Below are 57,671 nucleotides of genomic sequence, written 5' to 3' on the forward strand. Positions count from 1 at the left end.
AAGTGAAAACTAATTTTTTTGTATTATTGTAACATCTTTCAAAGTGGCATGTTTTGACCGATAATACTGGCATGGTCACTCCGAAATAGCCACATACAACAAAACTCTTGTACTTTTATAAATTACGTATGAGATAGCAATAGAATTGCGCACTATGGGGGAGGTGTAATAGATGTGCAAATTGATAAAAATATTCTTAAATCTATCATGCAACTAAGCATGTAAGTTCTCCAATGAATATAAAAGCCAGATATTTGCTGTACTTGATGCATTTGTGGCCAAAAAAAAATCAAAATATTTTATAAACAATCAGGTTGCAAACTCTTATACATAAAACAAAAGCCGAACTCTAAAATGCGGCTTTGTTGTTTTATATACAGGCCAGAGGCCTTATGTGCTGCGACGTAGCCAGAGGCATACGCCGAACAATTTACATTACTTACTCGCTACGCTCAGCAAGGATAAATAAACCGTTATTAAGTATATTAATACTATGCTTATAAAAGCTACATTCAAAGACTTCTTTAATAAAAATATCGCTGCACTATAACCGGATTACAAATCCTAGCATTGTACAAAAAGAGTCACAACTTTTTAAATTGTGACTCTTGTATATGATTTACAGCTTGCTTATTGCACGGAAAACATTTCCGCGCTAACAGCCGTCGTGGTATTACATATCCGCGCGTACGGGGATAAACAAATCGTTATTAAGTATATTATTACTATGCTTATAAAAGCTACATTCAAAGAATTCTTCAATAAAAATATCGCTGCAAAATAACAGGATTACAAATCCTAGCATTATACAAAAAGGCCACAACTTTTTAAATTGTGACTCTTTTATATGTTTTACAGCTCGCTTATTTCACGGAAAAAATTTCCGCGCTAACAGCTGAGATGGTTAATTTATATATCCGCGCCTATGGGAATTTCATACGCTTGTAAATTTAATCCTTACAAGCTTAACTTGGTGTCTTGGTAAATATAGCAGTTCCAAAATGATATTTACCTTTTTAGATGCTTTTATTACAAAAACTAAATTGCAAGCTTTATTATAAAACAGCCGGGTTACAAACCCTCACAATATAAAGCAAACGCCACACTTTTTACAATGTGGCGCTTGTTATTCTTATGCTCTTGCTGCTTATTGCACGGTTTGCAAAACCGCGCTAACAGCCGTATTTAGTGATTTACATATCCGGGCGTACTGGATTCCAAACCAACTATCACATCGAACGAAGTTACAAACTTCGCTCAGCTTCTTTCGTCATTATGTGACTACGGCAAGCTGGGTAAGGATTATATTATTTTCTATAGCCATTAAAAATTGTAACTTTTTTATTCTCAGAATTACGATAGACAAAATAAAGCAAAAGTGGCATTGATAGTGCAACAGGAATAAGATAAACTAAATACAATGTACTTCTAGAATAACTAGAGATTAATAAATAACCACCAAGAACTTCAATTACTATGAGTAAAATGATAAATATCAAGTCAAATAATTTATTCGTATCTGCCCATACATCATTTACATTATATTTATTAGTTGCACCACAACTTTTACATACTAAAGAAAAGTCTTCTCCTTTTTCAATAGCCAATTCAACTCTGTCAGATGCCCAACTATGAACTCTAATGTTTTTCTGACATTTCTTACATGAAACCTCTCTTACCATCTGGATTATTTTGTGTTTCTATAATCTTTTAATGCTTTACTTAACCACTGATCTCCTTTATACCTACCCTTATTAATTTGTAAGAAACGAATCCATGGATTTTTTGATAAAGATAAAGACTGCGGCGTGGTAGAAGATGATGAAGGAGTTATAGGTATCTTCTTAAAAAAACTACTCCCCATAGTTCCAAAATTCTTTGTAAAAGCAGGAGATTGTAAAACATCTAATGCACTAGCTAAGACATCACCAGTTGGTAAAGGCATCATACCATATTCATGTGCCATAACAAAACTTGCATCTGTACCATATTTTCCAACAATATACTTGTAATTATCAGATGAATTCCAAATCATTTCTCTCCTATCCATCCCTAAAGCTTCTTGAGCCCTAATTGAATTAATCTGTGACTGATCTTGTTTGTTAGAATATACATAACGTAGTTTTAAATCCCAAGCCATATAATGGCCTTGATATTCATTTGGTATATCAGACCATAAATCTTTATTTGAAACACCATAAGTAAAACTACCATTATAATCTGTTGCCATTGGCCCTGAATAAATATCACTTCCTTCAAAAGATGTCGTACTATGTAAGACCTGTGAACCATCTTCATTAGTAGAAACAAAATTCACATATTGAGTTTCGTCACCACCCATATCACTTTGCCAAGTTAATTTTCCCGTCTCGACATCTAAATTCCATTCATCATAATTCATCCCATTACTATCAACAAACTTAATAGGATTGTTTCCAGAAAAGTGATATGGACTATCATTGTAATATGATTCAGATAACGGGTCAACAGCAGACCATCTAGCTAACGAAGGGTCATAAAACCTAGCTCCGTAATCATACCAATCCAAAATATTACCCCCTATAGCATCCTCTTGTAGCTCTTTTCCGTTATAAAGGTATTTATTATCGTTACCTCCTTTTTGATAAGCCATTCCAAATGGATAGTAAGATGATTGCTGCAACACTGTACCTGATGAATTAACTACCATACGTACATTACCTAAATGATCCTTAATATCAAATTGATACTGTCCGCTTCCGCTACTTAAATCATACTTTCCTTCACTATTCAATATATACTGTATGTTGGCTTCCTCATAGATGATATTACCTGCATAATAAGTGGTTTTACTATCTGCCGTTTTAGCCAGCTTTTGCCCATTAGCATTGTAAATATACGAAATTGTTTTGTTATCTTTTCCGGTAAGTTTACTTGGTAAGTTTAAATAGTTATAATCAACATTGGTTAACCCCTTATTATCATCCCTGATCATATTACCATTTAAATCACATTGGTATTCTACCGATGACGACGCTCCATCTTTAAAACCATAATCTTTGGCTAATTTACCATTCTTATCTTTGTTACTTGTACTGGCCGCATCACTTACTGATAGTAATTGATTACCGATATATTTATAGGTCAAATTATCAATTTCAAAGGCTTCAAAATTATTCGTGGTAACTTCAATACCTTTTTTTCTTGATAATCCTAAAATATTTCCATTCAAATCATATCCTGAAATATTTACAGAATAGTTGTTTAATGATGAATTTCGGTACATTTTCCCTAACATTGCAAACATTCCATATTTAGCATTTGTTAACCTATTTAATGCATCGTAATCAAAGCCATATCCTTGTTTTGCAGATGGGATATTACTCGATGAATTCTCTTGTGTTAACCATTCTATTGCTGCAATATTTCCATTATATTGCCCATCATCTTCCAAAACAGTATGTAGTCCGTAAGGAATATCAAGATAGCTCAAACGCATGGCAAATTTTTGCTTATCGCTAATGCCGGTATCAATATTATTAATATCTGTTAACCACCCCCTGATATTGTAACTATAATCTATTACCTGGGCACAACCGGCCTCTGTGGTTCCTCCTACATATTTTCTAATTAGTTCTCCCAATTCATTATACTCATTTTTTGCAAGTGTTACATCTGGGGCACCATCAATACTCTGATAAATTGCCAACAGTCTGCCTGCGTGGTCATAATCAAAATGTTCTTCTATGATTTTTGTGTTTCCCTCAAAAGACTGAACCTGTTTTGTTCTTATTACCTTATCTACAAAATCATAGTTAGTACTTAATATTTCCTCATTTGCAATATTTTTAGGATACAAATCGGTTAAGCATTGAATTGTTCTACCTTTATCATCGTAATAAATTGTTGAAACCAACCACTGGGCCTGTGTAGATGAAAACTCACTTCCATCCAGTACCTTGGTGCAGGTTCCTGTAATCATCCCCGATACCTGACTATTATAATTAGTTGCATTACTAATATTATGAGCTACAGAAAATGCTTTACTATCTTTATATCCATACGTATCATAATAGGCAATACTTAACCATCTGTCTATTCCTACCTCTGGAAAACTATTGCTTGTTGTATAACAGTACGTTCCGCTTAAGCTATTATCTCTTGTTTCATAATACTTGTTTGAATTATCTGCATAATAATCATCAATTACTGCCTGCATGGCATACTGAGTTTTGAGATTATTGCTTAACACTCCTGTTATTATCGGTCGATTTAATACATCATATTTAGTAAACACCCACGCTCCTTTTTCACGCATTTCTCCATCCTGTGTCGCCACTAACCGATCTCTATTGTCATAAACCATATATACTGGTGCTGCACCCGGTATTTTCTTTTCTATCATTCGCTTTCTACAATCATACTTATAGGCGTAAATTAAATCGCCATTACCAGCTCCAGCTGATATAGTCAGGCTTGAGCCGGATGACGCAGCAAATGAAAAATTAGATAGGGTTATACTGGATCCTTTTGTTATTAGATAAGTACTTGATTGCGAAGTTCCTGTTAAGGTTTGATCCTGATCTACAAGCTCAACTTCATTGTTAAATGCTACATTTGTATACAGGTTTTTCACCGCTTGCGGAGGAATTACATAGCGCAGTAATCCAAAATCATCATATACATAATAGGTTTCAACTGGGGTAATAATTCCATTATCAATTACATAGCTACGTTTTAAAACTACCTGACCTTGCTTGTTTTTATACTCTTCTGTGGTATGTAAATTTCCAGAAACCCAGTTTTCATCTTTTGATACTGTTTTATATAATTCGTAAGCTCCATAATAACCTAACTTTACTAATTGATTATTTGAAACTTCAAAAAGAAATACATCATTGCCATTATTTGTTTCATACTCCATTTTAACAGTATGCCCACTCTTAGGAATTGATGCATTGAAAGGTTGCCAGACTTCACCTGGAGCTCCTTGTTCTAACACCCTGTTTAATGGCGAATTATCAAATACTGTTTGCATATACGGCGCACTAGTTAATGCATGATCTGCATTTCCTTGTCCTGGTAAATAATAAGCCTTTTGTTCCTGTAATATTCCCTTAATATATGCCCCTTTTGCTGACGAGCGAGCATATGGTAAATATTTAATCTCTTCTCTTCCTAATTTATCATATACTATAGCTGTTACTATATCTTTTACAACTGAGTTTATATTTGCACCTCCTTTATATTGAATCTGCTGTTCAGGACGCCCCATAGCATCATAATAAGATATAACGGTTGATTTACTAGTGTAATCTAATGCATCAATACCATTCTCTGTATATACACCTTCTTTACAAACCGTTTCTACTTTTAAATAATTTACCCCAGAGCTACCTGTTTGTGATTTTAGAAGATTGGTTAACAATAACAAAAATAAAATTAACCATATATTATTATATTTTTTCATATTTAAATATTCTGATATTTGTATTTATTAATAACTATGATTACCGTTTAATTTTCGTATGTAACAGTGTATTCATTTATATTAGTATCACTCATATTATATATTGTAGATGGTAATCCCGAGGTTTCTTTAACCTTACTATCTCCAACAAACAATTTAACAATATAGTTATTTGCTTTTCCTATATTAAGTTGTATTTGTCTGCCAGATGCTACAAATAGATCATTGAATTCTTCATGATATATTTCAACACTATTTGCATCTTGACCAATAACCTCTATCCTGTATACTATAGGTATTAAATTTAATGCATCTATACTAGTATTATCAAAGTATGAAATATTTTTTATATTCAAAATGATTGGCCTTGATGATGGCACTTGTGGTATCTCGTTAAGATCTGGTTGCTTTGCATATTTAATTGTATATCTGCTCAATACATTGTCCAATCCATCTTTAATAAGACTTACTGAGCCAATTTCATCATAATAATACTGCTTTAAATTACAATTAGAATCAAATACCAACCAAGGTTTATTATTAGGCAAATAACTTGTTGCATTAAATGCAGTTCCTTCTGGAATAGCTATAAGCATTGCAGTATTTTCATCATATAACTGATTAAAATTAAGGTATTCTATACTATTAAAATCTACCAAACCTCTAAGATTTAACACCCCTTTGAAGATATGCTTATTAATATAAGATAGCGATAGACTTCCTGGAACTTTACTCCCATCCTTTTTAATTATAGAATAGTTGATAATTTTATTAGGATTTAAATTTTTATCCATAGAAGAAATGGTGCTCCAATAAACGCTTAAATTACATTTATTTTGAATTAAATTATTAACTCTTACAAAGGTATCCTTTTTATAATGCTCCTTTAAAACCTTTAAATTATAATATTTATCAAAACAATCTCTTGATGGAATCTGCATTGCACTTATATAAGCTTTTAGTTCAAAAATATTTACATTATGCGACTGAAGAAAAGTGAATACACTGTATTCATTTTCTGATTTAATTTGCATAAAAGACGGATCGAAATCTAAATTATTTGACCTCATTAACTTATTATACTCCCAAATACATCTATTTAATTCCTGTTGATTACTATCTCCTGCTATTATTTTAAAAAAATTAAATAAAATACTGAATAGAGAATAATTTGTATTATTCATCATTTGATTAAAACCAACTATATCAGTTGTTTTTATTAGATTAAATAATGATAGTATTTCATTGGCATATCTCCTATGATCAAAATATGGTAGTAAATCAGGGTATATTTTATTAGTGCTCCATGGGTATAAAGTATATGGAATAAATATACTTGATTGACCTTCAAAAACATCATCCTGCGGCTTTGTAAAAATACCATATTTACTATAAAATGGATGCGATTGTTCAGGAGAATAATCTTGTGCAACAATATTATCAGGAAATACATTATTTGCTTTAAGCAATACATTTCCATTTTTCAAATCCAATTTTAAAGCATTTAATGGTTCTCCATTTCTACCGATTTTACCTGAATTATAGATAAAACCAATCCCCTCCTCTACTAAATTAGTATATATTGGACTTTTATACAAACTATTATTATCCCAAAAAACTTTGGTATACGGATAGCTCGGAAGTTCATGGTCTAAATTTGTTGTTAAGGGATTTTGTAATTCTAATTGATATTTTTGCTCTAGATAATAATTATATTTTCCTTTTACTAAAGTTTTTCCATACTTATTTATAAATCCCGACAACAAGCTGTAACTTGTACCTTTATTTTTCGAACTCCATATTTGCTCCTCAACAAGATAATTATTACAATTCAGGCTTTGTAATTTAGAAATTACATCACTATCCTGTAAATTATAATCTACAACATATTTCTTTTTACAAACTGTAATATCCCCTTTACTATCTTCTTTCACAATTCTGGTTGGAAATAAATGTGCCTTATTATCATAAAACATAGCTTCTGTTTGTTCAAGTCCATTACCATTACTATCGTAAGTTGTAATAGTTGTTTTTGCAGGTAATATCAACACGTTTGTTTGTAATGTATAATTTATAGGTGGATATTTTGGTATCAACTTATGCGAGTAATTTGGTATATATAAATCTTTATATGTATTCATAAAATGATAAATCTTACCACTTCCATCATAACGCGATTCGATAAAAGCTAACTGATTTTCATCTTTATACATATTTTTCAAAGCTCTTTCATTCATTGAAACAGGACCTTTTTTAATTTGATCAACTAAAACAATATCCGAATAATCCGAATCCAAAAATTCTACATTAGCAATTTCCTTATATGGAGTTCTATTTCCAAAATCCTTAATATTAGTATAATAACTATAATTCTCCTTACTAACAATTTTACCTTCTGCATCAACATAACACTTTTCCAATAATAAATTATCCAAATAAGGATAATAGCCGATAAATCGTTGAGGGTCTAATGGGTTACTGTAGATTTCTGGTAAATACGGCTCAGGTGTAATACCTAAATATATATATTGAGTATATGATCTGTCATCTCTAATTTCTTTCACCGCATCATACAATACACCATTATTGGTTTTATCAAAAGGAGCAATCGATAAATCTATAAAATTTGAATATAAATACATATCAACTCCTTGATCTGTAATATAGGGATATTTAAAACATTTAGTATAGGGTTCTGCTATTCTTCCAGATGGCATTCCATCTTCATCTTCATATAAATAAGAAACAGTGTTTTTTGATTTGCCATCAGAAACAGAATAACTTTTAATGCGTAATCCTCCTGTTTTAAATGCCTTTAATCCAATCACGTGACTAAAAACTTGATTACTTTCATATTCAAAAGATATTTTACCTCCTTTTAAATTTTCTATTGACTGCAAAGATCTTACTTTACATGAATCTTCATTTATAACCCGATCACCATACTCATTTCCATCTGGATTTACATTTCCTCCTGGCAACAAATTATTAGCTGTCTCAAATATAAATGGATGTATACCTTGATAAGCGTTATTTTCACTGTTTATATGTATATTTAATTCCCTGGGAAGTGCGGATTGGAATATTTGTGAACCATTATAATATCCCCAGTAATCATAACCTATACTGCTACCACCTCCTCTATAATAATTAAAAGATAGCTGATCCTGCACTTTATTTCCATCACCCAAGATATCTAACCGCTTTAATAATGTTTTATTATCATTATAAGCAAAATGGATTTTTTTATTTACAATACCAATATCATTAATACAAGAAATATTTTTTAGTACATATCTATACTTTTTTTCTAGCAATTTATTGACCTCTAACACTAACTCTGTATAATCAAACTCTATTACTTGGTTACGAGTAATTATTTTTTTTAATTTTCTATGTGGAACGTACGACATTTGACCTGAATAAAACATTTCTTTATCTACACTTTTTGAAGTTGCATATAACTGTTTTACATATTCATTAATTCTACTATCTAATGCTGCCATTTCCCAATATGTAACATCTTCGTTTGCCCCTATTGCTAACTGCGCTGAATAGATTTCTTGCTTATAAAGTTCCTTTAAATGATTATATTCTTTTTTAAAAGAAGATGTATCACTGGGATCACATCCTATTGTCATAAATTTATAATTCCATTGTAATTGTTGATCCCACAATTTAGTTGATTGTTCAAAGCTTTCTTCCAGATCCTTTTGTCCTGCCTGTAGTTTCTCTATTTGAGATCTTATTTCATAATTATCCAAATTATATTTTGTATTTGGGGTGCTGTAATTAACTTGTGTCTCAATTGAAGGCCCATTAACTTTTTCATCATAACTATTTCCCCATTCAAAATTTATGTCTTCTCCATTTGGAATTGAAACTCTTTCAAGATACCATGAAAGTGGTGCTCTGTAATACTTACTATTAGCTGCCCCTCCTTTTAATATTAACAATTTTGAAGATTCTTGAGTACTAAAGTAATATACTATGCCTGATACATCAATAACTGTAAATTGTAAAGTACTTCTATCAAACTGGATATCAATATCTGATGCTTCAATCGTAGCAACTTCACCTTGATTAATAATAAAATGTACTTGTTGACCATTTATATTCAGTGTGAATATATCATTTTCTGAATCTCTATCTCCCTGTACTATACTTTTTTGGACTTGACTAATAGTACTTCCCCATTGAAGTGGCATTTTCTCAATAGGTAAACGCCAAATTCCTTTTGTATCTTCATCTGCATATCCTCCTCTAATAGTTCTTGTTATTACACCAGGCGTTTGAGACAAATACCAACCTAAACCTGCATTACCAGGATTTTGAGAAACTTTTATACCTGTAGTACTGTAACTTAATGATATTGGAAAACTATATCCATCTTGAGATATATTAATTAATGGAATCGAATAATTTAATATACCAGTACTTGGATTAACGGATGTATTTCCAATATTATTTTGTGCCATACTGTTCATTGTTCCAATATCTACATTCTGACTATATCCATAATTATAAACACAAAACAATAATATAAAAACTATAACCATTTTTTGAATAGCCAATTTATCAGAAAAGAAATTATTTTTTAATATCAACATAAAATTATTATTTATATAATTTATTATTAAACTTACTAAACTACAATATCTATATATACAAGCCATAATGTCATTTATTGCTCTATTCATCTTAAAATATGAATAGACAGCATAGAATAACACATCAATGACTTTATATCGGAATATATTGCAGATTAGATTGATTATTTTGTCATTTCTCCATTTATTATCAATTCCAATTTTGACAATCGATTTTCCAAAATCTTCCTCTCCAACTTTTCTTTTTGTAGTTCATCCTTTTGTTCAATGGTATAAAGCATCAACTCCTCTACCTTTTGCAACATCAACTTATTCATCTCGGCCAAATTTACTCCTGAAGCTTCCATTTCTTCAGCACTTGGTATATCTGGTAAATGCTTGTGAGTTTTAATGAAGTTTTCTACTTCGGTAAGGTCTTTTAAATTGTAGGTTTCGGAGAAAACGAAGTCTGCAGTATTGCCGTTGGCTTTTACTGTTATCTGGTTAGCGGAGATATTGCCATCTAATTGTAGATTGGCAGCAGCAATATCTTGAACTTTAATTTCGTCAGCCAAGATATCACCAACAACTTCTAACTTTGCTGATGGAGTAGTTGTTCCAATTCCTAATTTTCCTTCGCCTGTTAATCTCATATTTTCAGATGAAGAAGAAAAAAAACTTAAACCAGTAAGGTTACTATGTAGATTCTCTGTTGTAGCTGCAATACCTGCAAATTTTCCATATTCTCCCATATAACCGGTTTGTATTTTTATTCCTATAAAATCATCCTTTTTATATGCGGATCCTTTTATCGTTTGCAACCAACCATTTACTGGATTCTCAATATGAAAAAGAGATCCTTCATAAAAATTTCCGTTTCCAATTCCAACCTTTCCATCAAATGTTACATTCAATCTTTCATTATTATTATCTCCTGTCCCTACAAAATGTAAATATGCTCCCCTCCAATCGTAGGCCTTAATATAATAATGCCCTACAGATGGTGTTCCTGATGTATTATTATTTAACCAAATGGTACATGTTGGGTTATTAGTATAATTGAGGAAAAACTCATTTGAATCTGTATAAATTGAATTTCCACTAGATGACCATTGTCCAAATGAATAATTACCTATTGCAAAAAATAAAAACAATAGGATTACTTTACTTCTTTTCATTATAATCAATTGATTTTAAGATTAGTTCTTTAAATACTATAAATTCTGTTTTTATATTTTGTAATTCCAGTTCTAATTTTTGTCTATTTTGTTGATCTTTTACAATTTTCTCTTTTAAGCTATTAACTTGCTTATCCTTTTCTATTTGATACAGCGTCAACTCCTCCACCTTTTGCAGCAATAACTTATTCATCTCTGCAAGGTTTACTCCTGAATCTTCCATTTCTTTGGCACTTGGTATATCTGGTAAATGTTTGTGAGTTTTAATGTAGTTTTCTACTTCAGTAAGATCTTTTAAATTGTAAGAGTCGGAAAAGACGAAGTCAGCAGTGTTGCCATTGGTTTTAACTGTGATTTGATTGGCAGCTAGGGTGCCATTAAGACTTACATTGGCAGCTGCGATTTCCTTAACCTGAATTTCTTCAGAATTGATAATTCCATCAACGGTCATATTTCCACTCATGGTCCAATTACCATGATTATCTATCCAACTTTTATATGTTTCAACTCCTTGAGGTCGGAATTCTAACCTATTACCATTCCCAGTATTAGTTCCTATATCAAAAATGTTTGAGCCGGATTGAAATCTGGAATATGCCCATCGGTTAATATCTGATTGTACAAAAAATCTTGTATTACCGTCATGCCTGTAAATTCTAGTTTGGTAACCACCTACATTAACATCTCCAGCTACGTCTAGTTTGGCTTTAGGATTTGACATTCCAATGCCGACATTGCCACCTCCTGTTGATAGATATGTGTTTGAATTAATATAATGACTAATATATACTGCATCTCCACTTTCTGCTGGATCAATAACGATATGCCCATAAGTACCAGTATTAACACCTTTAATTGTGGCTTTCCCTCCATTTCTTCCAAGTTTTAGAGTAGGTTCATTTGAACTGGGATTAACCTCTAATGTCTGTCCCCAAACACTTGCACCTGCCAATATAAATCCAGCAATAACTAATCCTTTCATTATTTTTTTATGGTCTAAATAATTATTATATGTCATTTTAATTTGTTTTATTCTTTCCTTATCTTGTCTCTAACTCCCTATGAAAAACAACCTTCGCTCTATCTCCCCTCACCAAGATGCATGTCAAAGCCCCTTTAGGGGTTTAGAGTAATTTGTAACAAAGCCTCAATATTTGCGAGCTTGTCTTTCAAAATTTCTACTTCTTTTAACTTCGCATTCTGATCTTCTAGCCTTTCTTCCATAGCCTTACTTTCTTTCTTTTGCGATATAGCATAAAGCATTAACTCCTCAATCTTTTCCAATAGCAACTTATTCATCTCAGCCAAATTTACTCCAGAAGCTTCCATTTCTTCAGCACTTGGTATATCTGGTAAATGTTTGTGAGTTTTAATGTAGCTTTCTACTTCAGTAAGATCTTTTAAATTGTATGTATCAGAGAAAACATAGTCGGCAGTGTTGCCGTTGGCTTTTACAGTAATTTGATTGGCAGCAATACTACCTTCTAAATTAAGGTTAGTTGCTGCTATGTCTTCAACACGAATTTCGTCTGCAAGGATGTCTCCTGCTACCTGAAGTTTTGCAGATGGTGATGAACTACCAATACCAATACCTACATTACCAGTTATTTTATTAATTACAATTCTTTTATTATCATTCTCTCCAATATGAAAATAATTACCTGAGTTATCACCAATTCCAATAAACCAAGTAGTTGGTCCTTCTGCTCCCAATTGCAGTATTTTAGTATAATCTCTGGTATTATTAATAACAAGTTTAGCATTCCAACTTCCAGAATTAGTTGTCCCTATTCCAATTCTACCATCAGATTTAATAGTCAATTTTGTTGTAGGTTTGGTTTTGTTCGGGTTTAGAGAGGAAGGAGATTGAGTTTGAAAGATTAGATTTTCACCCCCATCTCCACAGTTATTCATTTGAGATATTATCTTAGAAGTAGGCACCCCTTTATATATTCCATTCCAAAATTCAATTGCTGTTTGCTGGTTGCATTTCCATGTTTCATTTCCCAACTTTAAAATACTCAAATATTCTCCTGAACCTAATAAATCAAGCTTAGCTTCTGGTGCGGTCGTTCCAATACCAACATTACCATTAGATTTCAATACTAAATTATTTCTCCAATCCCAGGTTTTATTATTTAAATATCTTGTTTGTAAAAACATTTGACCACTGGCATTCATATTGGCGGTGTTATCAGGTGTTACTATAATACGACCTTGCTGCCAAGGATTTGTTCCGTTAGTATTTGCTGGAATAACAAAACCTAAGGATGCACCTTCACTTATTTCTCTTGTCGTCCCATTTGCTTCTATTACAAGATTTGCATCTATTCTATCATTAGAATTTTCACTTGTTATGTTTGATTTTATATGTAAAGTAGCTTCGGGTGTAGTCGTTCCAATCCCAACATTACCTGTAGTTTCTATTTTATTAGTCTGTCCCCATACATTAACAAATCCAATAAAAAAAAAGCCTATTAGTCCAATTTTTTTCATCATTTATTTAGATCTAATTAATTATTTTTAATATTTCTATTTAGTATTTTCATGTGGCTTGCTAAAGGATAACCTCCATCGCTCGTTTTCGCCTCTCCAAGCTATAAGTCAAAGCCCATTGGAGTGATTAGGATAGTCTTATTTCAACAATAAAACCTTAATCTGTGCCATTTCTGCTTCCAATGCATCAAGTTTTTCAGTTAACTCATTCCTTTCAGCCTGTTCCTTATTGCTTTCGATTTCGATTTTAGCTAGCTTCTCTTCTTGTTTAATCGTATAAAGCGTCAACTCTTCCACCTTTTGCAGCAATAACTTATTCATCTCTGCCAAATTTACACCTGAAGCTTCCATTTCTTCAGCACTTGGTATATCAGGTAAATGCTTGTGAGTTTTAATGTAGTTTTCTACTTCGGTAAGATCTTTTAAATTGTAGGTGTCTGAGAATACGAAATCTGCAGTATTACCATTGGCTTCTACCAATATTTCAGTAGCACGTATCGTTCCATTAACATCTAATTTTGCATCTACTGAAGGCTTCTTATTAATACTCACATTACCATTTTTAGTATCAATAAAAAAGCAATCATTAAATTGATTAGATGAATATAAGCGACCTATTCCGAATATATTACTACCAAATAGTGTTTCATCAAATCCTATATTTATACCAAGCGTACCTCCATCTTGACGAAATTGCAACATAGGATTATCTGATTCAAAATTATTGTCTGTGTCCGCTTCAATCTTAACAACTGCATCACCACTTGTTAATGAAGAAATATGAAGTTTTGCTGAAGGAGAATTAGTCCCGACCCCAATACAGCCACTCTTAATAAATATAGGTGTTGATTCCCCATCCTCGTCAAGTACATTTGCTTGACAAAAGGTAGCTGTAACTATTGAAAGGTAAGCTACTAATAATACGAAAATACGTTTCATAAATGCTTATTGAATTTATAATGTGCGATTTATTGATTCTTAGTTTTTCTTAGCAGTATTGATTCCAGATAAGCCAATCTATCATCAATTTTGCATCTTTCCCTCTGCTCTTTATTTAATGCTTCTCTTAATTTCTTATTTTGAGCTTCCAATTTCTCTGTTAAAACTTGCCTTTCAATTTGTTCCTTTTTCCTTTCTTCTTTTTGCTGTATAGCATAAAGTGTCAACTCCTCTACCTTTTGCAGCAACAGCTTATTCATCTCAGCTAGGTTTACACCAGATGCTTCCATTTCTTCTGCACTTGGAATATCTGGTAAATGCTTGTGAGTTTTAATGTAGTTTTCTACTTCGGTAAGATCTTTTAAATTGTAAGTGTCAGAGAAAACAAAGTCTGCGGTGTTCCCGTTGGCTTCTACCAGAATTTCTTCTGCACGTAAGGTTCCGGCTACGTCGAGTTTAAGATCACCTGATGCTCTTTTCCCAATTCCTACATTACCACTAAATAGTACATTGCCACCACCTTCAAAACGAACAACTTGAGAAGCTGCATTCAGATCACCACACGAACCTCCACCGCAAGTTCCTCCCCAAATTGAAAAGGCGTCATTTCCATCATCTGTAATATATAACCTTAAGTCTGATGCATTATTTTTATAGACAGGAACAAGTAATGCTGCATCAGAAGGATCAATTCCATTGGAAAACCCAGTTATATCATCATTAATATAATTTCCATTAGTATTTCCAAATTGTAATCTATTTCTTAATAAAGTAGAACCATTAACATCCAATCTAGCCCAAGGATTAACTATACCAATCCCCACCTTTCCACTCCAATGAAAAATATTATCATTAACATCCATCCAGCCTCTAATTACATTTCCATCTGTTTCGTGAAAAGTAATCATTGCATCAGAACCAATTGTAGTACCGTTATTATAGTGCATCCCAGCTCCACCACTCATGGATTGAAGTCCTCCAATATTAAAACCAATTTTATACACAGTTCCTGCAGTGGTTGTAAAACCAATATATTTTTCTGCTCCCATATTTATATCTCCTGCATTAAGAAATAAATTTCCTTTCTTTATAACCATGTCACCACTTCCTTCTTTCCAGTACGTTAACCATGAGTTTTCTGCAGTTCCATAGAGTCCTAATGCCATTCCATCTTGAGCTTTAGTTCCAAATGCATAAGTATTAGTTTGTAAAGTTGGTGCGAATATTATTTGGCTATAATTGCCACTAAGTTTAATTTTTGAAAATTCTGTTTGTCCCCATAAATAAATATTAGAGCACAATAAAATAGCGATTAAAGTTAGTCTATTCATACAAGTACATAATTTTACACGGCTAACAATATATGCTAACCATAATTTATAATTTCACAATAGATAATGATTGATACTTACCTTAGATAAACACAATAACTAAATAATTATTAATCATTTATCTTAAGACTAGTAATAAAATGTCTAAAGCAAAGTGATATCGATTATAAACAAGACCCTCATTGATTCACTTCAATTCTCGAATAGGATACAATACCATGTTTTAGTAAAGTCTTGTTCTAATTTACTTTCAATGTGCCTTATGATTTTCTATACAATCCTGGTTTTAAAGAATAATATCTGATCATTTTGCTGGAGGGGGATAATAGGGTTAAGTAGTTAAATTTTAGCATAAAATATTTTTAGTTTTGTTTTTTTAGTACTCTAGATAGTAAAAAATATTGTTGTCTTTCACCTATTTATTTTAACTACTTTAGGTACATTAGTATTTTTTCGACTTTTCGACCCAAAAATAGTAATTTATTGTATTACTCTAGTAATCTAATTTGATAAAAGGAATAATTTTTATGACAAACAACTCTTTATGATATATTATTAATAACAGCAAAACCATCTTCAAATATTTAATCTATAATTTATTCAAGAAGCATATTTGAATTTTACAACAAAAGACAAACATTACTTCGGATAAACATCAATAGTTTATCGTATAAAAACGGTTTTTACTCTTTATATACACCTTATTTACCATTAATTCATCAATGAGCCTCCCAACTTAAACATAGGCAGATACATTGCAACCAATAATAAAGCAACCATTCCTCCCACAACAATTATCAACATTGGTTCTAAAAGCGAGCTCATTACAGTGGTTTGATGATCGGTTTCTTCTGTATATTGATCATAAAGACGTTTAAAAATTGAATCTAGACGATTGGTTTCTTCTCCTACTTTTATTAGTGAAACCATTCTAGAATCAAATATTGGATAATCTAACATTAATTCATTTAAAGGTTTTCCATGATATAAACCTTCTCGTATAGAAATCAATGCTTTTTCATAAGGATATAAACCAATCATTTTACTAACAAGTTCAAGGGATTGTACTAATGGTGTTTTAGCACTAGTCATTAGTGACATACTTTGGCAAAAGGAGGCTAAATATATTTTTTGCATTAATTTCCCGATTACCGGAATCCTTAACAACAGTATACCACTGTATTTCCTATACCATTCTTCATTTCTAAACATTCTCACTAGTACAACAATCAATCCAACAGAAATGGGTATTAAATACCAATAATTACGAAACTGATCAGATAAATAAATAACAGCCTTTGTTAATGTAGGTAAATCACTATTGAATCGTTTAAAGGCATCAGCAAACAATGGTACAATAAAATTCATCATAAAAAAAACAGCACCTAAAGCTGTAATAAAAATCATAGCCGGATAAGATATTGCACTTATAATTTGCTTTTTCTGCTTTACTTTTTTTCGAAAAAAAAGAGATAATTCTTCAAGCACCAAAACAAGACTTCCACTTTCTTCACCAATTTTAATACTGTAAAACTCGTATTGTCCAAATTCAGGTTGATCCTTTATTGCTTCTGAAAGTGACAACCCATGTAATATTTTTTGAGATATCAAATAATAGATATTTTTTACCTTTTCTTTCTTTTCTTCTTGTACTATAAGATCCAACGCTAATTTTAAATCCAACCCGGCAGTCATTAATATGACCAATTCAGAATAAAAAACTTCTTTTATTTTGTCTGTAAGTATTTTACCGAAGGATATTTCCTTCTTCCAAAAAGGAAGATCTTCCTTAGAAGGCAATTTTCCAGGGCTTACTTGTTGATTATAGTTTTTTATCTGGGATAGATCGATAGCCATTTTTCACTCCTTTATTTCCAGGTATTTACCTATTGGATATTGTTTATATATTGAAATTGGAACCTCTACTTTTTGGATATTACAGACTACTGAGAAATAATTAATTAATCCTGAAGATTCATTTGCATACGTAAAATTTGTATTTGTACAAGATAATCTAATAGTATCTATAGAATAGACTGACACTCTAGCTACAAAACTACTATCAAACTCATAACTAATCATTTCCCCAGCAACATCACACTGTAACTTGCCATTAAATGTTACAACTTCAGCTTTATCAAAGTCAGCTATTAACAATTGATAAAACTGATTTATTTCAGTTTGCGAATTACCTGTATCAACTATTTCAGAAAAAAGTTGATAATAATTTTGAATAACTGTATATGACAATAGAATCACAATACTTGTAATTATCATTACAATTAACAATTCATGTATTGTAAAACCGTTCATTTTTTTCATAACAATCAACTTATTCCAGTACTTAACTGAGTTCCATTTATAGATTAGAATTTAAACCTTTAATAATTTATTGATCGTCTACTTCAACATAAAATCTATAAAAAAATAAAGGTTCTTTTTTTTCATCCATAATACGATTATTAGTTACTTCTATTGCACTTAATTCCACCAAATACAAACCTTTTACTTCATTTACGAGTTCAACATTCTTTTGTATTTTATAATTGTGTTCAATTAATTCTATAGTTTCAGTATTTTGGGATTTAATGGTTTGATTTTTTAACAGATTTAGATCATACCATACCTTTTGTTTCTGAAATCGATTAAATTCATCCAACAACTGCGACAAAAATGTTCCTGTTAAGGCAATTGAAAGTGAAACAATTACAAATGCAACTATTACTTCAATTAATGAATTCCCTTTAATCTTAGCATTAATTATTGACATATAGCTACAAGCTTTAGTTTGAACACCTCATCATTTTCAAGACAGAACGATGCATATTCTTTTGGTAATTTTTCTCCATCAATAATTCCATCCACAATAAAATTCTCATAAAACGATCGCGATGTTGAATAGGCAAATCGATTACAGATTAAACTTCCAATTATATTTCCTTTAAAATATAAATCTCCGTTCACATACAACTTACCGTAAATAGTTGCATCTTCTGATAATGTAAATATAGTACTACCTTCTTCTGGATTTAGAGAATAGACAAATACTCCTCCATTAATCAGAACTCCCTTATCAACACTTACTTTTAGTTTTGATACATTAGACAGACAACCTAAAAAGGATGGATAAGAAAACTCACAACCAGATTCAACAATTAACTCTCGTGAAGCAAAAGCTTGTAAAGTTTGATGACAACCTGCTTTAAATATTATTGTATTCGCAAATAGTACAATATTTTTAAGTTCAATGCCAGGCCAAACTTCTATTGTATCTGTAGTTGATAATATTATATTTCCCTTTAGCAGACCTTTTTCTAATACAATTTTTCTGTTTGATTGCATAAACAATGTCTTTTCCTTAAAAGAATGGTTAATCTCAATATTTTTATATGCATTGAAATTAACGATACTATCATGACTACTAGTTTTTCCGTTTAGATAGCTCGTAATATAATTGCTCGCAGGTTCATTAATTTTTGGCATAATCTTATCACTAACATGCAAATTACCAGAATATAAATAAGGCCCCTCAAAATATTGTCCTTCTATATTCCCTTTTCTTATACCCAGCTCTGATAACGAACAATCTCCATTAATATAACTGTTACCAACAAGTGATACATATTTTTGATTATTAGGCATGTATAAACTATATCTTTTCTTTTCTCTTTCTGCTAATAAAACTGTTTTGGTTAATTGCAAATGTTTCCATCGGGTCGAAAGGGTAACTTTACTCAACATCCCCCACTGCATAAATGATGCGTTAACCAGTGCTGTATTATCTTCAAATAAATCTATATTAACATTATTGTTTATCCGAACCAATTCAGGTTGACAACAAATAAGAGAGATAGCTGATTCTATATTTAATGATAATTGATTCTTTTTATAAAAAATAACATCTTCCTTATTTTTCAAATCAAAGAAACTAAGGAGCAGAAGACATATCATACTTAATAATAACATTACAAAAATTGCATAATATAAAGCACCTCCAATAAGTCTGCTATCTTTTATACATTTACAATAATTCATTATATTCCAAAACTAAACATTACTATTGTCCTCTTTTTCATTCTTCTTCATAGGAACTTCATCTTCAGTATTTTCATTATGTAATTCTGAACTTCTTTTTTTAAAAATATTTTTAATTTTCTCAACAAATAACCTAGAACTGTAATCTTTATTTTCCTTAATTACTTCTACTCCATCCTTATATTTTAGGGTATATGTTGAATCATTGGTATAAAATGTAGTGTTGCCATTTAGCAAACCCTTTTTATATTCTTCCTTTTTTAAGAGTTTTGCATCTTCATAATAAAAGCATGTACCATCCTTTAATCCATTAACATACCTTGATTCTAAAATCATATTTCCTTCAGAATTCCATGTTGACCATGCTCCGTCTTTAACACCCATCTTAAAATACCCAGATTCAATCAACAAATAATCTTTTTTATATTTTTTGTAAGTGCCATTCAATAATTTACCTGAATAAGCACCTTGATTCTTTCGTATCCTATTAAAGGCATACCAATAATAAAAAGTCTTATTATCCTGTTTTATTGTAACTTCCTTATCAATTAAAATAGAGAACTCTTCAATTGTATCGTTTCTTTGTATTATTACCTCACGGGTTGCCTTATTCTGAGACAAAACAGGTATATCCATTACGAAAAAAAGCAACATAAAATAAAAAGTTATCAATAATACCTGCTTTATTATTTTTTTTCCAGATTTTAACATTAACTGTAAATTTTTTAATCAACAAACATTAGCGCTTTAAATAAAAGTGCCTAACATCATTTTCACATTGTAACTCAATTGAATCTCTTGCAATCTCTTGTACTACTATATTTTCTATATTTTGACCTTTTCTTACTAAATAATTTTTGTTACCGATATATAATATACCTAAACTTGAATTACGATTATGACTTGCTACCATGCCTTTAAACCTGATACTTGGCCAACGAACAACCTTTGCGATATTTTCAGTTTTAACCTCATTTATAATCTCTTCCTTTTCATTAAAATGTTTAATGTCTTTCAAAAAAGGATCTGCATAATCTAATTTTAATTGTTTTCGAATTTGTTTTTCTATTCTTTTTTCTTTGTCAATCTTAACTGAAGTATCAATTTGTTTATAATTGATTGTTCCTTGATTTGCAAAAAAAATCTTCCAAATAATAATTCCCCATATTACAAGTGCAAGAGGAAGAAGAATATATGTAATTTTCTGATTTTTCAAAAAAATAAAATTTTGTAATATCAATTAATTATTAACTGTAATAGTACGTTGCGTACTTAATTCACTTTGGTTTCCTGCCTGATCAACACTCTTAAGTTCCCATTTATATTCTGAACCAGGATCAAGAGTAATAGTAGTATTTTTATTAGATACCTTTTTTGCTTTAAATAACTCAATTGATGAACCTGTAATTTTATAAATAAACAGAGAGTCTGAAACATTTCCCCAGGTAGGATCTGAACTATTCCAAGAAAAATTTACATCAACATCTGATGTGGAAAAATTATCTTCAGGCATAATTGGGTTTGGAGTTAAAGGATTCGTAATATCAATAATTAATCTATTATATGAAAACAGGGATAAAGAGATGTCATTTATAGCACGCACACCCCACCAAAACTCACCTTCTTCAATATTTAAACCTAAAGACGACTCTACAACATCAATAGAATCTAACTCCAGATTTCCCAACCATCCACCTGAATACAACCTAACTTCATAGGTATCAACATTTGATAACGTATCCCATTTAAACGAAATATCTTGCTCATTTATAAATAAGTTATCTATTGGTGAACGAAGTCTAACTTTTTGGGCACCCAGGTCATTTGTATCAATAATAAAAAAGTCAGCATAACTCCACAAGGAATTATAAGCACTATTTTCTGCTCTTACCCTCCATTCAAATTGTCCGGAAAATAAAGTATATTCTAAATAATTATCAGTTAATAATGAATCAAGAACAACTGATTCTACTGAATCAAAACCTGGAGTAACAACCTGTATTCTATAGGACAACGAATCATTATCTGATTCCCACAAAAAGGTTTGCGTAACACGCTCTGTTGATATGTGATTTCCTGGTGCTAATAATGCTAATTGTTTATCTGAAATATCCTCTTCTTCTATTAAGGAGCAACTAAACAGTAAACTGATTAACAACAAAAAACAAGGTAATTGATTAAAATTAATTTTATACTTACTCATCTGTTTGACCTTCATATATACTTTCATTAATTACTCTCCTTTAATGACTGAAATAAATAACTCCCATACAAGAACTTCTTTTTCAACTTTAAATCATACTTACTCTCAAAACAAACCGACCTTACTTTTCCAATAATTGGCTGATCTTCTATTTCATTTAATAATTGTAATTGTCTCTTAAATGACCCTTCTATCAATACTTTAAATGTTACTACATTAAAATTTTCTTTATTAAAAACATGCTTTTGGGGAATTTCATTTAATACTAAATCATTCCTCTTGCAAAAATCACCTATTATATCAATTAAATACCCCCCTTTATCTATCTCAAAATTCACATCTCCAATCCGGGTATCAATTTCATCTAACTTTTGCTGTATCATATTTAACTTATAGGGTGCATTTTCTATTTTTCTCAGTTCTGTTTTCAGTTGCTCTAAATTATCCTTCAACAATAAGGTATTCTGAAATGCAAATTTATAGCTCAGGCATATCAACAATATTAACCCTATTATAATTCGATAAAACCGTTTTTTATATGATAAATTATTCCACATTTAAATAGATATTTAAAATAAAATCAGCAGGATCATTCATACTTTTATTTGCATAATAAGTCAACTCAACATCCTTTATCCATGTTACTTTTTTTAACGCTTTCATCCAATTATAAACATATTGTGTTTCATTAGAGTTGCCATTAACACGAATCATATTATAATCCAATAAAATGTCACTTCCCGGTTTTATCTTTTTTATAATTGGATTAACTTCCAACTTAACCAAAACTATTTCCAATGGCATCAATGATATTATATCGTCAATTTTACCGGATAAAACATTTTCATCATTTAAGCCTCCTCTTACAATTAGGTCTTGCTTTTTATTTAACTCCTTCTCTGCCAGATTTAGTTTACTTAAAATTGATTTATTTTTTGAATATTCACCACTAACAATATCCATTTCTGACCTATACATATCATTTATAAAGAAATTACAAGACAAAGCTGCTAAAAGCAAAATCATAACAGTCCAACCTGTTAAAACAATCAATTTCTTAAAAATAAATTCTGATAAATAATTCGCTTCTGAAACAGAATCATAATTACCAGAAAAGAAAGCTGCACAATCAGCAAAACTTAAAATATAAGTACTTTCTATAACTTCATCTCCCAATGTATATTGTTCAATCGTCTCAATTTTTCGTGATTTTATATTTTTAATTTGATTTTGCTCTATTAGTATATCCCAACTACTAAACACATGCTCCCGATCTATTTCTAATATCGGTAAAATACTACTTATTGTAAAAGGATTACACCTAATACCAACAATATCCATCTTTATTTTATCAAACTCTTTTTCTATACTATCTATTAAATCTTTACGTACGATAGATACAAATCCGGTTTCACCTTGATTATATACCTGTGTAATAAAATGATCTGAAGACACGGCAATTTGACCTTTTGGTAAACCATCCTTTATAAATTCCACCTTTTTAACTAATGCACCAATTCCAGTTAAATTTACTATAACAGGAACATGATTTGGTACATGTTTCTTCACTTCCTCATAAGAAGATAAGGCGCTTATTCTTTTTGATATAACAAGCTTTCCTTTTTTTTTCTCAACAATAATTATATCTATTGAAATAGTATCTTTTCCTAAAATAGAAAGCGTAATTCCTGCAACCTTACTAACTGTTTTTAATATTTTATGTAACCTTCCTGAATGCATTATGTTAGTTTATTATTGAAGGTTTGATAAAAATATTAAGTTTTCCCTCTGATTTTGATTTTGATTTTGATGAAAATATCAAGTTTATAACAGGAACTCTTGATAACAAAGGAAAACCTCTACGTGTATCACTTTTCTGAGCTTCTTCTAAACCTCCTAAAAGAATCATTTCCTGATCTTTAATACGAATCATTGAATCAAACTTTCTGGAAACTTTACCTGGAGGGGCATTTTCTTCAATACGATCTGTAAAATCACTTTGCTCAACACTAATTTGAAGTGTAATATCCTGATTTCCGGAAATAATTGGCTTTATATCTATTTTTAATTCAGCTTCTACAGGTTTATAAGTAGTTGTAGTTTGTGAAGAAGATGTAACTGACCCATATAAAGTATTTAATTCTTCTTTATAATATTCTGTTCTGCCAATACTCATCGTTGCTTTATGCCCATTCATCGTTGCTAATTGAGGAGTTGACCTGACATTAACATATCCATTTTCATCCAGTGCATTTAATGTCATATAAAAGTTTGACTTCACTTTTCCTAAATTAACCCATCCGGCACCATTTATCCCCTCCACTATCTTATTAATACTATTTGAACTTACAGTTAGTTCCGTAGAAGGAAATATGTTACCAGAGGTTGTGACCGTTTCATCCGTTAAGCCTGCAGAAATTCCGGTTGATAGTTCTTTTGAATTGTTATTATCAATAATAATCACTTCAATTAAAATTACAGGTATTAGTTTATCAACTTCTTTTAAAAACTCTTGTAACCTTTGTATGCGATCTTTTGCTCCTGCAATTATAAGACTATTCATATCCGGATAGTCAATTATTTCCATATCAGCTTTTAAATTTTCAGGAATAATATATTGCAATGAATCAATTGAACGATATCGCATCTGCACCATTCTTACTTCCTGCATTTCAAGAACATCTCTTGCTCCTATCCAATATGTTCCATTTACTTCCCTTATGGCACTTGATAATCCAGCAAATACATCCTCCAATATTTGCTTAAGACCTACTCCCTTAACTTTTGTTGAAACCTTATCATTGACTTCACCAATAACCTGATACGAAATATTTAACGGATCAAACAACTTTTGCAATACTTGCTGCAAGTCAGCATTCTCTGTATTGACATCTATCGAATCACGACTATACACATTAATATCAATTATTGATTGGCCATTAGTTTTGTTTTGAGCTCTGCTTGAAAATGAATTCCTGTTATTTCTGTTACTCCTAACTTCACTAGAGGCATTTTCGCCTACGTCATTAACTAAATCTAATACATAAAATCCTTCATCAGATTTTGAAACAGAAAGATTATTTGCAATTGCCAGTTTATGTAAGGCACTTTCTAGTTGCATTTCTTTAATATAGGAATTTACAATTGTATTTCGTGCTGTTGGTGTACTAGCAATATTAACACCTGTTTCTTCTGTAATTACTCTTAATACTTCATGTATAGGAGCATTATTGGCTTCTAATGTTAAAAGGTTGTTTTCCTTATTGTATAATACCGAACTTGAAATTGGTTTTTCATCAGGAATCAGAATCCTTGATATATTAAGTATATTACCAATTATTTCTATATTTACATTATAGTTCTTCTGTACAAAGACCAGCAGATCTTTTACCTGAACATTTGTAAAATTATTACTAACTGGTTCATTTAATCCCATATCCAGATTAACATTCAATCCGGCCTCGTTAGCAACACCTCTGATAAACTCGTGCAAAGGAATATCATTAACTGTAAAATCAATATTTTTATTTAGTGCTGGTAACGTTTTAGAAATACTGTCCAACTTAAATTCTAAAGACTCTTTTATTTGTGCTTGAGCGATAACTATAAATGAAGAAAATATAAAGAGTAAAATAATCCGGTTAGTTAACATATTGTGATTAGGTATTATTTTGTTAATCTGGTATTAATGTATTAAATATAATATTAGTTTTTATAAGCTTAACTCGATAAAATCGGATAAACTTCATCTAAAGAAGTAAGCCCTTCTTTTACTAAGAAAAATGCAATATCTGATAATTCCTGAATATTCTTTTCATTTAAATAATCCTTAACTTCAAATGATTCGTGACGTATATGCTCCTTTAAATTTCTATCAATAGGTATAATCTCATAAAGTGCTTGACGACCTTTATAACCGGTGTAAAAACACTGATCACAACCTACTGGAAGATAATGTGATTTTATGAACTCAGGAGCTGTGAAACTTTCTGGATATAAATCCGGATCTAAATCTACTTCCTTTTTACAGGAAGGACACAATTTACGAATCAATCGCTGTGCTACTGATAGATTTAATGTTGATGCTACAAGATATGAGGGAATTCCCATATCAACCAATCGAGTAACCGTACTCCATGCTGAGTTAGTGTGAATTGTACTTAACACCAAGTGGCCTGTTAATGCAGCCCTCACTGCCATACGAGCCGTTTCCGTATCTCTGATTTCTCCTAACATAATAATATCAGGATCCTGACGAAGAAATGTTCTCATAGCACTGGCAAAATCAAGCCCAATAGACTCTTTTAACTGAACCTGGTTAATTCCATCTAATGTATATTCAATAGGGTCTTCTATGGTTAAAATATTGGTTTCTTCTTTATTTAATTGCTTTAACGTAGCATATAACGTTGTAGTTTTACCCGATCCTGTAGGTCCACTTATTAAAACTATACCATTTGGCTTAAGCACGCCTTCTGAATAGTTTTTTAATTGCCTTTTATTAAAACCTAATAAGTTTAAATCAATTTGGGTGGCATCGCGGTTTAATAATCTCATAACGGTTTTTTCGCCATACAAAGTTGGTAAAACAGATACCCTGATATCAAATTTATGATCTCCTTCTGAAAATATTATTCTACCATCTTGAGGTAATCGTTTCTCCGAAATATCCAGATTAGCTTTTATTTTAATTTTATTTATTAAAGCAGGATAATCATGTTTAGTAACAATATATCTTTCAACCAGCTTTCCATCTATGCGAAACCTGATACGACATCGTTCTTCAAAAGCTTCAAGGTGAATATCACTACTCTTAATTCGTGCTGCCTCTTCTATTATCTGACTTAAAAAATCACTGTTGCTTTTTAAATTTAATTCCTGAGCATTATTTTCCTCCGTAGATTGTTCTATACGTGGATAAAACCTGTTTAACTGAGTAACTACCCATCCCTCTGTTTCTGCATATAATTCAACTTCAATACCTAATAAAACAAGTAACTCATTCTCTAACTCATATTTATCACTTATACCCTCACAGTAATAAAATGCGGTTATGCCATTTCTTTCTGATTTTGGAACTATTTTATAGTGCCAAGCCTGATTTGTGGTTAACTTTTGCTTTAATTCTGTAGTTAAGTCTATATTAGATGCCATATAAGTTAATTTTTAAAGCAACCTGATAAATCATGATTAATATTGAAGCTATTCCAGCAAAAGGAATTAAAGTATATTTATTTAATTTAAAATATTGACAAACTAATGTATATATAATTGAACTTATACCAGCAGCTATAATAAACCAAATAAATCTGATTGGTTCAAAATATAACGTTGCTATCATTAAAATCCATACATCCCCCCATCCAAAGGCTTTATTAAAAAAACGAGAAAACTTTTTTTTATACTTGAACCACAAATAAACTACCGTTAGTTGAATTATAAACAATGCCAAATTTATACCTGTGTTCAAAATGAACAATTGCCAATATGTAGTTGAATATAATTGCTGCGCAACTGAAAATAGCGTTAATAAAACAAATATAATTAAAGGAATAGAGCGGTCTTTAAAATCAAAAAAACTAACGCTTAACAATAAGATCCAACATAAAAATTCGAGCCACATTATTAATCTTTTGTAACTTCTACCATATTTTTATCCTGATCTATTTCCCAAACATTGTATATCCCATCACCATCAAAATCAGCAACTGCTGTAGCTCTTGCTTTAAATGTATTGGTACTTACTTCAACCATATCAATTCTATAATTTGCAGTACCGCCTTCACTTGCTAATCGTTCTTGAACAAAATCCACAGCAGATAAATCATCGGTATATGAAGAGTGCATATAAAAATAATTTTTTTGGAGTGTATGCAAATGACTTAGTTGCATTTGGGCTTCAGAACTTTTAGCCTTTGATATTAAAGGCATTAAGTTTGGTAAAGCTATTAATAATAAAATACCTATAATAACCAATACAATTAACATTTCTTGCAAGGTAAAACCTGTTACTCTGTTATTGAACAACTTTTTAATATTACTCATAGATTTAATATTTTAGATTGCAAAACTAATCATTTTGTAATGAACATTTGAAGATATTCGTCAAATAAATCTGTTATTAAACCAAATAGTAAAATAAAAATCATCATCCTCAATAATCCTTAACCTATATAGTGTAGACAAATAATAGTATGCTAACGCACTATTTCATCGTGTAGCTTATTTTTATTTATCTCCACATTCAAATGCTATAATTAGGCTACTTATATTAACTCTTAATAACTTAAAACGGCCACCATAGCATGCTTCTTAAGTAAAAAGACAGATATCTCTGTCTGGCTTTTTTAATTTCGCAATTTAATGTGTATGCTTTACTTATTTACAGCCTGAGAACACGATGCAATCGCAAACGAGCGGCTGTGACCAGATGAAGCCATCAATTGAAGTAGCTTCTAAAATATCTGATTTACTAGAAGTATCATTAGATGATCTGGTCGTTATAACAGATGTAGAGATTAATAAAAATATTCTTAAATGCATCTTGAAACTAAGCAAATTCTCTGATGAAGACAAAAGCCACATCTTTGCTGTATTGGATGCGTTTGTTGCCAAAAGAAAAATTCAAAGTATTTTATAATAACCCGGGTTACAAACCCTAACATTACACAAAAAGAGCCACAACTTTTTAAATTATGACTCTTTTATAATATTTACAGTTCGCTTATTGCACGGAAAACATTTCCGCGCCAGCTGGGGTTATAGCCGATTTCCAAAAACAATTCTAAACGCCTGGTTTGTGTAATGTAATTTCTCGATGGTTTGCTGTTGTTGATTGCTCCACGGAAGTAACCAAAGAGTTTTGTAAGCAATTCTATCTTTCCGTTTCTGCTTATTGGTTCTGGTGGTGCTTGGTCTTGGTGTGCTGTTGCTTCAATTGTGTTTATGAGTTCTGTTGCCTTTTTCAAAGCCTCGTGTTTATTGCATTTCTCTTTTAATTGAATAAATTCTATTGTATCGCCATTGGCTTTGCAGCCAAAACAATTAAATGTATTTGTATTTGGGTATACTTTTAGGCTTGGTTCTTTTTCTTCATGGAAGGGGCATTTAAGCATGTGGTTTCGGTTGGCTTGTAAACCGTAGTGTTTTAGAACTGTTTCGATGCTTAAACGCTGTTTTATTTCTTGGATTTCCATGCTGTGAAATATTAGTAATTTTTCTTAATTGCTAATATTTGGTACAAATCTATAAAATTTTATTACTCAATCGAAGAATATCTAATTTTAATCCGTAAAATATTAGCAGTATATTTGCCTATGCTGCTAAAAAGAACAGTTTTAATACCAAATATTATTTAACATGGAGACTCTTGGTAAGAAATTAAGAGAATGCAGGGAAGCAAAAAAGCTTTCTCAAAACGAACTGGTTAAATTAATTGAAGCCCATCACTCCATTATTGGCAAGTATGAGCGTGACGAAGTAAAACCATCTATTGATGTGGTTAAAAAAATTGCCAACTTTCTTGATACTACAGTTGGATACCTTTTAGGGGAGACACAAGACAAGAACCTATTAAAAGACCCTGCAATACTTAAACGATTGAACGAAATTTCCTCATTTAATGATTACGACAAGGAACATATTCTTTATGCCATTGACGGACTGATTAAGTCAGTTAAAATCAAAAATATTGCAGCTTTATAAATAAAGTTTTTTATCCTGCGAAATCATGCTGGAACCAACAAAGATTAGCTTAACAGACTGTACCTTACAAAGAAAATTTAAGCCCTTTCAAAACTTAGCACTTATAATACTAGGGGGACTTTGGTTAATCATCATTCTATTATTGCTAATTGACAATTACACTATACGTACTATTGCTAGTTACTTAATATTAATCAGCACAATACCCTTTTTAAGCTTTGTTTTACTTTCAGTGCCTTTTCTCTTTATCAAAGAAAAAGGCATAGCAGCCATAACAAAAGACTATTTAATAATTAATGGTCAATCTTATAATATTAATGAAGTTAAAATATTTATTAATATTGAAAATAATAAGCTTTGCAAGCTACCTATACAAGACTTAGTTAAAAAAACTCCTAAATGGGGTAACTTTTTAATCCTAAATGATAATTCCCAAGTTGAATTTATTCCTTCCCTTAATCTGAAGCTATTTGAAAATATTATTGGTTACGAAAAAAGGCCAGCTCTTTATGTTAAAACAGCTGACCTTTTTGACGATATCATGTCTATACTTTGGGGAGCATCTTAATTATAAAAGATACTCTACTAAGATTCCAATAGTGAAAAGTAATACTAACACCCTAATTGATTTTCTTGTTTTAACCCCATGTTGTTTCACCCAGGATTCATATTTATTTTGTCTATCTCCTCCAAAATTAACTTTCCCAACACTATAGTAATATGCCAAGCTCATAACACAATAAAAGACTATCACTAGGATTATTTTTACCCATATTTCCATGCTAATTCCCTCCATATCTTTTTAAAGGTTCAATGTATGGTTTAACTATCTGCCAACCCGCATTACCAATACTTCCAACCCGTCGTAACATATTTGGATTAGTAAAACCAAGCTCTGCGGCTTGAATTAACCTCCTTCTAGACAAGCCAAAATCACCTGAAAGTTCCATAAAAAACTGAACATCCCCTCCAGTTGTCCACTGACCAGCAACTCCACTATCAATTATAAACCCTACTGTCCCTAATATATTACCAGGTGCATTTTCAAGTGTTGTATTTCCAGTCCATGCACCATAAATCTGAATAGGAGCACTTATATTCCTTGCTGCTCCATCTGCTATAGAATAGGCTCCAGCAACTTGTGTTACTCCAGTCGGAGCTAACATCATGCCTATTCCTGCTTTTATTTCCTGAAAACCAGCATAAGCATTAAAACCTGCTCCAACAGTAACCCCAATCTCATGACCATGGTCGGCAACCCAACCTATAGATTTATCAATCCAAGTACCCCCTTGCGATGTGGCAACATTACCAACCGCATCTATAGTTTCCGATCTATTACCAATTTTATTTCCTGTATTTTCAAGTTTACTACCTTCCGCAGCATCACTAAGTGATTGTTGTAAGTCTGCATAAGTATTCCCTCCATTTCCTACCAAAGACAAATTGTTCCAATAAGTAATAATATCTTCATCAGTTACTACATAGCTTGAATCTGTTTCTGTTACAGCCATACCAGTCGGATCAATAAAATTAATAGGGCTATTTAAACAGTAACTATAATTTGATGAAGCAGAATACAAATCAGCTAATGGGTCAATACAATGCCACCTAGCGATGGCTGGATCGTACATCCTTGCCCCATAATCATACCAATCCAAAACACTACCTCCTATAGCATCCTCTTGAAGCTCTTTACCGTTATAAAGGTATTTATTTTTAGCACCAGAGTTAAATTGCTCTGCGGCCATACCAAATGGATAATAAAAGCTAACCTGATTGGATACATTGTTTTCGTCAACAACCACACGGGTATTGCCTAAGTGATCTTTTAAATGATACTGGTATATGGCACTGCTTCCATTCATGGTTATTGTTCCTTCGCTGTGTAATACTTGTTTTAAGGTGCTTTCTTCGTAAATAGCCGATCCTGCATAATAAGTAGTTTTGCCGCCTGCAGTTTTGGCTACTTTTTGTCCATCAGCGGTGTAAATATAACGAATTGTTTTATTATCGTCACCTGTTAATAATTCAGGTAGGTTTAAAAAGTTATATTGTACATTAGCAAGACCTTTGTTTTTGTCTGCAGTCATATTACCATTAAGATCGTAATTATACTCTGAACCACTACTACTCTTTTCTTTAAATCCAACATTATCATTAGCTGCATCGTTAACACTCAATAACTGATTACCACTATAACTATAGCTTAAGTTATCAATAATAGTTCCTGCCTTTGTGCGGGTTAAGCTACCTATGTTACCATTTAAACTGTAATTACCAATAGTTACATCATACATACCTTTATTCATATAGGGTTCCTCCCCTAGTCCGTAATTGGCTTTTGTAAGTCGATTTATACCATCATATTCAAAAGCATAGGCACACATTTCGTTTGTTATATCCCCTTTAGATTCCGTTCGCCAAATCATTGATGAAATGTTACCATTATATTGCTTATGTTCTACATCTATCAAACCAGTTACCAGGTTATCATAATCGAGCCTCATAGCAAATTTTTTATTGCCTGTGGCTGCAACTGTAGGGTCATTTATCTGGGTTAACCAACCACGTATGTTATATTGATAATCCATTTGCTGAACATTATCTTCTCCAACTTTCTTAGTAATTAATTTTCCCAATTCATCATATGTATTATCAACAAGTAATACCTCACCTTTATCATTAATTTTATGGTAATGTTTTAATAATCTTCCGGCATGATCATAGTCAAAGCGCTCATCAATAATCTTTGTGGTTCCCTGAAATACATTTACTGTTTTACTATCTTTAACCTTACCTACAAAATCATATTTATTACTTACCAATGTAAAGTTAGCTCCATTATTAGACGGATATAATTCTGATAAACTCTGAATACCCCTATACTTTTTATCATAATAGTGTGTAGATACAATCCATTGTGGTGTAGCACTAAACTCATTTCCATCTAAAACTTTTGTTCTTGAACCTGTTACTAGTCCTTTTACCTTTGCATTATTTGTAGTTTCATCACTTATATTATAATACAAGCCTGCTTTAAAGTCTTTTTTTCCTTCAAAGTCATAATCGTCGTAATAAGTTACGGTTAAGTAGGATTTATTATCAATCCCTGAAGGAAAACTCTGATTGGTATAATTGAAATTACTACCTATTGATGTTTTACTTTCCCACAGTTTACTTGGATAACTAGCATAATATGAATCAATTGAAGCTTGTAAATCAGCACGACTTTGTGCACTATTGTATATACCTGTAATAACAGGTCTGTTAAAAACATCGTACTTTGTAAATAACCACTGGTTTTTTTTACGGAATTCCCCATCTTGAGTGGCTACCAAACGGTCTCTGTTGTCATAAACCATATAAACAGATGCTGCTCCCGGAATCTTTTTCTCAATCATTCGCTTTTCCCGATCATATTTATAGGAATAAATTAACTCAGCTTCTCCATTACAAGCCGAAATGCTCAAACTATTGCCATGTGCTGGACTAAAGCTAAAGTTTTTTAAAGTTACACAAGCTCCTTTATATACAAGATATGTATTTGCTTCAGGCAAGTTTGAAAGAGTTCGATCTTTTTCTACAAACTCTACAGGGTGATTTATATCATAATATGTATAAATATCTCTTACTGCTTGAGGTGGTATAACATATCTTAATAATCCAAAATCATCATAAACATAATATGTATCAACAGATACCACATGGCCATCATTCTCAACATAATTACGTTTTAACACAATCTCTCCTTTTGGATTTTTAAATTCCTCTGTAGTATGTAATTTACCCGATTCTGATGTCCAGTTTTCATCTTTTACTATGGTTTTATATAGTACTTTCTCAACATAAAAACCTTTATATTTTAATTTATCATCTTCAATATCAAACAATTTGACTTCATCAGTATGGTTCATACGGTATTCCATTTTAATGGTATGACCACTTTTATATGTACTTTCTTCTGATGAATTCGGTTGCCATGCTTCTCCTGGTGCTCCTTGCTCCACTATTCTGTTAAGCGGGGACCCATCAAACACCGACAATGAATAAGTAGCTTGTCCATTGTTACTTCCTTGTTTTGATAAATAGTAAGAATCACAATCCTCTCTTGCCGGCAATGTTATAAACTCCACATTACACTCTCCTGTAGATGTAGATGAAGGATATGGTAAATGTACTTTTTCTTGAATATTAAGCCAATTTAAATCAATTGGCTGCCTGATGTCTTTACCCGAAGGTGAAGCTTGCCAATTTACCACCTCATAAGGCAAACCTAAGCCATCGTAGTACTTTATTTGAACACTCTTACCCTGTTTGGTTAAACCTTGTAAATCATTTAATGTTTTTACACCATTATCAGTTATTGTTGTTTCAATAACATAGTTTAGATAATTTGGGGACTGAGCGTTTAAACAAAGTGATGGCAATAGCAAAATCCCTATAATATATATATAATATTTCATAACAAAATTAATGTAAAAGTTCCCAGAAATTGTCTAAATCGTATTCATAGTGTTTTAATATATTTCCATCATTATCTGTAACTGTTGTTAAATGGCCAAATTTATCATAGTCAAAATAAGTTGTTTGACCATTTACATCTGTTTCAGAGGTAATCCCCGTTAATGGAGCATATGTATAAGTTGTAACCATTGCATTAGGTAGTAATTCTCTAAAAGGTATTTGACTTGCTGGGCACACCCCTTGTCTTAAGGCATCTAATATTGGCATATTCGAGTATGTTTGACCAGCTAAAGCATTTTTTACTTCTGAATAAGTGGCATTTTTTAATTTAGCAACTGGGTATGCACCTTCATATCCCCATACAAAAGCTTCTTTAAAGCCTTTTGAAATGATGGTTGTTGGTTTAAAGAAATCCTCATCGTATGAAATGTACTCTTCAATCAATTTAAAATTACTATCATAAATGACCTTTCCATATGAATCTACATAAGGATCTGCAACAGATGTGGCCTGTTGACAGTTTAATTCATATGTTGCTTCGGGTACAATTTTTCCATTAAATTGCTTATATGTTGTATATGTTCCTGAAATTACCTTATCATCTTTTTTCACTATTTTTTGAACAGGTACTCCTCGCATATTATTGGCAACCATTAATTGTAAAACTAGAGCTTGTTCTGATAAATTTGTAGTAGTATTATACCTTATTTCTTGTGGATATACGATTTCGGTTTTAATAACTTCTCCATCACCTAAAGTATTGATAGAATTATCGAGTACACCCGGATCAATGAAACTAAAACTACTTTCCAATTTGGTTGAGTCAACAACTGAAAAATCAGAATTATAAAAATATTTAGTTTCCTCTCTTTCCCTTAATGTTTTGCCATACATAACATTCTCTGATAGCCCTGCTAGTATTCTTTCATTCTCCCCTCCGTCATCATACTCTTCCCATGTTACACCATAAATCCTCCTATAATTATAACTGTATTCATTTGTAACCTTTTTAACAACATGGCGTTGATTATCTAAATAAACTTCTTTTTTGAGAGCACCTACAGCTGCTTTATTTAAAGAAAAACGGGGCAGTGGATATGCACAATGAACATGGTTATAATTGGCTTCCAGATATCTCACCTCTTCATCACAATGATCATAATTTAGTGCACCAAAAGTAATATTGTTGAAGGATAACACTAGACCGTCAGCTGTAGAGTGAGGATCTTCTCTATAGTTGGTTACAACTAAATTTGTTCCTGTATTTAATCCCAAGGTGGGATAATAATATATTTTAAATCCGTTTTGTTTTCCCGACCACATTGAAGTTATCGTTTCTTCAACTTCACTATAATATACAGGGGCACCAACACTCTGGTTTTGTGGCAGATACGATTCATATGCATAACCTTTTAACCGTGGCCTGTTATCAGAATAATATGGCTTATATACCGTTGTTGCATAAATGGGAAAGTTTACTAAAGTTCCACTAGAACGTAATCTAATTTCATTACCAAAACCATCATCTATTGGTTGGAAATTATCTTCATGCAAACAATATTTGTATTCTATTATTTTACCATCTCGTAGCGAAGTACATGGATTAACCTCCCTTCTCCAAACTCTTTTACCTATTACATCATTACCTCCACCACCAACGGATCCATACCTGCCAGTATATTCGTATTTATGATCTTCATAATAAAACTTTTCATAACCACCTGATGGATAATCAATTTTTGTCAAGTTATAATAATTATCAACCCCTTGGCCAACTTTAAAACCACTCACAGAATAACCGTTATAATCAATTCCTGATATTTGTCCATTATAGTAAATATATTCTGACCAGAGACAAGGTTGACCATTTAACCCCCAATCTACATGCCATGTTCTTGGTTGCATTGCCCAAGCTCGTTGTGGAATATATTGGTCCCAAACATTATCAGGATCCAATTTGTAATCATATTCAAAACTCATTGGCTTTAAATACTCTCTTTCACCATCCTTTTCACAAAATTCTGTAATACTATTGATCCCTCCTGTAACATCATACCCTTTAATCAACTCTCCATTGTTATTATATAAATAAAAATCATATGAGTCAGATATTTCCAAATAACCATAATCATAGATTATTTTTGTTAATTTAGCTATTGGAACATTTTCATACTGACGATAATTTGATACAGAATAAAATTTTTCATATCTCTTAGTTATTGTTTTATATTCAAAAGTTACTTGACCTCCTTTTGCTGTATTAATTTCACTTAAATGCCAGCATACTTCACCATCATTAACAATTCCATCATCTACAACATAGTTAAATAAATATTCGTTTCCGTATACATCTACAATGTAATACCCATCAATAGTTTTTTCTATTTTGCAATCATTATTTTGTACTAATTGTCTAGTAGTTGTCCCATCTGAATTATACTTAACATAAACATCTCCTCTATTTCCAAGAAAGGAATAACTAAAAAGATCTTGTTCATCAAAATGATTACCATTTAAGAAACTACGTATAATATCAGTCTCACTTCTACCAGAATAAATAGAATTTTGATATTCTCTAGCTATCGCATCTCGAATACCTGTATACCTACTTTTAAATCCCTCATAAGCTTGATCGCTGTATATTTTTCCTTCTACATCTCTTTTTTTAAGAATTGTCTGGGTAATAACACCACCTGCCAATAAAGACCAACCTAAACCAAGGCCATTATCGCGTGTTGAGTACGTAATTCCAGTTCCACTGAAGGCTAAATTAACTGGGATTTGAACCCCATTAGCTTCAAGATTAAACAATGGGATATTTACTGAAAGCTGCCCAGTGTGTAAACCAACACTGGTAGCTGCTTCAGAAAAATATTGTTCTGCTTGAGGATTTGTATCTGCTCTATCAAAATGTGTTTGAGCTGATATATCAATTAAACATATTATTCCTATAAGTATTAAAAATATACCTATTTTTAAGTTTTTTAATTTATTCATAATTTCTTGTATAATTTTTTGTTATTTATCACTAGTAATTAATCGCTCTATTTTCTCAAGACGTTCAGAAAGAGTTATAATAGTTTCCCCTCTATTTTTATCTTTTTTCTCAAGCTCAATAGTATAAAGCGTTAACTCCTCCACCTTTTGCAATAACAGTTTATTCATCTCAGCCAAGTTTACACTAGAAGCTTCCATTTCTTCTGCACTGGGTATATCTGGTAAATGTTTATGAGATTTAATGTAGTTTTCAACTTCGGCAAGGTCTTTTAAGGAGTAATCATCGGCAAAAACAAAATCGGCGGTGTTGCCATTAGCTTCTACCAGGATTTCTTCTGCACGTATGGTTCCGGCAACATCAAGTTTTGCATCTGAAGTAGGTGTTTTACCAATACCTAAACTTTTATTTATATAAGTTGCACCATCTCCTCTTACCCAAAATCTTTGAGTATTGGTATCTGGCTCTCCAACAATAAAAAAATCATTTGTTGCTCCTGCATCAAAATCATCTGAAGGATCAATCCATAACTGAGCTGAATTATTATTTTCAATATGACGGATTTCACCAGGATCATTAGTTTGTGCTGAAAATAAAATTTTACTTGTTGTTCCATTTTTTAAAATTTTAATATTTTCAGTGATTAAACTGTTGGTTCTTGTGGTGCCATCTACATCAAGTTTATATGAAGGATTTGAATAACCGATACCTACATAACCGTTTGACCCTTTTATAAACATCGATAATATTTTATTACTACTACTAAGGCGATAAAAATTAATATTACCTCCTGAAGGAGCTGAAGTACTTCCTCCTATTATGTCAATATTTCCACCAACAGGTCCTCTACCTGCAGCTATTTGTATATCCCCAGCATAAGTCAATGAATTACCTGCTGTTATATTTATTTTACCTCCATATCCAGAACCTGTACCTGCATCAATTATTATATCAGAACCATCCCCCACTTTACCATCAAGGAGAATACTTGCAGGTTGAGTCATAAATCCACTAAAACCACTTTTTATAATCCAATCGTTTGAATCTGTTCCTTGTTGAGAAGATGATGTACCCTCTTGTGCCTTAGCTGTACTAACAAATACGATAAGACATAATAACATTAATAAATTTTTCATAATAGTTTTTTTTGTTTTTAGAGTTGTTATTAAAGAGTAGCCGGGATATCCTATCATTATATAATACCACGACTACCTGTGATTTATTGGTTTATAATTTCTCTTGATGATTTATATTCATTGTATAATTCGGGTCGTGTATATTGAGATAGATTTAGCAATAAATCCATTATACGTTTAAGCAAATCATCTGCTTCATCAATTTGAATATCCAGCTGCTCACCTGCTGTTTTACGTTCTACTATTGCATTACGTATATTGTTTTGTTTATTGGAAAAATTGATCAGAGCATCTTGTAATTCAGTAATTTTATCAGGTGCTAAGCCATACTCATGAGCTTCAGTATGTACATTACAGGCATGCTCTAATACTTTTCGAGCATTTATTATAAGCTGGAAATCAGCCAAGTGTGATAATTGAGATTTTGTTATGTCAATATCATTTAGCATAATAAGGTTATCACTAAATGAGGTATATACCTGAAGAACTTGAATTATGTTTAAGGTAATATTTTCAAGTTTTTGACGCTCTTCTGCTTTATCCTTTGTTATACCAGTTGTTATAATAGAGGTATTTACACTAAGTTTTTCTATTTCTGATATTACTGATGCAAACTCATTGAGCGTTTCTGTGAATTTTGGAATTTTTTGGAGTTGACTTTGGTTTTGATTAAGCCATTTTAGTACAACTTTATACATATTGTTCTTTTGTATTGTTCTTTTATCCATAATATAAATAGCTTATTCCCATAAGCTATTTTGGCTTAGCTTTTAGGAATGGTTAATGATTCGTTTATATTTGATATGAGTACTGTATATTAATCACATATATAATTTAAGTTGTATTTATTTTAGGTAAATACTGATCCAGAGCTTGTAAAAATGGTTTCAGCCAATGTCAAGTTCATTAAATCCAATGTAAATACCGTTTCAGGCATTGTTATATCGGTTTCTGCTTATATAGTTATGATTTCAGGATATGTAAATGCGGTTCCTGTTAATGTAAATACAATTTCAGCTTATGCAAATAGTCTTTAACTACCTGCATATATATATGCTATAAATGTTTATGATATCTCATGAAAATGTAATTTGTTTATCGGTTTTGGATCGGTTTATTTTAGGGTTTGTATTTGATCGTTTAATTAATATTTTATCTTTTTGTACTCTTTCTTGGTTATTATCATACAGGATTAATATTTAGTGATGAAAAGAAGAGTTCAAAACTTAATTAAAAGGAATGCAATATGTTTTTAAAAATAAGAGGATATTACATTGTAGTTATGTGAATATGGATTTCATTTCGTTTTAAGTTAGGTCTGTTTAACATGTAAAAATAATTTTATCGCTGGATTATAATTGTTAATATTAGTCGATTTAATTCTAAACTTTTTGAACGTGTAACTATAATGAACAATACTTTATATATAATATTGTATTTATTCTATATATAACATTTACTTTTCGACCTAAACATACATCAAATACTGCTTTTACATATTTAAAAATAGATATTCTACTTTTAAAATTAGATATTTTACAACCATATGACTTGTATATTGGTAACATTTTATTCTATAATTAGTATAGTTTTATAGTATCATTGTGGAAAAAGGACAGATTGTTGATGACGTTAAAACATCAAGTGAAACCATGGCAAAACTGGAAAATTATTTTTCGGTTTGATAGCTATAAGTAATATCAGATCATAGAAAGAGCTGCAAGTTTTTACATCGCAGCTCTTTTGTATTAATTAAAGCTTACTGATTCCTACTTTACTAAATCCTTAAAAGCTGATCCAAAAATTAGATAACGAGTGTTCCCATTAATAGTTCCTTCATTTTGTCCCCATAAAAATGGCCAATCATCATAATTTTCAAAATGGTCGGGTTTTCTGAATAATAAGCCTGGAGCAACATTTCCCGGAATAAAAGAGAAATCAGCTCTGTTATTACCATAAAAAACTGCTTTTGGACGAGCTGCGCCAACTGCTGCCACTAAAGAATAATTATGGTAAGGATGACAACCAAATAACCAGTTAGCAGCCTTATATATTTGGCTTTTATCAATAATTTCTGGGAAGTGTGAATTTGCAAAACATATTGTAGTTCCAAAGCTTATAATACTTCCGCCACCGGCCCAGTTACCCAAACCAATTGGTACTCCGTAGGGATTGTCATTTTCTAATTCTTCAAGGTTTTCTTTATACTTTACAATATAAGGACGAAGCTTTTCTTTGTACGTTTTATCCAGGTGTGGTATAGCTTGTAATGCGATTAAAAGGTTATGACTAAGATTATCATCAAGTGCTGACCACAAAAGTTCCTGAAATTTATCGATATACTGTTGCTCCTCTGTTGAAATAAACAATTGAAGATTGGTGCTAATATCCGCAGAACGTCCCCATCTGCCACGTTTATCTTCTGGAATATTAGCCAGTAATTCGGTCGACTCTTTCAATAGTCTTTTTGACTGTTTCAAGGCTCTTGCTGATAAATTATCATTATACCCTTTTAAAGCTCTACTGGTTGCTGCAAACATAGCAGCTGCTCTAAGATCCAGACTTGGATTACGGCTTGTAAAAGCCCACATATCATCTTTTACTCCGCTCGACTTGCCATCAAGGGCTACCTCATAAGGTTCCAATTTGGGGTTATATGGAAGACCATCGGTTATTGAAGCTGCATCACCCAAGTGATTGTAATTATGAAGCACTGAATTAGAAAGCGTTTGTGCCATATGTCCAATGATTTCGGCCTGAGCAACCAAATTCATGGTTCCATGCTCAATAAACTGTAAAATATCAGGAGTTCCATCAGAACGGTGAAGTTCAACATAACGTTGCTTCTCATCAACAAATGTCTGATCGCGCAAAGGCTTAAAATATTCCCATGCCTGAACAAAGTTTTCCACTACTGAGATATTTGATCCTGTTTCAATATCAAAATCACCGGCATCGAAAAACCCACCGATATTGAGTCCCGGTATAGTTTCCAATGGTTTATACTTCGTATCGGTTGTTGGTCCTTGTCCATGAAGATCAAAGTGATCGGTATTTGGTGGTGCCTGAAGGTATCCTTCCTTAAAAGGCTCTCCATGCCAAACTCTGTATGCCTCACTTACAAACATGTGGTTCATGTGTATTGGAACCCACACATCGCTCGTAGCATCAGTCATCCAATCATAAACATTATTTTCAATTATAAAGTTATTTGTTTTAAAGTTACCATACTGAATGTAATATATACCAGGTGTTTTAACCGATGAAAAATCAAATTTTGCATAACGATATTTATAATAGTCGCCCCAAAGTGCCAGATCATTACTGAAAACTTCATTTGAATTTCCATCCTCGTCAACTTTATAAATAGACGCTTTTTGAAGTGGTTTATCATTTTTATCCAGTTCAATAACTGATACTTTAGGTTGAGAAGGGATATATCCAACTTGGGAGAAACCAATATTGGGTTCCCTTATCCATCCAGGAATAGCATTAGGCTCTACTGTCCAGGTTAAAACCTTACCTGTTTTTTCGGCAGGCAGTAAACTTCTGACTACAAACCAACCATTCTGAGCTAACATTCGACCATCAAAAAGCATAATATCAGCATCATTTGAGGTAATCTTTACCTTATGTTCAGGATCTTCAGGGGCAAAAAGCATGCTGCGACCTGTTTCGAGTGGAAGAGGATCAATAAATTTTCCGGTACCCCTGTCATCATAAGTTACGTAACCTTTATATTGTTTTAGTTTTTCGCTGTTTGGCCTGACAATAGATTTTCCGGCTACATAGCGCGAAAACCGATTGATTCTACCATCCACCATATAGGTTTTACCCCAATATTTTGAAGGTAAAAATTCAAGGTTGAATCCGGCACTTCCTTCAACTGCTTTGGGAAGAGGCTTATCAAGATAAACAGATATTTCAACACCTTTACCCTTTGCTGATACAACCACACGAGACTCAAAATCGTAATCCTTATACCTTAATACTGTTTCGATAGAATTGGTTACGCTATCCACTGTTCTGCTTGGTATTTCAGGAACAAGATCCCACTGTTCAGGTGTATTTGAAAGTCGCACAGCACCGCCTTGTACATTTCTTACTCCGTGTTGAATGATTTCTATACCAGCATTTTTTTCATCGTTAAACCCTCCGTTAAAAAGGTTACTATATGCTAATACATTAACGCCCTGAGTCTCGAAATATCCAAGATCATTGAGAACCAGATCCTGGTTAGGTTCAGAACTACATGCCGCCAGCAGCAACATGAACAGTGAATAAAATGGTAGTCTTTTCATGTGTTTATTTTTTCTTTTAATTGCCACATGGAACTCGCCTTATTAGTCATTCTCTTGTGTGAGAAGTTTTTATCATAGCTCGTTTCATGTGTTTATAATTTGATTTATATTACCACATGGAACTCGCCAAATTTAGACATCCTCGTGTGTTCGGAGTACTTTCTTTCATGGCTTGTTTCATATTAATTATACATTAAGGTTAAATATCATTTTGTTGTATTAAAATAGGATCTTTTATATACCTGAAATCTCGTTCACCCCATAAAACATTAGGATATGTAAGCGTATCGCTTCCCCACTTCAGTTTATCAGAGCATCTCGCTTCGCTGTGCCTACAGGCCTCTGGCCTATTTCTGTATATTCGTCTCTTCTCATTCTTTCTTTTTACTTTCATCCGGACCCAAATAACTCTTTTTTAAACCTCCGGCATCAATAACAAACTTTTGAAAAACCAATCCTGAATCAATCATCCATATTTTTAAAATATGCTTACCAGCAGTAGCCATATTATGCTTTGATTTACGAATTTTTATATGATCTGCAACCGATTTTTGCCACCAGTCTCCAAACTTATAATCAGGTATTATTTCACCCTCATTAACATTAATAATTTGAGGTTCTTCATCATCAATGGCAATGGCATATTTTAACCCACCCATCTTTTTAAAATCCTGATTTGGAGACAGGTAAGTTTCAATAGTTATTTCTCCGGCTTCAAATGTTGAGAATTCATATTCCACTCTGGGAGTATTCTTTCCTACTGTTTGAGGCTCAGCAGTTGTGGGTTCAACAATCAGCGAAGAACCTGTTCGGCCAAGGTTTGGAACTACTGTCCAGTGAATATCCTTTGAATCGTATTTTCTGGTAAAGTGTGTTGCTTCAAAAGCGATTACACCATTATTTTCAATAAATCCCGACATCGACGCTATGTTATTATTTACAGGAACGACAACTGTATATGATTTTCCTGCACCAGAAATAACAATTTCACCGGAAGTAACTTCTTTGGGAATTTTATCCCAATCAATACTAACATAAACTTTATGATTGTAACGTGTACTCCCGGATTCTTCTGATAGTATAATCCAATCTTCTTTACCTTTTAGTGTGTAACTTAAAATATCTTGCCCCCGGTTTATAATATCGATATAATAATTCTGATTGTTTACAGGATCAAAAACAGGCAATTTTTTGTTAAAAGACCACTCTCCCTCTAGTCCAAGCCAGCCCCACTTGGGAGTAAGCCCATATTCAAGTAAATAACCCAATTCAGCAGTTTTAGCTAACTGTACATATGAAACAGCAGGCATAGTATTTAATGGCGGATGATTCCAAAAGGTATAACCAATGTGTGTTTGCGACATCATATGATTCCATTTTCCACCTTCTAAGGCATGGTATTTTTTGGTTAGTACTGCATCTTTTTCAAACAGTTCTTTTACTTTGTCAGCATAATAATTGGCTGAAGCTGCACCACGCAAACTATAATATCTATTTTTACCTGCAGCAACATACATTTCGTTCAAATTAGCACATAATTCAATGGGTGATTGAACAAGCTGATAATAAGCTGATTTATAATGCTCGGGTAATTCTTTGTAAACTGAGCTACTTTCTTTCAATAATTGATTGTAATCATCTACAACCCGGTCCGCTTCCCGATAGTTTTCGATACTGTATGTTTGTGCGTTTAACATTTCAGGTGTGCGACGTGCATTGTATTGCGTAAAGCCGGATATTAGTTTAGCAATTTCCTTAGCATACTTACTTCCAAACTGTTGTTTTGCCCAATTGATGTAATAATCAGGTAAATTGTGTGCTTGTATGGCATCCGGATCCCATGCATAATCAAGGAAAAAACTCATGGGCAGTTCCATTGGCTTAATATCGCCCACATTAACTATCCATAGTTTTTTTACTCCATGCTCATAGGTTAATTTCATTTGCTCCCAGGTTCGCTCTATCTGACTTACATTTAACCATTTGTAAGACACCGGAGCTCCTACATATTCAAAATGATAATACATTCCATATCCTCCGGGGCGATGAAGATCTTCCTTTTTTGGCAGATAGCGGAGATTACCCCAGTTATCATCACTAAAAAGAACCATTATATCGTCGTCAACACGCATGCCTTTATCATAATAATCCTGCACTTCTTTGTATATTGCCCAAACCTGTGGAATTTCATTGGCTGGTTTTCCTGTTACACTTGTTATGATTTCTCGCTGATCTTTTATAATCGTTTGTAGAAGACCCACAGCACTTTCTTCTGATAAGCCTTCATCTCCATCGCCACGCATACCAACTGTAAGAACCGTTTCGTAGTTTGCTATACGTTCAACACCGCCTCGCCAAAATTCCTGAAGCCTTTTTTTATTGGTATTGTAATTCCATTCGCCACCCTTATTGTAAGCCCACTCGTTATGTGCTCTTGTTAGTGGTTCATGATGACTGGTTGAAATGACAATACCATATTCATCAGCTGTTTTAGCATTAAGCGGATCATCCACATAAAACATGGATGGTAACCACATTGCAGGCCATAAGTAATTGGCCTTATTTCGTAAAAGAAGTTCATATACTTTCTCGTAACATGTATGATTGATACCTCCAAACTTTTCTTTAGCCCAATTTCGGAAAGCAGGAGCTTCATCGTTTATAAAAATACCACGATACTGTACAGCCGGACTTTTTGAAAGATAATTACACGCCTCAAGATAAATTTCATCGTGCTTTTCAACAGGCACATCAGCCCACCAGTACCAAGGCGAAACGCCCATATTTTTTGAGAGTGTAAATACGCCATATGCTGCACCACGCCTGTCGCTACCTACTATTACAATGGCCTGCTTTACTCCTGGAAAAGGATTTTTGATGGTCTGAATAATAAACCTTTCCCACTGACCTTTTAATTCATCAGCTTTAAGCTTATGCTCTGCTACCAGTTTATTTATTAGAGGATTATTATTTACTGTTCCTATAATAATCAGGCTTTTATCCAACAAATCATTCGAGCAATCAACTTTAAGAACTTTTCCTGATACTTTCTCTATGTCACTTGCCAAAAACTCAGCAACCTTTTGAATTAGAATATTTTCTGAAGAATCATATAAAATAGTAGCTACCTCATTCTTCCCAACAATTGAAAAATTATTCCCAGTATCAGCTTTGTAATTTACTTTAATTTGAGAAAATGATAGAATCGGCAAAAATACCAGTAATACTAATATGTTTTTCATGTGTTTAATAATTGTTTCATTTGGTCACATGGAACTCTCCAATTTAGCCATCCTCATGTGTGAGAAGTCTTTATCATGGCTCGTTTCATGTGTTTATTTTTTCTTTTAATTGCCACATGGAACTCGTATGAATAATTATCCTTATGTGTAAAAAACTCGTTTTAAGGCTCATTCCCAGCTTTGATAAGTAGTGTAATACAAGAAGTATCAAGCCCTGGACTGTTGCTTATATATATTCCTATTGATAAAACATACCCGATTTATAAGTTTTATTTGCAGCTTTGGAAGATAATCTTGTACCAACAAAAATATGAATACAGAGGCTGACCAATTTAGCTAACCTCTGTATATCATGGACTTATTTTATCTATTTTCTAATTATTAACTTGCGTGTTTCTGATAAACCACCAACCTGTAGCCTGTATATATAAACACCATTGGCCAATCCCTGAGGCTTCCATTCTCTTGTATATCCTCCTACACCTTGATTTTCATGTACTAATGTGGCTACTTTTTGTCCATACATATCAAATATACTTAAATCAACATTACCTGGTTTATTCAAATAATATTCAATTATGGTAGATGAACTACATGGGTTAGGAACATTTTGTAATAGTTTAAAATTCTTGTTTTTCTCTGTTTTTACTCCTAACTGATTACAATTACTTGCTGTTTCACCTATTCCCTGAGGTAAATCAGTGTATTTAGTAATAAAGAATTTATCCAGCTTAGCTCCGTCTTCTCTAATACCTATTTTCAAAGTATGTTCTCCTGCTGCCAAATTAAAATCACCGAACTTATACCATCCCCACGTGCTATTGGCTAAACCATTATAATATCCGGATGAAACACCATCCATTTCAAGCCAAAAAGAATCATCGTTATATGATGGACAATGAATGCGTGCGTATACGGCATAGCTATCTTCAGAAGATACTGAGAAAGACATCTCAACCATTCCACTTGCATTAGCAGGTGCCTGTGATACATATTCTCTTCCAGAAATTGCTGTTACATATTTTTCATTGGAAGCATTGGCATCATTAACTGTTTCCCAATCACTTCCAACAGTACCACACTCTGCTTCTAACCAGATTTGAGATGTTGCATAATCCCATTCATATATGATGATAACAATTTCAGAAGAATCTGTTTCTCCATCATTATCAGTAACCTCAAGAATAATATGATGTGTTCCAATTGAAAGATCTACAGTAGGATTTTCACCTGTTGCTATTTCATCAGCGCCTTCTCTCCACACATAAGATGCTATAACTCCATCCTGATCAACACTTTCGGAACCATCAAGAACAATAGATTCTGTTCCATTCTTATCCATATCAATTACTGATACTCCAAAACCAGCAAAAGCAAATGGTGGTAGATTAACCTTACAATTAAGATCTGGCCCACCTATCCCTGATGGAGTATTACCCGAATTAGTTACATATAATTTATCCAATTGAGCACCATCTTCATTATATCCCACTTTAAAAGTATGTGCCCCAGCTGTTAACGTATAGGTACCAATTTCAGCCCAGATCCATTCTGAACCAGTCGTTATATTACTCCACGCTACCCATGATTGTTCATCCATTTGCACCCAGAAAGCATTATCATTACTTGTTGGTGCTTTAACGCGTCCCCAAACAGTATAGGCTCCATCCGTATTAATATCAAACGCATACTCAATTTGTCCAGCTGAGCCAGAGGGAGCACTTCCTGCACTATTATTACCTGGTTGAATGGTTACATATTGATCATTAGAGGCATCTGATGCAGTATTCACTTCCCAAAGTGATCCGACTATTCCACATTCGGCTTCCATCCAAACATCATTTACATCTCCTGGTTCAACAACAATATGATCAAAATAGATGGGTCGCGCTCCTGTACCTGATGCAATATACTCTATTACATTTACACCTTTTTTTAGTTCAATGGTTTGAGTGTTTACAGCCCAATCACTTAGCGTTGCTGTTTGAGTAAATAGTGGTGTTGCTACTTTAATGTCATTCACATAAAGATCAATTGTACTAATATCACTTCCTGTAACAGCATACTTTGTTTTTAGCGTATATAATCCATCACCAATGACGGTTACTTCATCTCTTACACTAGCTGTAGCATTGGTTCCAAAATTCAGATACCCCTGCCCGGTATAGTTGCGTATGCTGCTAGTGGAGCCATTTTTAGTATATCCAACAATGTTCTTAAATTCAAAGGTTTCGGCTTCATACTGACGAGAACCTTTATATACCGGAGGAGCTACAGGCACAGAAATATTGGCGCTTTGATAAGATGTAAGTCGATCTGTTTTTGCTCCAGCACAATCGATACGAATATCAACTGGTCCGTTATGTTCAATCGTTAAAGTAAAAACCCCATTAGTCCATTCCTTTGAAACCATACTTTTCTCATCTTCTCCCCGTTCTTTTATGGAATATGAAGGCTCTGATGTACTTCCATATATTTTAATAACATCAGGTTTTAAAACAGGATTAAGCTCATCATCAAAATTACTTAAGTAAACAGTGATATAATCGGAATATTCCTTAATAACACCTGCTGTATAACGGGAGTAAGATAACTCCATATGATCGCTGGTATTATATTTAAATGGGATATTTCCACTAGCAATCTGTCCTGTTTTATATGGATTATAAGTTACCCACCCATTCTCATATCGGGCAGCATATATATCACCCGTATATTCTTCAGGAAAAAGATTATTAAATTCATTGACTTTTGCAGAAACTGTTGACCATCGGCTTGAGTACTCTGATTTTTTCACAATGGTTTCAAAGGTATTTGCTACAGCATCATTTAGTTGATAAACAATTGGAATAGTTGGATAACGACCTGTTTTCTTAAAGAAACTCCAGTTATCACCATAATCTCCATCGTTATCCATCCTGTATAGTCCTTGGTATAAGGACATAGGTGAGCTGTATTTATCATCATTTGTTCCAGAGTTAACATCATGCATAATAGCCATTTTGGAACGGTCAATAACTTCTTGACGATCAGGAATACGCACCGTTCCATCTAATACTTTACGGAACAAATCCACACTTACTTTATCAAACTGAGGAAATGTTTCCCATTTACGCGTGCTATAACCATCTGTAGTTGATGTATTATTTACTTCTCTGAAACACTGTGTCCAAATGAGTTCCGGACCATCAAATACAGTTAATCCTGTTAACATGGTATGTTCAAGAAACGGGGCTCCATAAGTAGCCATCGTAAAGTTCTCACGGTGAACCCTGTCGCCATCTGTCCATCCAGTATCATCATATCGAATACCATATTGACCGGTCATGCCTGAAAGGTAAGCCCCCAGAACCATACTTTCCCTATCGTGTAAATAAGACACTTGAGTATGTTTATCAAACAATATAAAGTTTTCGGGATAAGCAGAACATGCTGACCTAAACGAAGGCCATAGTTTGAGCATTCCTATAGGATTTACATTTTGCCCCCACTTGTTCCAACAAATACTAACATTTAAATAACCACCATACGTATTAGTAAGCTCCAATAAATTGGCCAAATGAGCCATTCGTTCTGATAATTCAGGTGGATTACGAACATCATCCTCGCCAAAGCCCCAGAATTGCTCAGCGTAACTAAAACCTAAAAAATTAGGGAAATCCTGAAAAAACTCCTCATATATAGTAAGATCATCATCAGAGAAATGTGAATACGCACCACTTGCTGGTTGAACCATTACCCACATTTGGTTCTGTGCACATGCTTTAATCCATGAGCGAGCAGTTTCGTAACCATATTCAACACGAGCATAGCGATTATTTACTTCGTCATAACTTATTGATAATGAAATATTCATTACTACATAAGGCCGTATATCCTTTGGAACTAATGCTATAATCTTTTCCGGATCCGGATAATTCCATGTATCAATGTGAATAAGCCACATGGGTTGATCTGGCGATATTGGTCGCCTCAATGTAGTATTGGAGTCTGCAGCACTTGCAAGGCCCGGTAAAAAGGCAAACAATAGTGTGTACAAAATAACTTTAACGATGTAGTCTTTCTTCATATTAACAAATTTATGATACACTGAATTTTAATTGGAGATACCAAACATCAATCAGTATATAAGGTCTTTAAGAATTAATAAAGTGTGCTAAATTAGAAGATTGATATTTAGAGAAAGGGTAAAATATTAGATAATAGGAGTAGATTTTTATATAATAACTATAAAACACCAGTTATGGATATAAATACCTTCCAGATTCAAACCGGAATACAATTCCTGTCATATTACCAAAGGAACTGCAACTTTTTTTAATGGCCTCTATTGTATTTTATTTAATGCTTATTTATTGCTCGGTATACAAAACTGCGCGAACAGATTGAAAGTGAAAGTTAAAACCTATAGAGTTGATGGATATTTTACTTACCACGAGAAGTAATTCTTTTATTAATCAAAATTATTATTCTTTGGACAAGATTAACAAGATTTACAGGACTATTTGTTTCATTTTTGAAACATGATTTACGAAATGCTATTCCAACATGTTAATCCTAAAATCTTGTCCATAAATATATTTAAAGTCCTTTCTTAGGTATATTTAGCATTGCATAATACTTTTAATATCAACCATGAAAGGCTACCTGCTATTTTGTTTTATATACAGGCCAGAGGCCTGATGTGTTAACGACATAGCCAAAGGCATACAAACGAATTGCATGATTTATTTGCAATATTGAACTATTGGGGGTGCTACACCTAAAGCTATGTTGGTGATTTATCTATAGGAATTTAGCAGAGGAATACATTAATGTTTATTTCAACTCTTTTCTTTGATAAAGTCTATCCTTTTGAAAGTCATAAAAAGATAATATTTTCAACGAATCCTGATTCTTTTCTAAGAAAAAAATCCAACTTGTATTTCTTGCTTTCCCTCTCCTGGACATACTATATATAAACTTATTATTACCAACATTGAATGGTTCAGAAAGTAAAAGATAGCTTTTATCAATCTTACATGTATCTGAAATGAGTTCAATATCTAAAACAGAAAGTTCATTAATATCATTTGGAAAAAAAAGGTTCTTCCTACTCTCTAAAATTTTGGTTGTCGAATTATTTACTTCATAATTATACAGATTACCTCCATAGTAATAAAATGCCAAAACAGAATCAATATTTAATTGATTATCATACTCATTATACAATAGTATTCTATTTGATGTAATACCTGACATTAAAATAGATTCTTCGAAAACTTCGACAAATTGCTTTGGATTTAACACATTACTTGTGTTATATGAATTACAGCCCAACCCTCCAATTAAAAATATAACTAGAATTAATTTATTCATTTTTAAATATTTAATAATCTTATTTTACTCTATGTTCAATAGAATATTTTGTTTAGTTGCTCAAAGGTGCAATTATAATTGCACCTTTGAGCATATTTCAAAAATAGAAAAAATTAAACTTAATATAATATATCAATTATTTAACAAGGTAGCCAGAGGCATACGCAGAACGAATTGCATGGTATATTAACCTGATTATGCTTATACAACTATTCTTACTTGATATAGTTATCAAAAACAAGAAGAGGTTGTTCCAAAATATATATGAAACAACCTCTTTTCTTTATGTAAGTAAGTTTACAATGGTTTATATTCAAAGTTTTTAAAGGTAACATTTCCTTTACCCATGGCGCATAAACCAATGCGAAGGCTCATAAAACCACTTAGTACATTATGGTGATAGGCTGATGCTTCAAATGAATTCTCTATTTTATTCCATTGTTCTCCATCTAAACTATAATACATATCTACGGTATTATTTATATTCTTTAGGCGAAGGAAAACATATCTTTTTAAAACATTTGACTCCGTTGCAAATTGCCATCCTCTCAAATTGGCTAAAACATTCTCTTTGTCGGCTAAAATGCCTGAAAAGGCTCTTTCATTATAGAATAAAACCATACCCCCTACGGCATCTCCTTCAACTTCTAATTCTACCTGAGCGGTGTAGGCATGATCTTCAGGAATACAAAGCATTGGAGAACAATCTGCTACAGAACCACCTTTTCCATTGATTACGATGCTGTTGTTCTCAACCTTAAATCTTTCTTCATCATAACCTTTAAAAAACTTCCACTGAGGTTTTAATGCACTTCCTGAAAAATCATCGTTTAACGAAAATTGGATATCTCCGGACTCACCTTCTGGTTTATCTGCAGGAGCATCAATCTGGTATCCTTCAGGCGTTTTAAACCAACCATCAGCTGTCCATTCTATAGGAGCAAGCATGGTTTGACGACCCATATTATAAAAATCTTTTTCATAACCGTGTAACATCATCCACCATTTATCATGCGTATCTTTAAAAGGGGTAGCATGACCAACAGACCACCATTTATCCTCATTGCTTTTTGCCCTGATAATAGGATTATATGGAGAATTTTCCCAAGGACCTAATGGCGATTTTGAACGGGCCGAAATTACCATATGTCCGGTTGCCGGACCAGCTGTTCCCCCTTCTGCTACCGTTAAGTAGTAGTATTCACCACGCTTAAAAAGCTTTGGACCTTCCATACAGAAACACTCAATACTCCAATCTCTGGGTATATCCCAACCGTCATAAACATGTTGAACATCTCCTGCTACCGACAAACCATCTTTACTTAGTGGCACATAACTACCACTGCTAAAATAAAGGTATCTATTGCCCTCTTCATCCACAACATGCCCGGGATCTATCATTGTAATATTTAACTCAACAGGCTCACTCCATGGACCTTCTATTGATTCTGCTGTAATCACATAATTGGTATTATCTGCAGGGAAATAAATGTAATATTTACCATCATACTTCACCAAATCGGGAGCCCAAACTGAACCAACATAGGTATATAAAGCGTTTGCTACGGGAGTCCAGTTTATTAAATCTGTTGAATGCCATATCAATAGACCGGGATAATATTCAAAAGAAGAATGAACTACATAATAATCATCTCCATCCACCAGAATACTTGGATCCGGATAATCTCCGGCAAATACAGGATTTAAAAACTGACATTCAGAATTGACTATTTTATCTTGAGAAACTGCTGTAATACTTAAACAAGCAAAAACAATTGCTATCAGGGTTTTACTAAAATTCATATAACAGTGCATTTAAATTATTTTAAAATGAAATCAAAGCTTTTTAAAACAGATCATAAAAACATCATTCTCCCGGATTGAAATCTGTTGTTTAAACTTACCTTTTGAATCGATACGTATTAATTCTGTTTTATCGGGAGTACCATTACTTTTATTTTTTAAAAACTCAACTTGTCGTTTGGTTAATTGAGATGGTTTACCCAACTGGCAATACAAGGTGTAAGGATCGTTGTGCATATACCCTATCGAATACATTTCCATTTGATAATTACCCTCAGGAATTCCACTGATTTCTAAGTCAACAATTCCCTTTGTTTTTGAGGGTAAATCCTGGTTAAAATAGTCCTGATTATTGACAGAATCTTTGGGTAAAGTATGTGTAAAGTCCCAAAAAAGGAGCTCAAAATCACCTTTTTTATTTTTACATGCCCAAGAGGCTTTATCTTTGTTAACCAACTCTGTTTCACTTAACTTATTCATTAGCGAATATGCATGATATGCAGACTTCTTAACTCCCTGCGTATTCATTAAACCAAATCCACCATGAAAAGGCGTAAACCTTGGACCTGCTTCTTCAAAAATATCGGTAAAAACCCAATACGACATGGAGTTTGCAGCCTCACCAATCTGCTTTAATTTGTTTAAAATATAAGGTGCTTCATGATAACTGTCGTGAATTGGATCAGCAGGTGTATAAGAGGCACTCCACTCTGTATAATGCAACTCAAGATTAGGTTTTGATGATTCAGATATTTCTTTTCGAGACTGAATCACATCCTGACTTACGCTATACTCATTGGGACTTAAAACAGTACCTGAACCGCCAAATTCATCTAAGAATCCCTGATCCACGCCATAGGAATGTGTACTAATAAAATCCAGAGGAACATGGTTCTTTTCACAAAACTCAATCATTTCTGGTTCCCATTCGGCACCTGCTGTAGCTGGTCCTCCCACCTTATATTCCGCATTTACCTTTTTAACTGCCTGAGCTGCATATTTATACAACTTAAAATACTCTTCCTGAGTCCCGGTCCAAAATCCTGGAGTTAAATTGGGTTCATTCCAAACTTCAAAGTACCAAGTCTTTACTTCCTCATATCCATATCGTTCTGTCCAATGCTCCACCAAATGGTAAATAAGGTCTTCCCACTTTTGATAGTCTTTTGGAGGTGTTACATTACCTCTCCACCAAAATATAGTTTCAGCACCACTGGCCATTGCTGAGGGCATAAATCCCAATTCCACAAATGGTTTCATCCCAATTTCGAGTATATAATCATACAAAACATCAATATATTGAAAATTATATACCGGATTCCCATTCCTATCCTCCTTATAAACAGCCATATCATCCGTTAGCAATCCATGCATCCTAATGTATTTAAAATCACAATCCTCCTTAACTATTTTGAGTTGTTGCTGCCAATCTGCTCTTAGTCCTTCATTGGCTCGTCCGGCTCCAATACACTCTTTATACATGGTATTCATGGCGCCCTTTTCTTTACTATAATCCACGGATATAGACCTGATCACCTTACTCTGTTGCGCAAATATTGCAGGGATCATTATAAAAAATAATAAAATACTGATTAGTAGGGATTTCATATGATAATAAATTTAATTTTAAAGGTTATATGGAACTCGCCAATTAAATCATCCTCATGTGTGAGAATTCGTTCTCATGGCTCGTTTCATCTTATTATAGATTTTTCTTCAATAATTTATAGCTTTTTAATTCACATGCATTCAAGCTGCTAAAGTGACTTATTTTATGAATTGCTAATATATGGGCAATAGAACAAAGGCGAAGGTCTGTTTTGTTAACAATTGGTGTACCTCTTGTTTTTCGGTTGTTTTCATTATCAATTGAAGTGATTATAAATCAATAGTTAAACAAAAAGACAAAAAAAAGACCATCCAAATTTTTGGACAGTCTTTAAAACTTACGAAGCAATTAACCAATTGCTTTATTTTGTTTCGTAGTATTTTTTCAATATAAAGAATGCTTTCTTTTTATACCCTTTTTCTGAAATCAAACCTTTACGATTCCAGCCATCCTGTATTTCAGGTAACTGGCGTAATGGTGATTGAAAATCTACTAAAATCCATGGAGTCATACCTGCCAGTCCATCAATTTTATCAAACATGGCAATACTCTCCTTATATAAATACTCCTGAAACTCTTCACTCCAACGGGTTAAACTATCACCATGAAATCCCTGTAATGCACCACCACCAAATTCTGTTACAATAATAGGTTTCTCTAAACCTGCTTTAAAAGACTTATTTCTGCATTCTTCAGGAAATCCACCATACCATCCCAGATATTCATTAAAACTAATGATATCCAGTTTTTTCATTAAGGGATCATTGTAAGTGTAAACGCTGTCCGGATGTCCATCTGCTTCCTGATCCTTTTTACAAGCAGCTGATATTAAACGAGTATCATCAATTGATCTGATGTAATCAGCCAATTCCGACAAGAATTTAGTTCTGTCTTCTGTTGGTGCTGTTTCATTGGCAACAGACCAAATGATTGAACTAGCGCGGTTATAATCACGATTAATCATTTCGGCATACTGAGCCTTAGCTTTTTTCAGCACCTCTGGATTTCCCCATTGAATTCCCCAATATAAAGGCAACTCTTCCCAAAGTAAAATACCCATTTTATCAGCTAATCGCACAATTTTTTCCTGGTGTGGATAATGTGCCAAACGAAGAAAATTACATCCCAATTCCTGTGCCCAGCTTAGTACCAGTTTTGCGTCCTCCATATTATTGGCCCGATCTTTACGCAATGGATTTTCATCGTGTAAACAAATCCCCTTTAAAAATACAGGTTTCCCATTCAATAAAATCTGCTTTCCCTTTGTTTCTATGGTTCTAAACCCTATTTCATCGCTGATTTTATCATCTCCGGCAGTTAAGGTAATATCATATAGTTTAGGATTTTCAGGCGACCATAGTTCCAGTTTCTTGACATCCAATTTAAATTCTGTATCACCGTCTTTATTTACTGTAACCTCTTTGTTTATATTTAGTTCCGGAATAATCACATTTACTTTTTCCGGTAATTCAGAACCCGTCAGCTGAATCTTACCCTTAATTTGTTTGGTTTTAAGATGAAGTGTTGATTTATCAAGTGCAATAAAATAGTTATTGATGAAAGTTTTAGATACTTCAATAAGTTTTACATCTCGCGTGATACCACCATGATTAAACCAATCTGTAACTTTTGAAGGTATATAATCCGCTTCTCTTGAGTTATTTACCCCTATAATAACGTAATTATCTTTTGCTTGTAACAAATTAGTTACCTCATAGGAGAATGGCGTAAATCCACCCTCATGCTCGCCTAATATTTTACCATTAAACGAAACTGTAGTTTTATAATTGGCAGCACCTACGTAAATAAAATACCTTTTATCCTTTGCTATATTTTCTTTGTTAAATGTTTTACGATACCATATAGAACCCTCAAAATAAGACAATTCCGGCTTTTGAATATTCCAGCTTCCGGGTACCCACAACGTTCTTCCTGATGTAAATCCATATTCTACCCGATCAGATTTTTCCTTAGGTTCATAATTTTTAAAAATGGGCATACCTCCCATTCCTCCCGTTTCATAAGCATCTACCACATATTGCCATTTACCGTTTAAACTGGTACATGTACGATTTGATGTGTTTGAAATAAAAATTTCCTGAGCCTGGGTATAGCTAATTGATAAGCATATAACCAGAAAAAACATGAACAAGTGCTTTTGTGTCGTCATAATAGATTTAAATTATTTTCAATTTGAAATATAAAACTACTGTTTATGATGTGATAATGTAAATGCAGCAGACTATTCAAGAGGCTTTTTACATTATAGTCCTCCATTTTATTCTTTTATCCACTATAGTGCGTAAAGCAAATAAAGCTGTGTATTCAAATTTCCTCCTATTTATAACGGATTTAAGTATAAGCTAACCGAGCCGTTTATAATATTTATTATTGAGATAAAGGCTCGCACCAGCAAAACATGTAGCAGAATAAAGTACAAATTCTGCGAAGATATATGGAATAAAACAGCACTTGTTCAGCAAAGCGTCTCGCTTCGCTGTTCAAAACAGGCCTCTGGCCTATTTATTTTAATGCAAATTTTGGCCAGAGGCCTGGTATAAACGACATAGTAAGACGCTATGCCGAACAATGAGGTCCCCCGATAGGCTTTAGCCTATCGGCAATCAAAAATTAGCATTCGTATTTATCTCGTCCATTCCATTAAAAATTCATTTTCACAGGTTTTCTCTTCTTCGCTTATAGCCTTTATTATAAAGCCCTGACTCTTATAAAAATCAATGGACTTTCTATTTTTCTCATAAACATTTAGTTTAATTCTTGTCCTTTTGTGTTTTACAAAATTTAGCAATGATTTTCCTATTCCTTGCCCCTGAAA

General features: G+C 32.7%; 37 protein-coding genes (1 of these 37 running past the window's edge). 4 read left to right on the forward strand and 33 right to left on the reverse strand.

Annotated elements, in window-relative coordinates:
* Positions 1-1,307: 1,307 nt before the first annotated feature.
* From OM075_RS15545 to OM075_RS15640, 20 genes are all read right to left on the reverse strand, one after another.
* Positions 1,308-1,682: a hypothetical protein gene (locus OM075_RS15545; protein ID WP_301191455.1), complete on the reverse strand. Its 375-nt coding sequence runs from the start codon at positions 1,680-1,682 to the stop codon at positions 1,308-1,310.
* Between the two features lie 5 nt (positions 1,683-1,687).
* Positions 1,688-5,449: a DUF6443 domain-containing protein gene (locus OM075_RS15550; RefSeq protein WP_301191456.1), complete on the reverse strand. Its 3,762-nt coding sequence runs from the start codon at positions 5,447-5,449 to the stop codon at positions 1,688-1,690.
* Between the two features lie 47 nt (positions 5,450-5,496).
* Positions 5,497-10,059, reverse strand: coding sequence for a hypothetical protein (locus OM075_RS15555; RefSeq protein ID WP_301191457.1), 4,563 nt, complete (start codon positions 10,057-10,059; stop codon positions 5,497-5,499).
* 164 nt (positions 10,060-10,223) lie between these two features.
* The gene (locus OM075_RS15560) at positions 10,224-11,216 is read right to left on the reverse strand and encodes a vacuolar protein sorting family 37 protein (protein WP_301191458.1); all 993 of its coding nucleotides are present in this window, start codon (positions 11,214-11,216) and stop codon (positions 10,224-10,226) included.
* Positions 11,203-12,234 carry a hypothetical protein gene (locus OM075_RS15565; protein WP_301191459.1) on the reverse strand — a complete coding sequence of 344 codons (1,032 nt, stop codon included), beginning with the start codon at positions 12,232-12,234 and terminating at the stop codon, positions 11,203-11,205. The genes OM075_RS15560 and OM075_RS15565 overlap by 14 nt, the downstream gene beginning before the upstream one ends.
* 98 nt (positions 12,235-12,332) lie before the next feature.
* Positions 12,333-13,715, reverse strand: a complete 1,383-nt coding sequence (locus OM075_RS15570; RefSeq protein ID WP_301191460.1) for a vacuolar protein sorting family 37 protein — start codon at positions 13,713-13,715, stop codon at positions 12,333-12,335.
* A 135-nt stretch (positions 13,716-13,850) separates the two neighbouring features.
* Positions 13,851-14,651, reverse strand: a complete 801-nt coding sequence (locus OM075_RS15575; RefSeq protein WP_301191461.1) for a hypothetical protein — start codon at positions 14,649-14,651, stop codon at positions 13,851-13,853.
* Positions 14,652-14,680: 29 nt separating this feature from the next.
* Positions 14,681-15,982 carry a hypothetical protein gene (locus tag OM075_RS15580; protein WP_301191462.1) on the reverse strand — a complete coding sequence of 434 codons (1,302 nt, stop codon included), beginning with the start codon at positions 15,980-15,982 and terminating at the stop codon, positions 14,681-14,683.
* Positions 15,983-16,693: 711 nt separating this feature from the next.
* A complete protein-coding gene (locus OM075_RS15585; protein ID WP_301191463.1) occupies positions 16,694-17,839 on the reverse strand; it encodes a type II secretion system F family protein in 1,146 nt (381 codons plus the stop codon).
* A gap of 3 nt (positions 17,840-17,842) precedes the next feature.
* Positions 17,843-18,304, reverse strand: a complete 462-nt coding sequence (locus OM075_RS15590) for a PulJ/GspJ family protein (RefSeq protein ID WP_301191464.1) — start codon at positions 18,302-18,304, stop codon at positions 17,843-17,845.
* Between the two features lie 67 nt (positions 18,305-18,371).
* Positions 18,372-18,752, reverse strand: a complete 381-nt coding sequence (locus tag OM075_RS15595; protein ID WP_301191465.1) for a prepilin-type N-terminal cleavage/methylation domain-containing protein — start codon at positions 18,750-18,752, stop codon at positions 18,372-18,374.
* Positions 18,743-20,017: a hypothetical protein gene (locus tag OM075_RS15600; protein WP_301191466.1), complete on the reverse strand. Its 1,275-nt coding sequence runs from the start codon at positions 20,015-20,017 to the stop codon at positions 18,743-18,745. Before OM075_RS15600 ends, OM075_RS15595 begins: the two co-directional genes overlap by 10 nt.
* 12 nt (positions 20,018-20,029) lie before the next feature.
* Positions 20,030-20,671 (reverse strand): toxin-antitoxin system YwqK family antitoxin, encoded by a 642-nt coding sequence (locus OM075_RS15605; protein WP_301191467.1) that lies wholly within the window; start codon positions 20,669-20,671, stop codon positions 20,030-20,032.
* Between the two features lie 85 nt (positions 20,672-20,756).
* Positions 20,757-21,233: a hypothetical protein gene (locus tag OM075_RS15610; protein ID WP_301191468.1), complete on the reverse strand. Its 477-nt coding sequence runs from the start codon at positions 21,231-21,233 to the stop codon at positions 20,757-20,759.
* A 24-nt stretch (positions 21,234-21,257) separates the two neighbouring features.
* Positions 21,258-22,220 carry a hypothetical protein gene (locus OM075_RS15615; RefSeq protein ID WP_301191469.1) on the reverse strand — a complete coding sequence of 321 codons (963 nt, stop codon included), beginning with the start codon at positions 22,218-22,220 and terminating at the stop codon, positions 21,258-21,260.
* A gap of 26 nt (positions 22,221-22,246) precedes the next feature.
* Entirely contained in the window at positions 22,247-22,777 is a 531-nt protein-coding gene (locus OM075_RS15620; RefSeq protein ID WP_301191470.1) for a hypothetical protein, read from the reverse strand.
* Positions 22,767-23,960, reverse strand: coding sequence for a hypothetical protein (locus OM075_RS15625; RefSeq protein WP_301191471.1), 1,194 nt, complete (start codon positions 23,958-23,960; stop codon positions 22,767-22,769). The genes OM075_RS15620 and OM075_RS15625 overlap by 11 nt, the downstream gene beginning before the upstream one ends.
* A gap of 4 nt (positions 23,961-23,964) precedes the next feature.
* Positions 23,965-25,872 (reverse strand): type II secretion system protein GspD, encoded by a 1,908-nt coding sequence (locus OM075_RS15630; RefSeq protein WP_301191472.1) that lies wholly within the window; start codon positions 25,870-25,872, stop codon positions 23,965-23,967.
* A 68-nt stretch (positions 25,873-25,940) separates the two neighbouring features.
* Complete coding sequence (locus tag OM075_RS15635) at positions 25,941-27,374, reverse strand: GspE/PulE family protein (RefSeq protein WP_301191473.1); 1,434 nt, start codon at positions 27,372-27,374, stop codon at positions 25,941-25,943.
* Positions 27,375-27,845: 471 nt separating this feature from the next.
* The gene (locus tag OM075_RS15640; RefSeq protein ID WP_301191474.1) at positions 27,846-28,265 is read right to left on the reverse strand and encodes a type IV pilin protein; all 420 of its coding nucleotides are present in this window, start codon (positions 28,263-28,265) and stop codon (positions 27,846-27,848) included.
* A 385-nt stretch (positions 28,266-28,650) separates the two neighbouring features.
* Here OM075_RS15640 and OM075_RS15645 point away from each other — a divergent pair, with 385 nt between their 5' ends.
* Positions 28,651-28,860, forward strand: coding sequence for a hypothetical protein (locus OM075_RS15645; protein WP_301191475.1), 210 nt, complete (start codon positions 28,651-28,653; stop codon positions 28,858-28,860).
* A gap of 73 nt (positions 28,861-28,933) precedes the next feature.
* On the opposite strand, the gene OM075_RS15650 is transcribed toward OM075_RS15645, so the two are convergent.
* Positions 28,934-29,416: a CHC2 zinc finger domain-containing protein gene (locus OM075_RS15650; RefSeq protein ID WP_301191476.1), complete on the reverse strand. Its 483-nt coding sequence runs from the start codon at positions 29,414-29,416 to the stop codon at positions 28,934-28,936.
* Between the two features lie 163 nt (positions 29,417-29,579).
* Here OM075_RS15650 and OM075_RS15655 point away from each other — a divergent pair, with 163 nt between their 5' ends.
* Positions 29,580-29,924 carry a helix-turn-helix domain-containing protein gene (locus OM075_RS15655; RefSeq protein ID WP_301191477.1) on the forward strand — a complete coding sequence of 115 codons (345 nt, stop codon included), beginning with the start codon at positions 29,580-29,582 and terminating at the stop codon, positions 29,922-29,924.
* 25 nt (positions 29,925-29,949) lie between these two features.
* Positions 29,950-30,492, forward strand: a complete 543-nt coding sequence (locus tag OM075_RS15660; protein ID WP_301191478.1) for a hypothetical protein — start codon at positions 29,950-29,952, stop codon at positions 30,490-30,492.
* A 214-nt stretch (positions 30,493-30,706) separates the two neighbouring features.
* On the opposite strand, the gene OM075_RS15665 is transcribed toward OM075_RS15660, so the two are convergent.
* The 4 genes from OM075_RS15665 to OM075_RS15680 all read right to left on the reverse strand — a co-directional run bounded on the left by OM075_RS15665 (position 30,707) and on the right by OM075_RS15680 (position 39,250).
* Complete coding sequence (locus tag OM075_RS15665; RefSeq protein ID WP_301191479.1) at positions 30,707-34,390, reverse strand: DUF6443 domain-containing protein; 3,684 nt, start codon at positions 34,388-34,390, stop codon at positions 30,707-30,709.
* A 7-nt stretch (positions 34,391-34,397) separates the two neighbouring features.
* The gene (locus tag OM075_RS15670; protein WP_301191480.1) at positions 34,398-37,388 is read right to left on the reverse strand and encodes an RHS repeat domain-containing protein; all 2,991 of its coding nucleotides are present in this window, start codon (positions 37,386-37,388) and stop codon (positions 34,398-34,400) included.
* 21 nt (positions 37,389-37,409) lie between these two features.
* Positions 37,410-38,522: a hypothetical protein gene (locus OM075_RS15675; RefSeq protein WP_301191481.1), complete on the reverse strand. Its 1,113-nt coding sequence runs from the start codon at positions 38,520-38,522 to the stop codon at positions 37,410-37,412.
* An 83-nt stretch (positions 38,523-38,605) separates the two neighbouring features.
* Positions 38,606-39,250 carry a hypothetical protein gene (locus tag OM075_RS15680; protein ID WP_301191482.1) on the reverse strand — a complete coding sequence of 215 codons (645 nt, stop codon included), beginning with the start codon at positions 39,248-39,250 and terminating at the stop codon, positions 38,606-38,608.
* A 153-nt stretch (positions 39,251-39,403) separates the two neighbouring features.
* Here OM075_RS15680 and OM075_RS15685 point away from each other — a divergent pair, with 153 nt between their 5' ends.
* Positions 39,404-39,559: a hypothetical protein gene (locus tag OM075_RS15685; RefSeq protein WP_301191483.1), complete on the forward strand. Its 156-nt coding sequence runs from the start codon at positions 39,404-39,406 to the stop codon at positions 39,557-39,559.
* A gap of 732 nt (positions 39,560-40,291) precedes the next feature.
* Here the strand turns inward: OM075_RS15685 and OM075_RS15690 are convergent.
* From OM075_RS15690 to OM075_RS15725, 8 genes are all read right to left on the reverse strand, one after another.
* Positions 40,292-42,823 carry a cellulase N-terminal Ig-like domain-containing protein gene (locus OM075_RS15690; RefSeq protein ID WP_301191484.1) on the reverse strand — a complete coding sequence of 844 codons (2,532 nt, stop codon included), beginning with the start codon at positions 42,821-42,823 and terminating at the stop codon, positions 40,292-40,294.
* Between the two features lie 371 nt (positions 42,824-43,194).
* Positions 43,195-46,065: a glycosyl hydrolase 115 family protein gene (locus tag OM075_RS15695; protein ID WP_301191485.1), complete on the reverse strand. Its 2,871-nt coding sequence runs from the start codon at positions 46,063-46,065 to the stop codon at positions 43,195-43,197.
* 367 nt (positions 46,066-46,432) lie between these two features.
* The gene (locus OM075_RS15700) at positions 46,433-50,134 is read right to left on the reverse strand and encodes a glycoside hydrolase family 98 domain-containing protein (protein ID WP_301191486.1); all 3,702 of its coding nucleotides are present in this window, start codon (positions 50,132-50,134) and stop codon (positions 46,433-46,435) included.
* Between the two features lie 749 nt (positions 50,135-50,883).
* Positions 50,884-51,423, reverse strand: coding sequence for a hypothetical protein (locus OM075_RS15705; protein ID WP_301191487.1), 540 nt, complete (start codon positions 51,421-51,423; stop codon positions 50,884-50,886).
* Positions 51,424-51,720: 297 nt separating this feature from the next.
* The gene (locus OM075_RS15710) at positions 51,721-53,226 is read right to left on the reverse strand and encodes a family 43 glycosylhydrolase (RefSeq protein ID WP_301191488.1); all 1,506 of its coding nucleotides are present in this window, start codon (positions 53,224-53,226) and stop codon (positions 51,721-51,723) included.
* 33 nt (positions 53,227-53,259) lie between these two features.
* Positions 53,260-54,834, reverse strand: coding sequence for a GH39 family glycosyl hydrolase (locus tag OM075_RS15715; protein ID WP_301191489.1), 1,575 nt, complete (start codon positions 54,832-54,834; stop codon positions 53,260-53,262).
* Positions 54,835-55,196: 362 nt separating this feature from the next.
* Entirely contained in the window at positions 55,197-56,981 is a 1,785-nt protein-coding gene (locus tag OM075_RS15720; protein ID WP_301191490.1) for a glycoside hydrolase family 2 protein, read from the reverse strand.
* 498 nt (positions 56,982-57,479) lie between these two features.
* Positions 57,480-57,671 carry the end of an N-acetyltransferase gene (locus tag OM075_RS15725; RefSeq protein WP_301191491.1) on the reverse strand. 237 nt of this gene lie beyond the right edge of the window, so only the last 192 of its 429 coding nucleotides appear in the window; its start codon lies beyond the right edge, outside the window — the gene reads right to left on this strand; its stop codon occupies positions 57,480-57,482.

This window comes from Plebeiibacterium sediminum (genome assembly GCF_026013605.1).
GTDB classification, from domain to species: domain Bacteria; phylum Bacteroidota; class Bacteroidia; order Bacteroidales; family Marinilabiliaceae; genus Saccharicrinis; species Saccharicrinis sediminus.

Excerpts from the sequence above, each read along its gene's own strand:
- OM075_RS15700 (WP_301191486.1), bottom strand. The coding sequence starts at position 50,134 with ATGAAGAAAGACTACATCGTTAAAGTTATTTTGTACACACTATTGTTT.
- OM075_RS15650 (WP_301191476.1), bottom strand. The coding sequence starts at position 29,416 with ATGGAAATCCAAGAAATAAAACAGCGTTTAAGCATCGAAACAGTTCTA.
- OM075_RS15630 (WP_301191472.1), bottom strand. The coding sequence starts at position 25,872 with ATGTTAACTAACCGGATTATTTTACTCTTTATATTTTCTTCATTTATA.
- OM075_RS15640 (WP_301191474.1), bottom strand. The coding sequence starts at position 28,265 with ATGAGTAATATTAAAAAGTTGTTCAATAACAGAGTAACAGGTTTTACC.
- OM075_RS15585 (WP_301191463.1), bottom strand. The coding sequence starts at position 17,839 with ATGGCTATCGATCTATCCCAGATAAAAAACTATAATCAACAAGTAAGC.
- OM075_RS15590 (WP_301191464.1), bottom strand. The coding sequence starts at position 18,304 with ATGAAAAAAATGAACGGTTTTACAATACATGAATTGTTAATTGTAATG.
- OM075_RS15660 (WP_301191478.1), top strand. The coding sequence starts at position 29,950 with ATGCTGGAACCAACAAAGATTAGCTTAACAGACTGTACCTTACAAAGA.
- OM075_RS15625 (WP_301191471.1), bottom strand. The coding sequence starts at position 23,960 with ATGCATTCAGGAAGGTTACATAAAATATTAAAAACAGTTAGTAAGGTT.
- OM075_RS15575 (WP_301191461.1), bottom strand. The coding sequence starts at position 14,651 with ATGAAACGTATTTTCGTATTATTAGTAGCTTACCTTTCAATAGTTACA.
- OM075_RS15715 (WP_301191489.1), bottom strand. The coding sequence starts at position 54,834 with ATGAAATCCCTACTAATCAGTATTTTATTATTTTTTATAATGATCCCT.
- OM075_RS15545 (WP_301191455.1), bottom strand. The coding sequence starts at position 1,682 with ATGGTAAGAGAGGTTTCATGTAAGAAATGTCAGAAAAACATTAGAGTT.
- OM075_RS15605 (WP_301191467.1), bottom strand. The coding sequence starts at position 20,671 with ATGTTGCTTTTTTTCGTAATGGATATACCTGTTTTGTCTCAGAATAAG.
- OM075_RS15560 (WP_301191458.1), bottom strand. The coding sequence starts at position 11,216 with ATGAAAAGAAGTAAAGTAATCCTATTGTTTTTATTTTTTGCAATAGGT.
- OM075_RS15720 (WP_301191490.1), bottom strand. The coding sequence starts at position 56,981 with ATGTTTTTTCTGGTTATATGCTTATCAATTAGCTATACCCAGGCTCAG.
- OM075_RS15655 (WP_301191477.1), top strand. The coding sequence starts at position 29,580 with ATGGAGACTCTTGGTAAGAAATTAAGAGAATGCAGGGAAGCAAAAAAG.
- OM075_RS15620 (WP_301191470.1), bottom strand. The coding sequence starts at position 22,777 with ATGTGGAATAATTTATCATATAAAAAACGGTTTTATCGAATTATAATA.
- OM075_RS15670 (WP_301191480.1), bottom strand. The coding sequence starts at position 37,388 with ATGAATAAATTAAAAAACTTAAAAATAGGTATATTTTTAATACTTATA.
- OM075_RS15685 (WP_301191483.1), top strand. The coding sequence starts at position 39,404 with ATGGTTTCAGCCAATGTCAAGTTCATTAAATCCAATGTAAATACCGTT.
- OM075_RS15680 (WP_301191482.1), bottom strand. The coding sequence starts at position 39,250 with ATGGATAAAAGAACAATACAAAAGAACAATATGTATAAAGTTGTACTA.
- OM075_RS15710 (WP_301191488.1), bottom strand. The coding sequence starts at position 53,226 with ATGAATTTTAGTAAAACCCTGATAGCAATTGTTTTTGCTTGTTTAAGT.
- OM075_RS15595 (WP_301191465.1), bottom strand. The coding sequence starts at position 18,752 with ATGTCAATAATTAATGCTAAGATTAAAGGGAATTCATTAATTGAAGTA.
- OM075_RS15600 (WP_301191466.1), bottom strand. The coding sequence starts at position 20,017 with ATGAATTATTGTAAATGTATAAAAGATAGCAGACTTATTGGAGGTGCT.
- OM075_RS15635 (WP_301191473.1), bottom strand. The coding sequence starts at position 27,374 with ATGGCATCTAATATAGACTTAACTACAGAATTAAAGCAAAAGTTAACC.
- OM075_RS15565 (WP_301191459.1), bottom strand. The coding sequence starts at position 12,234 with ATGACATATAATAATTATTTAGACCATAAAAAAATAATGAAAGGATTA.
- OM075_RS15675 (WP_301191481.1), bottom strand. The coding sequence starts at position 38,522 with ATGAAAAATTTATTAATGTTATTATGTCTTATCGTATTTGTTAGTACA.
- OM075_RS15580 (WP_301191462.1), bottom strand. The coding sequence starts at position 15,982 with ATGAATAGACTAACTTTAATCGCTATTTTATTGTGCTCTAATATTTAT.
- OM075_RS15705 (WP_301191487.1), bottom strand. The coding sequence starts at position 51,423 with ATGAATAAATTAATTCTAGTTATATTTTTAATTGGAGGGTTGGGCTGT.
- OM075_RS15695 (WP_301191485.1), bottom strand. The coding sequence starts at position 46,065 with ATGAAAAACATATTAGTATTACTGGTATTTTTGCCGATTCTATCATTT.
- OM075_RS15665 (WP_301191479.1), bottom strand. The coding sequence starts at position 34,390 with ATGAAATATTATATATATATTATAGGGATTTTGCTATTGCCATCACTT.
- OM075_RS15550 (WP_301191456.1), bottom strand. The coding sequence starts at position 5,449 with ATGAAAAAATATAATAATATATGGTTAATTTTATTTTTGTTATTGTTA.
- OM075_RS15555 (WP_301191457.1), bottom strand. The coding sequence starts at position 10,059 with ATGTTGATATTAAAAAATAATTTCTTTTCTGATAAATTGGCTATTCAA.
- OM075_RS15690 (WP_301191484.1), bottom strand. The coding sequence starts at position 42,823 with ATGAAAAGACTACCATTTTATTCACTGTTCATGTTGCTGCTGGCGGCA.
- OM075_RS15645 (WP_301191475.1), top strand. The coding sequence starts at position 28,651 with ATGAAGCCATCAATTGAAGTAGCTTCTAAAATATCTGATTTACTAGAA.
- OM075_RS15570 (WP_301191460.1), bottom strand. The coding sequence starts at position 13,715 with ATGATGAAAAAAATTGGACTAATAGGCTTTTTTTTTATTGGATTTGTT.
- OM075_RS15615 (WP_301191469.1), bottom strand. The coding sequence starts at position 22,220 with ATGAGTAAGTATAAAATTAATTTTAATCAATTACCTTGTTTTTTGTTG.